The following is a 56,582-nucleotide window of genomic DNA, read 5'->3' on the forward strand; positions in this document are numbered from 1 at the left end:
TCAAACACGTGCTAAAGTCCCCGATCGGCGGTAGCACAACATAGTGTCGCGGGATGGAGCAGCCCGGTAGCTCGTCAGGCTCATAACCTGAAGGTCGTAGGTTCAAATCCTACTCCCGCAACCAAAATTAACAAAATATATCAGACACCTACATACCGCCTTCGGGCGGATCTCTGCGCGGCTAAACGCCTCATGGAAGCGTTGACGAGCCTGCTGCCGTGGCGACGACCCTCTTTCCCGAGGCGGAAATGCAAAGCGCGCGAAGAAAAGGGGAGAGATCACAATGCAAAAGCGAATAGTCGCCAGTTGTGAACTTCCGTTGAAATCGTAACGTCGCCAGACATCTGGCAATCATCGGAATATAGAAGGCGACGTTCCAATATGTCGCTGGTTTTTCGTTAGCCTGACGCTCCAGTTGGGCCACTGTTGTCTGGTTCCGAGACCATGCGGGCGCCAACTTGAACTCAAGCCGGCGCCCGCAAACACTCTAAGAAGGAAGCCGCACGCGGTGCTACGACTGAAAGGGTCAGTGCGACATCCCAATAAAGCTGCGCAGTTCCGGGGTTTGAGGGTTGGTGAACACCTCCTCAGGCGCGCCCATCTCGTGGATGCGGCCTTGGTGCATGAACACCAGACGCGAACAGACATCGCGGGCAAAAGCCATCTCATGGGTGACCATGATCAACGTCATGCCCTCTGAGGCGAGTTCGCGCACCACTTCGAGCACTTCGCCCACAAGTTCCGGGTCGAGAGCGGAGGTTACTTCATCGCATAGGAGCGCAATCGGTTCCATCGCCAACGCACGGGCAATGGCCACACGCTGTTGCTGTCCACCCGAAAGCTGATCGGGATAGTTGTCAAACTTGTCGCCAAGCCCCACCCGGTCAAGCATCTTGCGCGCCATGGCTTCGGCATCTGACTTCGAGGTCTTCTTGACCACCTGCTGCGCGAGCATCACGTTCTCACCGGCGGTTTTATGCGGAAAGAGGTTAAATTGCTGAAAGATCATGCCGACCTTTTGGCGCAGGTTCCGCAGGTGCATCTCGTCGTTGACCAATTGTTGCCCATCAACAGAGACAGCTCCCTTGTTGATCTCTTCCAAGCCGTTGATGCAACGTAGAAGCGTCGATTTGCCGGAGCCGGATTTGCCGATCAGGGCGATGACTTCGCCTTTTTTGATGTGCAGATCGATGCCCTTTAGCACCTCGGTCTCGCCATAGCTTTTGTGCAGGGCGTCGATATCAATGAGCGGCATTGAGTTTCCTTTCGAGTTTCCGTGCGCTCAGCGACAACGGGTAACACAGAGCGAAATAAATCAGGGCCACAAGGCCATAAACGGTGAAGGGCTGGAAGGTGGCGTTGGCCAGAACCGTGCCCGCCTTGGTGACTTCGACGAAGCCGATGATCGAGGTCAGCGCCGTACCTTTCACCACCTGAACCGAAAAGCCTACGGTCGGCGGGACCGACAGTTTGAGCGCTTGTGGCAGGATGATGTGGCGCATCTGTTCGACATAGGTCATGCCGAGCGAGGCAGAAGCTTCCCATTGGCCTTTCGGAATGGCGGTCACGCAGCCGCGCCAAATCTCGACGAGAAAGGCGGCGGTCCAAAGGATCAGCGCGACGCTGGCGGCGAGGAAGGGCGAGACGTTAATGCCCATGAGACCAAGCCCGAAGAAGGCGAGGAAGAGCTGCATGAGCAAGGGCGTGCCCTGAAACACCTCGGTGTACACTTTGACGACTTGCTGGAGCCATTTGCGCTTGCCGATCCGTGCAAAGAGCAGGATCAGCCCGAGGATGCCACCGCCAATGAAGGAGATGATCGACAGGAGAACCGTCCAGCCGGTGGCGAAGATCAGGTTCGTCAAAATGTCCCAAAATCCGATCTGACTCATCGTGAGGCCCTCCGTTTCGTGGCGAAGATCGAATGACCCACCTGGATAAGGATAAAGCGCAAGAGGATCGCAAGGCCGAGGTAGATCGCGGTGGAGACGAAATAGGCCTCAAACGCGCGGAAGGTGCGGGACTGGGTGAAGTTGGCTGCGAAAGTCAGGTCTTCGACGGCGATCTGGCTGACGACGGCGGAGCCGAGCATCACGATCACGACCTGAGAGGCGAGCGCCGGCCAGATCTTTTGTAACGCAGGCACCAGAACGATGTGGCGAAAGGTCTGGATCGGCGACATCGCGAGCGATGCCCCGGCCTCGAACTGGCCTTTCGGCGTGGCCTCGATCCCGGCACGAATGATCTCCGCACTATAAGCGCCGAGGTTGATCACCATAGCGAGCATGGCGGCCTGCACTTCGGTCAGGCGCAGCCCCAGAGCGGGCAGACCGAAGAAGATGAAGAAGAGCTGAATGAGGAATGGCGTGTTGCGGATCAGTTCGACGTAAACGGCGACGATGATGCCGAGCCATTTCGGCCCCAAAGACCTTGCCCAGGCACAAAACGTGCCCACGGCAATGCCGACAACACCGCCCACGGCGATGAGTTTGATGGTCATCCATATGCCTGCCAGAAAGACAGGCCAATAGGTGCCAATCCACTCGAAGTTGAATTGGTAATTCATATGAAGTGTCCCGATGATGGAAAAAGATCGCCCCGCGCGAGGCGGGGCGGGATCCGGATCAGAGCTCTGCGGGCAGGTCGAGGCCCAGCCACTGCTGGCTGATCGCGTTCAGCTCACCATCGGCTTTGGCGGCGGCGATGATTTCATTGAGCTTCGCCATCAACTCCGGCTCACCTTCGTTGAAGCCGATGTAGCAGGGCGAATTCTTCACGAGGAATTTCATTTCCGGGCGTTTCGGCGGGTTGCGTTCGATGATCGCGGCGGCGACGACGTTGCCGGTGGCGATGGCTTCGACTTGGCCGGAGAGGAAGGCGGAAATCGTGCCATTGTTGTCTTCATAGCGCTTGAGCGTCGCGTCTTCCGGCGCGATCTCGGTCAGTTCGAGGTCCTCGATGGAGCCACGGGTCACGCCGACAACCTTGCCGGACAGATCGCCAGCCTCGGAAATCTCAACATCGGAGGGCGCGAAGACACCATTGTAGAACGGCGCATAGGCGTCGGAAAAGTCGATCACGGCGTCACGCTCGGCATTTTTGCCCATGGAGGAGATGACGATGTCGACCTTGTTGGTTTGCAGATAAGGAATGCGGTTCGCGGAGGTCACGGGCACCAGCTCAACCTCAACGCCAAGTTTTTCGCCGATCAGATTGGCCATGTCGATGTCGTAGCCCTGCGGTTTCATATCGGCGCCGACGGAGCCGAAGGGCGGAAAGTCTTGCGGCACAGCCACGCGGATTTTGCCCGCAGCCGTGATGTCGGCCAGAGCATCCGCGAAGACGGCGGTGGCGGAGAGAGAAAAGGCAGCGGCGAGAGCGCCGGCTTTCAGAAAATTGCGTTTCGTGATCATAGTTATTCCCCTGATAGTTAAAAGTTGAAGCGCAGTTTAACCCCGACCGTTCGGCGCCTCATCGAGACGGAGGGTATTCTTGAGAAGTTCGATCGCGTCTGGCGATGTGTCGATCATGATCCCGGCTTCGACATCTTCGAGATGTTCAAAGGACAGGCGGGCGGCGGTTTTCATATCGCCGCGGGCGATGGCTTCGAAAATCTCGACGTGATCCTTGTGCGAGGCCAGCGCATTGTGTTCGGATTGGTAGCGCAGAGAGATGAGATTGGTCCGGGCCGCCAATGTGCGCATGGTTTCGACCAATGTTGCATTGCCCGATTGTTTGACGATGCGGACGTGGAAATCGCCCATGAGATAGGTGAGGCGCGTCTTGTCGCTCGCGTCCACCGCTTTGCGTTCTTCGTCGATATGGGCTTGCAGGTCGGCGATTTGCGCCGCTGTGAAAGGCGCTGAATTGATAAGGAAGCCGTATTCGAGAATGCGGCGGGTCGCGTAGACCTCAGCGGCCTCTTCCGCAGAAGGTTCGACAACAAACCAGCCTTTGCGCGGTTTCACCATGACGATATTGCGCGCCTCAAGCCGCGTCAGCGCCTCACGGACGAGGGTGCGTGATACGCCAAAGGCTTCGGCGAGTTGATTTTCCGACAGGCGATGGCCTGGTTTGATCCGGCCTTCGACCACGGCCGAAAGCAATGTCGCTTCAATCCCTTTCGGCATCTCTTGTCGCTCACTCTTGCATGTCAATCTTGTATGCAAGAGAGATGGCGAAGCGATTTCTAGCAAGTTTTGCCTCGAAAAATGCGGCAATGAGAGGTCAAAACTTCATTTCGACTATTTTTTGAACGCCCACTTGGCAAGAAAGACGCCAAAGCTACCACTATGAGAATGGGGCGGGTCCCTTTCAGAAGATTCCCTTCCCCCTGAAACTAAGGTTCGGCTTGGAGGTCGATTTCCGCCCCAATCCTACGTCAACGGGACACACCACCTTGCCTTCTGCAACCGTTCCTCACATGACCTCTGAAGCTCATGGAGGTCGCGGCTCCGCGGCATCCGGCGCGTTTTGTTCCGTTGTGACATCGCGTCTCAACGCTCTCCCGGTCCCTCGTAGAAGCACCGTGAAAGCAAATGGAGAGAACTTAAAAGTGTGGTTGAAAGGGCAATGGACGCAGGCGTCCCAAACGAGCGTTTCTGTATGATGCGGTATATCCCGTAGGAATCACGGGTCTGTGGTTGACGCTTAGAGCGGTGAAAGTCCCGTGAGCGCACAGACGATTCTAACCAGATTTCGGTGTTTCAAATATTTTGAAACCTTAGAAATGTAGCGCGGGTGAAGCGCTCAAGAGTAGACAATTATCAAGATCGGTTGCGTCTGTATGGACGATGCCAAATCAACCAAGCAGTTGGAGAACCAAGGCTTTTATGAAACCGTAGGCTCGGTTCAATGGCGCTGAAACGGAGGTCCCCAGCCACGTATCGGATACAATCCTCTCCCCATGTCCTGCATCGACCAGCAATTTTAAACAATGGCCCAAATATTGCCATTTTTTTGCGTTCCTCTGACACAATCCCGTTGAGGTGCGCTGTCATGTTCGAAGCCTACAAACTCGCAATGAAAAGGTTCGCCAGAGCTGATGATGGTTCGGCGACTGTTGAGGCGGTCTTAATCCTGCCGCTCTTTTTGGCCATTATGGCACTCCTCTTTGATGCATCGTCTATGTTTCATGGGGAGGCAAAAGCTCTGCGCGTGCTTCAGGACGCGAACCGGAACATGTCCATCGGTAGATTGGAAACGGATGGCGAAGTTGAAGCCTACATAGCTGCCAGGCTGACGGCATTGAACATCACGACCTTGTCGGTAGACACCACTTCGAACAACGATGTTGTCCTGACTTCAATCATCATTCCAGCGCGCCAATTTCAGCTCTTCGGCTACTTCGAGGCGCTCCTGAACGCGAACATCGAGATCACTGGGGCCCACATCCGAGAGAGCTGGGACCCATCAACCTTTACGTCTGTGGTATCCACATCATGACACGTATGAGCCCAAAAAACTTCCTTCGGGACCAGAGCGGTTCGGCCACGATCGAAACCGTTCTGTGGCTGCCATTTTTCGCATTTTTCATCACGTTCTTTGTCGACGTGGCGATGATCTTCCAAGGGCAGGCGCGTGCGCTCAAGGTCATTCAAGAGGCGAACAGGGAACTCTCAATCGGCGCGTATACTTCGATTTCAGACTTCGAAGCGCGGGTCATGGCTGACCTGACGGCGATGGGAATGGCTCCTGATAGCCTTGATACATCTATCGTCGCCGGTGTCGTTACGACACGAGCGCTCATTCCTACGGATGCGCTCGCAGTGGTGGGGCTCTTTACACCCTTAACCTCTTTCCAGGTCGGTGTCGGCTCGGAAATGATGATTGAAAACTGGGAGGTATGACGATGCGCCTGTCCCACAACTCTAAATTTCTGAGCAACACGGATGGGTCGATCACGATCCTCGGTCTCTTCTTTCTTGTCGCCTGTATTGCCGTTGCCGGACTCGGCCTGGATGTGATGCATGCTATGTCGACGCGGACACATCTTCAGGTCGCTGGCGATTCCGCGGCTCATGCCGCTCTGATCTCGCGACAAAATTTTTCGGAAGCCGAGTCAAAGGCGATCGGGGTTTCGGTTGCGAAGATGGCGCTCCCCACTGGAAAATATGGAAATTCCATTCAAACCAGCGATATCCAGTTTGGCCGATGGGATGCCGAAAAGAAAAGCTTTACCGCGTCAGCCGGCGAGGACGACGCCGTGCTCGTGGATGTTCAGCAGGCCGCAGCACGCAACAATGCGCTGGGCATGTATTTTCTGCGTTTCGCCGGCATCTGGTCGATGGACGTGTCTTGGCAGTCTGTCTTTGAAACCTATGTGCCCACCTGCATGCGCGAAGGATTTGTGGCAGATCTCAAAGTCGATGTGACAACCGGCAACACCTATACGCCCGGCTTTTGCATTCATGCGAATACCTATGTCGAACTCAACAATGACAATACGTTTCACGACGGGGTCATCGTGTCGATGCCCGACAAAAATGACATTGTCCTGCCGTCTGATGGGACGTCGTCGAACACCGGCCTCTCAAAGGCGTTGCGCGATGGTGCGTATGAGTTGAATGTGATGCGCCGGATCGAGGAATTTATCGCGGGGCTTCAGGATAAGAATTCCGACTACTACCGCAGCTACATCACCAATTCCGAGGTCTTGGACATCAGCTGTGTGCTGAGTGGCAAGGGGTGCCTGGGGGCGGATGAACCCGGATTGACTCAGATTGAAATGGCTTGGGAGGAGGGGCGTATCCATAACGTCACCTGCACGAAGCCGTCTGATTTTCTTCAGGTCAAGTCGAGCACCAACACACCATTCCGCAATGGCATTCTGATCACCAATTGTCAGGTCAAGCTTAACGACTATCAGGCGTTTGAGAATATGGTGCTCGTATCGACCAATACCAACACCCAAGCGGACGGATATGCTGTAACCGCAGCTTCAAATTTCCGGCTGGGACGCGATGACAATTGCGCGGCGGGCAACGACGCGCAGATCTTGACCTACGGAGCGGTCAAAATCGCACAGAGCTTCGAGTCCTACGGCGGCCAGATCATTGCAGGGGAAAACATTGTGTTCACAGCAGACGCGGTCGGGATTTCGGGTATTTCGCTGATTGCCGGCGGGGAGATTCGTGGAACGACCGATTCCGTTATTGGCTTCTGCGGCGGTGCGCAAATGGACAATAGCTTCCTTCCTGAATATTTCCGGATGGCATTCTGATCGACCGAGAGGGACAGAAGCGATGCAATGGAGCGCGCCGCGACGCGCTCCATAAGTCTAGCGACATATAGGAACCATACCTCACCGGCGCGGCTCTGTTTGGTTCCGGCTTCCTGTCTTTTCGGATCGCGCGAAACTGTCCCATTGACGACAACGGCAAGCAGGCGATTTTCACATTTTCCGTCGTTTTGAAACGCGGATTTCTGGACGCGGCAGTCCAACGACAGGCGACTCATTGAAGCCGTGGCGTAGCGCTTGCCGCCTGACTGCGACCCGAAGTTTTATCGAATGTTTCCGGTATGTTGCCGGGCGGCCTAGGTCGAGGACCTCTAAATGTGCAAAATGTGATATGATGGGAGTGTGTTCTCGGGAGGAGAAGTGACATGACCAATTGGCATATTGAAGGCGACTATATGGAAACCTGCAACTGCGATTTCCTGTGTCCGTGCATCACATCGAACCTTACAGCGACACCGACCGAAGGGGAGTGCAAGGCGGCGATCGCGATGAAGATCACCAAGGGGGATAAGGATGGTATTTCGCTCGACGGCACTTCGGTTATCGTGGTTCTCCACTCACCGGGCGCAATGATAGACGGCAATTTGAAAGTTGGCGTCATCATCGACGAAGCCGCGAGTGACGCTCAAGCGAAAGCGATTTCGGAAATCGTCTCAGGTGCCGAAGGCGGCCCGTTGGAAGCCCTTGGGCCGTTGATCGGTGAAGTGGCGGGTATCGAACGACGTGCCATCAGCTTTGAAGGAGACGGGACCAAATATGCGGTGAGCGCCGGAGAGCTGATTGAGCAGGAAATCGAAGCTGCCCTCAGTGGTCTGCCGGATGGCGGGCCGATCATCATTGAAAATGTCGTCCATCCGGTGAGTTCGAGATTGGCGTTGGCTCATGCGAAGAAGAGCAAATTTGATGCCTTCGGTATCGAATGGGACAATAGCAGCGGTACCAAAAACGGGCACTTCGCGCCCTTCGAATGGACCGCTTGAGGCTTCGATCTTTCCTTTGATCTCATCCATAGAGGGGTGGGCGCATGACATTGCTAGAAATCACACTTCGACGCGACCAGATGATCGTGATTATTGCTCTGTCGATGATCGTAGTGCTTGCTGCACTCTACACGGTGTTTGGCATCGGCATGCCAATGTCGTCTCTCAAAATGACGGGCATGTCGATCAGCATGCCTGACATGATGATGCGGCCTGCGGACTGGAGTGTGGGTTATGCGGCGCTTGTTTTCTTCATGTGGTGGATCATGATGATCGCCATGATGGTCCCGAGCGCCGCCCCAACGATCCTTCTTTACGCCAGCTTGGTGCGAAAGAATAAAAACGAGGCTGCGCCATATGCCTCTGTGGCGTTCTTTCTGTCTGGGTATTTGGCAGTTTGGGGTGCTTTTAGTCTCATTGCGACCCTCTCGCAGTGGGGCTTGTCCCGTCTCGGTGTCCTGAGCGGTATGATGGAACTCGTGAATGTCGCGGTCGCATCCAGCGTGTTGATCGCCGCAGGGACTTATCAGTTCACGCCGCTCAAAAAAGCGTGCCTGCACCATTGTCAGAACCCTTTGGTTTTTCTGATGCATCACTGGAAACCTGGGGCTGTCGGGGCATATCGGATGGGGGCGGAAAACGGGCAGTATTGCCTTGGCTGCTGTTGGTTCTTGATGGCCCTGCTTTTCGTCGGCGGCGTCATGAATCTCTTTTGGATCGCAGGGATCGCACTCTATGTCGGGATCGAAAAACTGTCCTCCGAATGGAAATGGCTCCCCCCTCTCACCGGAGGTGTTCTGATCGCAGCAGGGGTCAGTGTCCTGCTCTAACATGGTGATGCCTAGGGGCGCGCTCCAAAGAAACGAGGAGCCAGAGAACATGGAAAACTTTGCCAGCCGTTATCAATCCGTGCTTGTTCCAACCATCTTCGTGCCTTGGGCAAAAGAGCTTATCCGGCGGGTCGATATGAAGGGGGGCGAGCGCGTCCTCGATCTCGGATGCGGCACCGGCGTTGTCTCGCGACAGATCGCCGAGGCTGGCCTTGTCCCAAGCGCCCTGACGGGTGTGGATCACAACCCGGATATGCTGGGCGTTGCGCGTGCCCTGTTCTCGGATGACGGGATCAAAGCACAATGGATCGAGGCCGATGCAGCTGCCCTGCCTTTCGATGATGATGCTTTTGACGTGGCTTTTTGCCAACAGGCCTTACAGTTCTTCCCGGACCGTCCTGCGGCTCTCAAAGAGTTGCGACGCGTTATGAAACCGGGCGGCAGGGTCGTGTTCTGCGTTCAGAAAGGTCTTGATCTCAACCCCATGCTGCGTGCGCAGGCGTCCGCGCTCGACGCCTATGTCGGAGAGGGAGCAGGCGCGGCGGTGCGCGCCATTTGCAGCTTGCCGGACGAAGAGGTTTTGCGACATCTTTTCGAAGGCGCTGGCTTTCGGGCCATAGATGTTGATGAAGTCACACTGGAATTACATCACCCGGATGCTCGCGCCTTTGCGGCGGGGGCAATGGGTGGCATGCATACCGGAGATAAACTTTCCGGATTGGCCGATAGCAAAATCGATCTCGCAATCGACGCATTTTTGACAGGGCTCGGCAAACTCTTTGATGGCACGGCCATGCGTTTTCCGCACGTGTCGAATGTCGTTGTCGCCGAAGCTTGAGACCGAGAGCTGTACTGCTTCTTGCGTCCTCTGAAGACCTCACGGTTCTAGCGCTGGGCGCTGCGGTGTCGACACAATTCATAGAATTCTTGTTATTGCGTAATTTTATGTCAAAATAGGCCGGTGAAGAGAACTATATATCAAGCTGGATGAGGAGCTCCGGTGGCGCATGTTTGGTTAAAGCGGGCGGGCAGACTGTGTTTGGCCCTTACGCCGCTCGCGTTTGGTCTTGTATTTATACGTGAGCTGTTCCCTGTTTTCGGGCTCAGTCCGAATGTGATGAGTTTGCTTGGCGCGATCCTGATGATCCACCTAGCTGTGCTTTCGCTCGCATTGCTGGTGAAAGGCAGACAGGAGACGCAGCGCTTACATGTGATTTTTCTCGTCTTCCTGTTTCTGATGGCTTTGGCCGTCCCTTTCTCCTTTATGAAAGACGCTTTTGGGACACGGGACGTCGGCAGTTTGCTGATGACCATCAATGAGAATGAACTTGGTGCCATGGTGTCCGTCGGCTTCGATGGCTTCCAAACCTTAATTCTTCAGCATGTTTTGCGTGCCGGGGCACTGGTTTTCGGGGCTTGGCTTTTTGTCCGCTACATATGGCACGGGGTGCCGACGCTTGTGGCCTGCACGACCTTGTTGCTGGGCGTGAGCCCGATCCCGCACTATTTCTTCCGAAGCATCGTCCCCGATCCGGCGCACGCTCTGATCAGAACCGATGATGTGGCCAGTGGGCCCATCATTCTCGAGCGCCCTCTCAAAAAGAAAAACCTGATCATCGTCTATTTGGAGAGCATCGAGCGCAGCTATCGGGACATGGACGCGACTGCGGAGGCGTTTAAAAGCCTCGCCGCGTTGGAAGAGCAGGGGATTTCGTTCCGAAATATCGGGCAAGCCTATGGCACGGGATTCACGGCCGGTGGGTTGGTTGCGACGCAATGCGGTGTGCCGCTTCTGCCGCGGGGCGCGATCAGTATCGCAAAGAAAATCCACGATAAGACCGATGTCATTCCCGACGCGACGGATTTCCTGAGCGACCTGACCTGTCTCGGGGATGTTCTCAGCGCGGAAGGCTATAATGCGAGCTACATCAATGGCTCAGACCTCGCCATTTTCTCCAAGGGGGATTTTTTCCGAAGCCATGGCTACCAGCGCGTCATGGGCCTCACCTCATACGAAGGATGGGAAAATGAGACGCGCAGGAATGTCTGGGGCATGGATGACGATTTGCTGTTTGAGAGGGTGCACCAGGAACTGGACTATCTCGCAGGACAAGACGCCCCCTTCCTGCTGTCTACCCTGACAATCGCGACACACGGGCCCGATGCTTTTCTGGACCAAACGTGCCGCGACGTGCCGGAAGGTGAGAGTCGCATTCCCGAAGCCATTGCCTGCACCGCAGCTCATGTCGAGGCCTTGCTGGCCAAGATTGACGATCTCGGCATCGCGCAAGACACACTTGTTCTCCTGACGTCGGACCACCTCTCATTTCGAAATACTTTGGCCGATCAACTCCGGTTGGTCGAAGAAAGACGGAATTTTTCGGTCGTACTCGGTGCGGGGCAACGCGAAGTCATGCGCTCGGGGAGCATGTTCGACATCTATCCCACACTTCTCGAACTCCTAGGATACCGTATCGAAAACGGTCGGGCGGCGCTTGGCCAGTCTTTGGTGTCTGAAGACCTCACCTTTGCCGAGTTGGAAGGTTTAGACGTGCTGAACCGCGCGATCAAGAACAACAGCGACCTTCAAAGGACCATCTGGTCCATGCATTGAACGGGCCATTGTGATGCCTGAAAGCCCCATATTTGCGGGTAATTTCCCTGTTTCGAGATGAAAATTCAGGGAAAGCGAAAAAAGTGTGGATTGCATTCACGCAACCGTTACTCTCAATATAGGATGTAAAATTGGCGACAAAGCCAGTGTGGGGACACAGGGGGAGGGCATGAAGAAATTTCTTTTGGTCGTCGGACTTCTCGGACTCGTGGCGTGTGAAAACGGCGCTTTCAATGACGGGTCTGGTTCAGTGATGGATACCGCAAACAGAAGCTATTATCGCGATGACGATAAACTGGTTGCGGCAAAGGTTCAGTTCAAAGAGGGCAACTTCGGTCGCTCTTACACGCTTTTCGACAAGGCGTTGGATGTGACCCCGAATGATCCCGAGGCCCTTTTGGGCTATGCCGCATCAGCGGACATGTTGGGCCGGTTCGACAAAGCAGATGTCGCCTATCGCAAGCTGCGCCCGATCATCGGCAATACATTGCAGTACCATAATAACTATGGCTACTCGAACCTTTTGCGCGGCAATCTGACCGTTGCGCGGCAACATTTCCTGATTGCCTATGAGATGGACCCGTCGAACGAATTCGCGGCCAATAATCTCGAGCTGTTGCGCAATTCGATCAACTATCCGCGCAGGGCCCCTGGCGATCTCAACGGCATTTAAGAGACACGCGTGTGTCTGGCCTTGAGCTTCTAGAATATATCTCAGCACTCTCTATCATGGGAGTGCTGACCTATATTTGTATTCATGATTTCAGACACTTGATCATAGAGAATTGGGCGATCGTCGCCTTGCTCGGGCTTTATGTTCTGTGGTCCGGCCTTTCGGGGTTTCCGTCTGTGGCGACTGATGTCTTCATGGCGGTGCTGTTTTTTCTCTTGGCGCTCGTGATGTGGATTTTTCGGGCTATGGGGGCGGGGGACGTCAAACTCTACTTTGTTCTTGGGCTGTTGATGGGCATGGAATGGGCCATCGTTTTCATCGTGATGCTGCTCGTCTTTTCGGTTCTGTTTTGGATCGGACTGAAGTTGAGCACGCGATACAAAGACACGAGCAATTATATCATTTCACGGTTTCGCTTTTTTAAAGCGGAGGGCGTGTTGCCCTATGGCGTGGTGATGACTTTGTCTGCAGCTCCGGCCATCTTAGGGCGGTTTTTCAGTTAATCTTGAGAAAATTTGCATTCTGAGAGAGGATTGCTGCGGGAGTAAGAGGGGGAATGTGGCGATGAGACGTTTTTGGAGAGACAGACGTGGCTTTGTATTGGTGTTGTCTCTGTTGGCGTTGCCGATTTTCATCGGCTACGGATTGATCCTAATCGACATCGGGCGCGGCAATAATATCCATGCGGATTTGTCTGCGGCAGCAGATGCCGTCGCGCTGGCCGGCGCAGGTGAGCTTGATGGCGGTGTCGATGCCATTGACCGCGCAAAGACGGCCATGGCCGCGCTGACAAACACGGTCAGCATGATCGGGAAAAGCGGCCCTGATATGGAGATCAGGCTCGATTACAAAGATGAAGCTGGCAATGAATTCACGGTGGTCTTTTTGGAAGACATACCCGTGCGCGACGAAGACCCGATAGATTTCGACGAAGCGACAAGCGATCCGACAAAAGCGAAATTCGTCTGGGTCAGGGCCAAGTCAAAGGACATGATCTCGGCCTTTTTGAACCCGATCACGAACCGTAGCGAGCGCATCTCGATCAGTGCCGTGGCGGTGGCCCAGGCCAAATCGGCCACGTGCAATATCCCCCCTCTCTATATGTGCAACCCGTTCGAATATGATTCATCGGGCACCTATGTGGGGGAGCAACTGCAAACGAGGTTCGCCGATGGCGATCTGCATGGTCGCATCGTAAAGCTGCACCCGAAAGGCTCGTCGACTGCGGCGCCCGGCAATTTCGGGTTCTTGTCAATTGATGGCAGTTCAAGCGCGGACGCCATTCGCGACTTCTTTGCCGGATCCACTGTGCCGAAATGCTTTGCGTCAGATAAGGTCCAGACGAAACCCGGCGGCGCAAGTTCGATCTCGCAGGGCGTCAATACGCGTTTCGACATGTATGAAGGTCCGTTCAGCAACTGGAACAATGACACCGCGTCCTTTGTCATTGCTCCGGCTGAAAACGTGCGCAAAGGCATCCGGCCTAAGGTGAACGGCACCAATATCAACGATTGTGTGCGACCGAACCCGTCTACGGCCTCTCCCAATGGTACTCCTGGCGACGATCATATCAACGATTTGGTCGCCGGCTGGGACGCCAACGGCACCGATGATTTCGTTTATGGCCTGCCGGACAACGATACGATGTCTGCGCCTGGTTCATTGGTCCCCGGTGCTGCGATTGGCACGGGGGACTGGCCGATCGAGGACTATCTGATGGAGAATTACGGGTTCACAGCAGCTCAGGCGGCGACCCTGAAGACCTCTATTCCGAATGCCTTCAGTGAAAAGGTGTCCGCTGTCGGCGCCTCTCATGCATCTCGTTACGAAGTTTACCGTTGGGAATTGGACGCGGGTGTCGTTGATGTGTCTGAGCGCCATCCGGGCGACAGCGCAACGGGCGGCGATGAAAGCGAGAGCGGCGCGCCTTATTGCGGGATCGAGGACAAGCCAAAGGCGATCGCTCCGATCAGTGCGCCTGATCGGCGTCTGATGGTTGCTGCCATCGTGGATTGTGGAGAGCAGGCTGCGGAAGGTGGCGGCACCAACACCTATGAGGTCAACAGCTATGCGAGCATCTTCTTGGTCCGTCCGATGACGGAAACTGCGCCTGGCGTGGATGCCACCATTGATATCGAGATCGTCGATATCACGGGCTATGGGGGCAATGGCACGCTTGATAACTTTATCCGTAAAGAGGCTGTTCTGGTGCGGTGATCCGTCGAATCAATGGCCCTGATCGACCGAAATCTGCCTCTGGGAATGGGAAGGTTAACGAATCGTAAAGTCGCCTCTTTTCTCAGGGCAAAACAGAAAATGTTGCAAAAATGGCAACACATTCACTGCTTTGAGAATATTGTTGCGTTAAATGCGGCTTAATAGGTGCGAAAATACGCCAAAAATTTGACAGAAGAATCTTCGCGTCTCATGCTGATCACATGGAGTTGATGAAACTTCCATTCGTGGGGGGAACCACGAACATTTTGATGCACGTATTTCAGAAGGCTCGCTCGTTGCGCTTCTGACCCTGTGTTTGTGTCTAATGTGTCGGAGGTTAAAAAGTGGAGAAGACTAAATGTTCGACTTAATCACTAAACTTGTTGTGCGTCTCAAGACCGAAAAAGACGGCCTTGCGTTGACGGAATACCTGATCCTGCTCGGCTTACTGACTGCCGTGGTGATCGGCGCCGTGATCGCATTTGGCGACAGCCTCGGGATCGCCTGGCAAGGTTGGGCAGACTGGATCAAGGGTCTCGAAGACAACGCGCCTTCTGGCTCGATCTGATGATCAAGAAGGCGTCCTCTGCTGCGACGCCTGACAGGAAATTGTGTGTACCGCTCAGGCGGTGCGCACGCCCAACAGGAAAAATATTCACGACGCTCTGAAGTCGTGAAACGGCCAGCCAAGGAATGACAAGGATTTCAGCTGGTGCCCTGAGGTGGGGGAGGTAAGAGATGCGGTTTACGACAGCGGCCAGCTTTCTTATTGCGGCGATCCTGGCGATCGGCGCAGTTTTTGGCGCTCAAAGATGGCTAAGCTCGGAGCGCTTGCAGATTCAATCTGACGTTCAGCGTGAGATGCAGGCCCAGCAGGAAGTCAAAGCTGCGCAGGCGACCATCGTCGTCGCGGATAAGGCCATTTCCTTTGGGGAGCAGATTGAGCCCAATATTCTGCGTGAGATCGAATGGAGCAGCGATGTGTTCCCGGAGGGCGCATTTGCCAAGATTTCCGACGTCGTCGTCGGTCAAAATGTTGATCAACAACGGTTCGCGCTGACGCAAATTGCGTTCGGTGAACCAGTCCTCGCCTCTAAAATCACGATTCCGGGCCAGCGCGCGAAACTTTCGACGGCTTTGTCGCCGGGACTGAAAGCAGTCTCGATCCGGGTCAATGATGTGCTTGGGGTGGCGGGCTTCGTTTTGCCGGGAGACCGGGTCGATGTGATGATCACACGTGGCAGAGGTGGCTCGGCTTTCGTCGATGTGTTGCTCCAGGGCGTGCGAGTGATTGCCATTGACCAAACTGCGGATGATAGCCGTGACAAGCCCAGCGTCGTGCGCACAGTGACCTTTGAGGTCAGCACCTCTGAAGCTCAGAAACTCGTGCTCGGGTCCAATGTCGGGACTCTGTCTCTTGCGCTGCGCAATGCAGGTTCGGGGGAGATTGAACGCATTGAGCGCGTGACGGCGGCTGATCTGAATGATGATGATGTGGCTGACGACTTGATTGAAGCCGCATTGAACACGCAGACCTCCGCGGAAACGGAGCGGTTGAACCGACTAGAAGAACAGCTACAGGCACTTTCCGAATTGCGCGCTCAGCAGGATGCAGCTCTCTCGGCGCAATCAGAGGCTGTTCCAGTCTCGGCGACAATCCCTTTTGAGACACGGACGAGTGTCGGCGTCATCCGCGATGGATCAAGAAAAGAATATAAGGTTCTGCGCGGGGCTTCATCTCAAGGTGAAGCGGGCAGCGCGGCGAATGTCGACATGATACAGGCTGTTGACACGCGCGCTGAAGCTGGAACTGAATAACACAGGGTGTTCCCGAAAAGGGGGCACCAAAAGAATGCACGAGGCAGGCAGGACATGACAAACAACATCTTCAAGAAAGTTTCAGGGCTTGGGCGGCATCTCTTGCTGGCTGCCTTCTTGATGTTTCAGGCGACATCAGTGGTCGCTGAAACACGATCTATCGCCATCGGTGACGGGGTCTTCAGTTCAATTGAACTGGCGTCCGGGCGCACTTTGAATGTCCAGACGGATCGGCCATTCAAAGACATTCTGATCGGCAACACCGACGTTCTCGATGTTTTCCCACTCACGGAAACCTCGCTCTATATTCAGAGTAAGCGCAACGGCGTCACGAACATCTCTCTCTATGATGAACAGAAGAACTTGCTGGAGGTCATCGACGTCCGGGTGCGCTCCGACTATTCCGATCTTGCGATGTCGATCCGGGATGCGGTTCCGTCCGCCAATGTGAATGTGGCCAACGTGAACAACCGGGTGCGGTTGTCCGGTGAGGTCAAGAACAACGTCGATGCCGAACGTGTCTTGCAAATCGCCAGCCAATACACCGATGAGCCGGTGATCAACGCGATGCGTGTGAAGGGCGAACAGCAGGTCGAACTTGATGTGCGGATCATCGAGGTTGAGCGCAATTCCGGCACCAAACTCGGCGTCGATATGTATGGCTCGAACGCTTCGGGCAACACCGCCTTCAACACGGATACGGGCGCGATCCCGTCGGACGCCCCGTTCGGCGTCACCATCGGCAGCCTTCTCGAAGTGTCCGGGATGCAGGTCGATCTGCTCATCAACGCGCTCGAAAGCAAAGGTCTGGCGCGGCGTTTGGCCAACCCGAAACTTGTAACAACCAGCGGGACGGAAGCAAACTTCGTGGCTGGTGGTGAGGTTCCGATTGCCGTGGCGAGTCGGGACGATGTCGAGGGCACCGTGACCGTTTCGACGGACTACCGCGCCTTTGGTGTGCGTCTCAATTTCCGGCCGGAAGTGCTCGACAACGAGCTGATCCGCCTGCGCATCAAACCTGAGGTCAGCGATATTGATGAATCGATCGACGTGAACGGGGAGCCGGGTTTCATCACCCGCCGCGCCGAGACCACCGTGTCCCTGCGCTCCGGCCAGAGTTTTGCGATCGCAGGTCTGCTGCAAGCCAACAATGCGCGCAGCGTCGATCAGGTGCCGTGGCTGGGCCAAGTGCCAATTCTGGGCGCGCTTTTCAAATCGACGAGCTACCAGAAACGTGAATCCGATCTGGTGATCCTTGTGACGCCGCGCATCGTGCGCCCTGCGCGTCCGGGCGAGCCGATGGCGACTCCGCTGGACGGCACGCGTTCCTCGAACGATGTTGAATTGTTTCTGATGGGCCTTCTCGAAGTCGATAAGAAAACGATCCGTGGATACCGGGATGGGGCCGGCGTCAACGGGGTTTATGGCCATATCATTGAGCTGGAGTTTGAAGATGGCGTCATCACGAAAAAATAAGCGGGTTCTGCTCGGACTGGTGTTGATGACCGCCCTGTCTGGCTGCGCTGCGGAATACATGAACAATTGGGATCGTGTTTCGACGCGTGCCGGGAACGCGATGGACGCGAACACTGCAATTATGGAAGTGGTGCCCAGCAACGCGGACAACACGTCAACAAATGTCGGCAGTTGAGCCTCGCATCTGTGAGACGTGTGGTGTGCGGATGGATTGGAGAGGCGTGAGGCCGGCTGGACGTTAGGGATAGGGGGCTGACTGACATGTTGAGGAGGGTGCGACAACGTTTTTGGCGGAATGAAGAGGGTGCCATTCTGGTCGAAACGCTTGTTGCAATGCCGGTTCTTGCGCTGATTACCTTTGGTATTCTCGAATTCGGCAACCTGATGTGGCAGCGTCAACAGCTTCAGATCGGTGTGCGCGATGCTGCGCGCTATTGGTCAAAGTGCCGCCACACCGTGAGTCCCACTGCATTCGACAACTGTGATGCAACGATCGCGCGCAATATTGCCTTTCATGGACGTCCTGACGGATCCGGACCGTTTCGTGTGCCAGGCTGGGATGAGGCTTCCGAATTGACGCTTTGGCCCGCAGAAGATGGGTTGAACCCCACGCCGGGACTTGGGGATTACGTCCAGGTCGAGGGGCGTTTCGAATATCAGGGATCGCCGTTTTTTAATGCCGTTTTTTGCCCGCGGCGCGACGATATCTGCGTTCCGATCGAGATCGGTTACTGGGCGACAATGCGGTACTACGGATGGTGAGCGTCAGGGGACATATAAAGCGGTTTTGGCAGGACCGCCGAGGGATCTCCCTCGTAGAAGGCCTTTTGGCCATGCCCATCGTGCTGATCGTGCTCGCCGCGATGTTCGAGTTCGGCGCCCTGATGTTTCAGTGGAATATGACGGTCAAAGCGACCCAAATCGGGGCGCGACTTGCGGCCGTTTCGACGCCCTTGGTGGGGGACGTGGCATACGATGCGACGATGAGCGGCGACTTCGGCACAATCATCGAAGGTGAGCCGGTTCCCCCGGGGACCCCGTCGATCTCCTGCGGCGCGGACGGACCTGCATGCGATCCGCCTGCGGCCATGATGCGGTTGTTTACCGGGGGCGATGGGATTTGTGGTGAGGTTTCGGAAAACTCAGTGATCGGGATGTGCGACGTCGCCCCGTTTCTGGGCATCGAGAACGTGAAGGTGACCTATCAAAGGTCGGGCCTCGGCTATGTCGGACGCCCCTTTGGCCAAATTTCGACGGTCACCGTCGAGGTTGTCGATCAGACATTCGACTTTTTCCTGCTCGATAGTCTGATCCCGGCCTTGGGCAATATTCCCATTCCGGCGCATCCGGCAGCGATAACGAGTGAAGATCTAAACGACTGCAAAGACAGTTGCTGAGGCAGAAGGGTGACTATGCAAGAAGGATCTAAAGCAAAGATTTTGATGTTCAACGGCGAAGGTTTGGATCAGAACGATGTTCTGGCACCGCTGAAAAGCCGTTCCACAGGCAAGGTCGAGATGGTGCGGCAGGAGGACCTGCAAAAGGTGCTGTCTCAGTCGACCTACGATCTGTTTTTGATGCATGTAGAAAGTTTGGGACATGAAGAGATCCAAGTCCTGACCAATGTCAGAGGCACGACACCCGATCTGCCGGTGCTGATCGTCTCGACCGAACTCTCTGCGGATCAGACCCGACTTTTGCTCAAGCACAATGTGCAGGACTGGCTCGCGAAGCCCGTATCCGCCGATGCGCTTGACAGCGCCATTATTGGCGCGTTCCGTGTGAAGCGCATTCAGGACAACAGCGTGCATGCGGTGTTGTCGGTTGTAGGCGGCGCCGGTGCGACGACCGTCGCTGTCAGCCTTGCGGACCTGTTCGTGTCGGAAAACAAGAAAAACTCCAATGTCGCTCTGTTCGATCTGGATTTCTCGACAGGGAACTGTTCCTACGCTCTGGATATGGTCAACGAATTCAACCTTGGCTCGGTCGTCAGTGCGCCGCAGCGGGTCGACGACGAATTCATCCGCCTTGTTCAGCAAAAGCATCGTCGAGGGTTCTATCTCTACTCGTTCAAAAAGCCGGGATTGAATACTGAGATCAGCAGCTATGAGCTTGTTCTGAGGATGTTGGATGCTGTGTTGTTGGAACACACGCACACCATTCTGGATATTCCGTATTACGAAACCGAGTGGCGTGACGATGTCCTGTCCGCAGTGAACACCTGCACATTGGTGACAGAACTTAACCTGCCCGCGCTCAAACATACGCTCGATATGGTCAAACATGTGCGGAAGCTGCGGGGCGAAACATTCCCGCTGAATGTAATCATCAACAAGAAAAGCGGCCAACTCTTTGGCAGTCGCATCAGCAAGAAGCGGTTGCAATCCCTGCTCGAAGGCGTGCCCTACTACTTCCTTCCGGAAGAGAAAGACATCCTTGGCGAAGCGCTTGATCGGGGCATCCTTCCGGTGGAAATCCGCGCGCGCAACGGCTTCTCACGGCGGCTGTCGAAAATTTTCGAAAAGCTGCAGATGGCGCCCAAGGTGACGTCATGACGAGGCTGCGCCCGGATCGTCGAAGATTTCTTGCGGCGGCGGTTGCCAGCGTCTTGGTCCCGTCAGTCTCCTGGGCCGAGAACGTGAAACGCGTCCCGCGCGATCATGGCCCCCAGACCATGGAAATCGTCGAGTATCCCAACGACTTCAAGCCGGGCACAATTGTGATCTCCAACGCGGATCAAACGCTTCATCGGCTTTTGGGAGGAGGCAAGGCAGAGCGCTACAAAATCTCTGTCGGACGCGATGGATTTCTCTGGACAGGGGCGACGGTCGTAGGGCGCAAGGCGACTTGGCCGGGCTGGACGCCGCCGGGCGCAATGCGCAAACGCGATCCCTCTTTGCCGGAATATGTCCCGCCGGGACCCTATAATCCGCTCGGCGCGCGGGCACTCTATCTGTTCTCAGGCGGCCGGGACACGCTCTACCGGATTCATGGCACTAACAATGCCGGAACCATTGGGAATTATGAAACTTCGGGATGCTTTCGGATGACGAACGCCGATGTGATGAGCCTTTATGAAAAGGTCTCACCCGGCACGCTGGTCGTTGTGAAATAGGGGGGACACGCATGTTAGGCCGCTTCTACACAAAGAAAAATGTCGAGACGCCAGAGGGCGCAGAGACGCCTTCGACGTTGCAGGAGAAACCTTCCGTCGAGAAACCTTCGGCGCATGCGAAACCGGCGCAGACGGAGTTGCGTGATTTCGTCAACGAACGTGTTGAATTGCACCGTTTCCTGATCGACAAGATCAACCTTTCGATCCTCGACACGATGGAAGAGGACGAGTTGCACGATGAATTGCGCCCTCTGGTGCGCGACTATGCAAAGGCCAACAGCTTTCCCCTCAGCGGCAGCGAGCTTGAAGGGCTGATCAACGACATCGCCGACGAGATGCTCGGTCTGGGGCCGCTCGAGCCGCTTTTGGACGATGACAGCATCGCCGATATTCTTGTCGTCGGTTCCGGCAGCGTCTTCATTGAACGCGGCGGGGTTTTGGAAAAAACGAATGTGCGCTTCAAGGATGAAGACCACCTGATGCGCATCATCAACAAGGTGGTCGCCTCCGTCGGGCGTCGCGTTGACGAAAGCTCTCCGCTGGTGGATGCCCGTCTGCAGGACGGCTCACGTGTCAACGTCGCGATCCGGCCTGTCGCCGTGGACGGGCCGCAAGTCTCGATCCGGAAATTTGCCAAGCGTCCCTATTCTCTCGACAAACTCGTCGAGAACAAAGCCCTGTCCCAAGGCATGGCTGATCTCTTGGCGGCCTGTGCCGAGGCCAAGATCTCAATGATCATTTCGGGCGGCACGGGGTCGGGGAAAACGACAATGCTCAACGCCTTGTCTTCCTACATTCCGTTTCAGGAACGTCTGGTCACGATTGAGGACGCGGCAGAGCTTCAGCTTCAGCAGCCCCATGTCGTGCGTCTCGAAACTCGCCCGCCGACGGTCGATGGCCGGCATGAGATCATGCAGCGCGATCTCGTCAAAAACGCCCTGCGGATGCGCCCTGACCGCATCATCGTCGGCGAGGTGCGTGGCGGCGAGGCGTTTGACATGCTTCAGGCGATGAACACCGGCCACGAGGGGTCGATGTCGACGGTGCACGCCAACAGCCCTCGCGACGGGATCAGCCGGATCGAGCAAATGGTAGGTATGGCGGGGATGCCGATGTCACAAACAGCCATCCGCTCTCAGATTTCGTCGGCGGTTCAATTGATCGTCCAACTGTCGCGTTTGCGCGACGGCACGCGGCGCGTGACTTCGATTTCCGAGATTACAGGGATGGAAGGCGACATCATCCAGCTTCAGGAACTCGCCAAATTCAAACGTCTTGGCGTGACCGACGACGGCATGATTTTGGGAGAATTCCGTCCCACGGGCATTCGCCCAACCTTTTACGAAGAGTTGGAGACGATGGGCCTCAATCTTCCGAGCGAAACCTTTGATCCATCCAAGGCGACACCTGCATGAACGACAGATTGATCTTTCTCTATGGACTGATTTTTATCGCGGCGCTGCTATTGGTCGAAACCGTGTTGCGTATCTTGATGCGCCGTCTTTCGTCCCGCAAAGAGGTTGCCAACCGTTTGGAGGCTGTCAAACAGCGCGTGGACGGCCCGGATGCGTTTCAGGAACTTCTCAAACGCCGCGGGTTGGGCGAGGGAACGGACCTCAGTTCCTTCTCCGCAATCCATCGGAAATTCATCGGCCAGACAGGGCTCGAAATCTCGAATGTCCGGCAGATTTCCTATCTGATCCTCTTTGCGCTTTTTGGGCTGTTCGCTTCGGGGTTGTTCTTGGGGCTCAGTGGCATTCCTCAAGTCATCTTTTCGCTGGTTTTCGCCGTGGCGCTGGGCGTGCTTATTCTCTGGGTGAAGCGCGCGAGCCGTATCCGTCTCTTCACACGTCAACTTCCAGAGGCGATCGATGTGATCGTCCGTAGCCTCAATGCAGGGCATCCTCTGAACGCCGCGATCGCATTGGTGTCGAGAGAAATGCCGGATCCGATCGGGTCGGAATTTGGCATTCTGCATGATCAGATGACCTATGGTGCGGATCTCGAATTGGGCATGATGGCACTTTATGATCGCGTGGGCGCGCCGGAGATTCAGCTTTTGACGGTAACGGTGAGCGTTCAGCGGGGAACGGGCGGCAATCTTTCGGAAATTCTGGAAAACCTCTCCAGCATGATCCGTGCCCGATTGATGATTAAGCGGAAAATCCTCGCGATTTCGGCAGAGGGCCGCATCACCGCTTGGATCATGCTCGGCTTCCCCTTCGGTCTTTACTACATGATCCGAGCCTTGGTGCCCGAGTATTTCGATCCGGTTTGGGAATCCGGCTACGGCACACTTGTCGTCACCGGATGTCTCATCATGATTTTCTTCGGAATGATCATCATACGCCGTTTGGTGAACTTTGATTTCTGAACGGATTGGGAGCTCGACATGCTAACGGAAACGACAGTCCTCATTCTGATTTTTGTGGCAGTCTTGCTCTGCGTGTTTGTGCTCGCGGACTTTATTCTCGGTCGTCGCGATGTTTCCAAGCGTATGGAGCGCGCGAGTAAAGGCCGACAAGAACGTGAAGACCAGATCGACAAGAATCTCGGCTCAGGCAATGAGAGCATCCGCTACTATCTTGATGTCGTGAAAAATGAGCCGGCCAATTCCTTGCGGATGCGGCTTGTGCAGGCGGGATATTTTTCTCCCAGGGCGCTGCGGACTTTCAACATCATCCGCATCCTTGTGAGCCTGAGCGTGATCACCGCGTCTTTCATCGCCTTTTCGATCCTCTTCGTCGGCGCGGGGTCTTTTGCACATATGTTCATCGCGCTCGCTCTCGGCGGGATCGTTTTTGTGCTTTGCTCTTATGTGCTCGAACAGAAGGCCAAGAAGCGTCAGCGAGAGTTCGGAAAGCTCTTTCCTGATTTTATGGATCTGCTGCTTGTGTGTGTCGATTCCGGGCTCGGGATCAATTCTGCAATCGATCGCGTGACGCGCGAGTTTCTGGTCACTACGCCGGATTTCGGCGTGCAGTTGTCCATCGTAAACCTCGAAACGCGAGCGGGTCGGCCCCTTGATCAAGCCCTGATGAATTTTGCGAAACGCATCAATGTGGATGAGGCCCGCACGCTTGCTGTTTTGTTCAAGCAGTCGCAAGAACTCGGCGCGTCGATCAGCCATACCCTACGGGTGTTCAGTTCTGAGATGCGCGAACAGCGGCTGATCCGAGCGGAGGAAAAGGCCAATGCTTTGCCCGTGAAGATGCTCATGCCGATGGCGCTTTTCATGTTTCCGGTCAACCTCGTCATCGTGCTTGTGCCGATCTTGATGACGATCATGAAAATGATGGTTGGCTTGTCGCCGCGTTAACCAGACAGGCATGAGGACTTCACCAGAGAAAGACATGACATGACCAAATTTCATTATCCAGAGCCGCCCAAAACCGTAGAGGAGACGGGGCTTAGCATGAGTTTTCTCATCAATCTGGTCGCGAAGGTCATGTATGAGCGGGGAACGCTGACGCCGCTTTTGATTGCCGAAGAGATCAAACTGTCCAAATTGATCTGTCGCCTGCTGATTAAGGAGATGACGCGTCTTCTGCTGGTGGAGGCGCAGGGGCTTGAGAGTGCGGATATCAAATCCGACATTCGCTACAGTCTGACGGATGCAGGTCGCAAAGTGGCAATCGAAGCCATGCTGGCCTCGCAATATGTGGGACCTGCGCCGGTGACGCTTGAAGCGTTCACCGCGCAAATTAAGGAACAGTCCATCCACACCGAAGAAATCCATCGCGACGATTTGGTGGAAGCGTCAAAGCATTTGGTCTTGCCGAAAGGGATGATGGCACAACTCGGTCCGGCCGCCAATTCCGGGCGCTCTGTCCTTTTGTATGGCGAGCCTGGGAACGGAAAGACATCGCTCGCGCAAGCGTTGGGCGATGCGTTCAGCGATACGGTCTACTTCCCCTACGCCATGCTGGTCGGCAATCAGATCATCAAATTTTTCGATGAAACATTGCATGAGGTGGTGGAGCAGGATCCCGAGATGCCACCACTCGATGCGCGTTGGGTGCCCTGTCGCCGCCCTGTCGTGATCGCGGGGGGCGAGTTGACGCTGCCGATGTTGGACCTTTCTTTCGACGTCACCTCACGATTTTACGAAGCGCCCATGCATTTTAAAGCGCTCTGCGGTGTGTTCGTGCTGGATGACTTCGGACGTCAGGTTTCCACTCCACAGGAGTTTCTGAACCGCTGGATCGTCCCGCTTGAAAAGGGGTTTGATATTCTCTCGCTGCACACCGGGCGCAAGTTCATGGTGCCCTTCGATCAGTTGGTGGTTTTCTCTTCAAACATGTTCCCCGAAGAACTTGGGGACGGGGCCTCTCTGCGGCGCATCTATTTCAAGATTTACGTACCCTGTCCGACCCGCGAGGATTTTCTGAAAATCTTCGAGGATGCGTGCCGCGACCTTGCTTTTGACTGGAAGCCGGATGTGGTGGGCGACTTCTTCACCAAGGAATATGAAGAGAAACAGCACATCACATCCGGCGCGCACCCGCGCTTTTTGCTGCAACATATTGATGCCTATTGCCGATATGAGGACGTGCCGCGCGAAGTGACACCGGAATACCTTGAGATCGCGAGCCGCAATGTCACGGCGAGCAAGAGAAGGGCCGGTTCTGAATAAAAGTGGCGTGAGACGCTGTCCTGTAGTGAAGGTCAGTGAAAGGCGTCGACGTCAGTTCGTCCGTGTCGGAAATGCGGGGGAAGCGTCCGAAATTTATCTCACCGAAAGCAAAGAAACCAAATCATTTCGCATATTTTCGCCGTTCCACAATCGGCCCTTTTAAAACTACCAGTCGAAGAAACATCTGCGTGGTGCCATAGCGAGCGAAATAGAGAGATTGGACACAATGAAGCACCTTAGAGAGCTAAATTGTCTGGACTTGCGCTCTCTTTCGCGACCTCAATGAAAATGGAGACACGCGTGCATTTCGTCACTTCAAAATTGTGAAAGGGATAAGCTCAATGAAACTCGTTTTCGGCCTCGTGTTGAGTGCCTTTGTTGCCGCGTCAGCACATGCGGCTGATTTTACTGTTCGAAGTGGCGGTCCATCGGAAAAAGAGCTTTATGCCCGTTCGACAGATGGCGCACCGGAAGGTACAGCGTTTTTCCGCCCTGTTTTGAGCGGCGTTCTCTATCGCTCTGGTTTCTCCGGCGGCGACAAAGACCGCACCGGACTGTCGTCGTCTCAGAAGACTACGCTGTGCCAGGATGGGTTCTCGACAGCTTTCTATGCAGACTTCGGCAAGAACACATCTTATGGCGAGACTTCTTGCAGCACCGGCTCGTTGGACTATCAGTCCGCGCGTTCGTCGCGGCCGGCAAATGTCATGAAAGCGATCCACGACACGATCGTCACGCCGGAAAAAGGTCCGGTTTTGGTGCATTGTATGTGGGGCGTCCACGCCTCTGGCGCGCTGTCCGCAATGGCGCTTGTTCAGTTCTGTGGTTGGAGCGAAGACCGGGCGAAAGACTACTGGAACACCGCACGCAACGACGCGCCCTGTTCGGGCGGCTGTGACGCGTGGATTGATGCGAAGTTTGAAAACTTCTCGTTTGATCCAACGCTCGCGATTTCCGAAGAACAACGCGCAGCTATTTGTCCGAAATAAGAGAGACGCCCGATTATGACACACGCCAAGGCCCTTCTGAGTTCAACCTTTCTGCTGCTTTCCTCCATGACCGCTCAGGCCTCGGACGCCGTGATCGGTGCCGAGATGACCTTCACGAGCCCAAACGGCCTTATGGAACGATGCGTGCGGATCGCATCGCTTCCCGGCGCGAAGTATTCAAAGGACGATCTGAAAGAAGAAGAGGCCTTTTGTGAGATCGACCTCTATCACACGAATGTTGCGCTTTGTCCGAAAACCTGGAGCACGAGCCCCGGCATGATGGTCTATGACATCAGCGAAGGGCCCTACGCGGGCGCGCGCGACCGTTTCCACCGAGATGCCTGCCGGGAGGGCAAGTCGGCGAGCGCTCAGGCCAAGGATGCGCTCGCGAAATTCAAAGTGACGATGAATGCCGAGGGCACCAGCGGCACATTTTCGACCGCGCCGCTGCTCTATTACCATCTGTCGCGCTATTTCGACATGACGGTGAAGGTCCCGGTGGCGGTTTGGCGCAGTATGGATGCCGCGGAACAGTCCAAAGAAGTGGCGCGCCCGGGGCTGTCGCTTTCTGGGAACACGGGTCGGATGAACCACGAAGGGTGGCGGCATCTCGTGAACGCGGAGCAAAATCCGTCGACCTATTCGCCAACGGATGAGCTCTTTACCTCTGACCGGACACAAATTTACGGCGTGCTTCTCACCAGCCCCGGTCATCGCTATGGGTCAGAGGTCAACGGCACACGGAAATCCGGCTGGGGCAAAGGTCAGAATTTTGACTTTCAAGAAACCCCCGCCTTTTTGGCGCTGCGCTCAATGCTTCCACTGGAACAGGCGATTGCTCATGGTCTGAGCGAGGCCAGAAAAGATAGCCAGATCAATCGCGATTTGGGGTCTGACGTCTCTGCGCATCAGGTTGCCTATTGGATGCGCGAAGTGTCTGAAATTGTTCTGTTGGACTTTATTTTCAGCCAACAGGACCGGATCGGGAATATTGATTTCACGCCCTATTACTATTGGGTGGAAGAGGGTGAGCTGAAACATAAGAAAGCCAACCATCACGAGCCCGCTGATGGCACTGTTCCATCCGAGGCGATCCTGATCCGTCGCACGAACCTCAACGACAACGACGCTGCCGGGCGTGTGGCCTATGCCAACTTCGCGAAATCGACCCAGATGCTGGAGAAAATCCGACATTTCGATGCGGACATTTATCGACGTCTGATCGCGTTGAATGCTGATCTCACGGCGCAGGGCGAGATCTATCAGTGGCTGGCGTCCAGTCTTGGTATGACGGAGCGGCAGGTGAGCCAAGTCGTCAAGAATACTGCGCTTGCGACCGATATTTTGCGCAACAGCTGCGAGCGCGGCGAGCTGATCTTTGATCTTCACCCGAAGCGTTTCTTTGAAACCGGTCAGGTTGTCGCCGAACAGGTTTCTTGTGATGGTGCGTAAACTTCTGGCGATCGTCTCCCTGATCCTATGCGCGAGTGCTGGGGCGGCGGACGGTCTGAAAGTTGTGGTGATCTCTGACTTGAATGGTAGCTATGGCTCCGTTGATTATTCCTCATCGGTCACACGCGCTGTGAGCCGGATCGTTGAAATGAAACCCGACCTTGTGATCTCCACCGGGGATATGGTGGCGGGGCAACGCAAGCCGCATCTGAGTGAACGCGAAGTCCGCGCCATGTGGGCGGGCTTTCATCAGGCGGTGACGGATCCGCTGACGGCTGCGCAGATTCCTTTGGCGGTGACGCCCGGCAATCATGATGGATCGGCGTACGGCGGGTTTGAGCTTGAGCGGGCGATCTACGGCGAGACCTGGATCGCGCATCAACCGGATTTGGACTTTGTCAAAGGGTCCAACTACCCGTTTTCTTATGCGTTCGATCTTGGAGGGGTGCGCTTTGCTTCCGTGGATGTCACGACGGTCGGCCCTCTCTCTGGGGAGCAAATGGGTTGGGTCAGTGACATCATGTCGGGCACGCCGGAGCGTCGCGTTGTCTTCAGCCACTTGCCCCTGTGGCCCTTTGCTGTTGGGCGCGAAACAGAGATCATCGGCGATCCGGTTTTCGAAGCCCTGCTGTCAAAGCTGGATGTGGATCTGCACCTTTCCGGCCACCATCATGCCTTCTATCCGGGCGCGGTTGGCGATCTCGGAGTGATTTCTCAGGCCTGTCTGGGCAGCGGAAAAAGAGCCCTCATCGGCGCCGAGAGCGAACGCTTTCAGGCGATTACTCTTCTTGAGTTCTCCGAGGACGGCCACATCGAGGTCAGTGCTTTTAAGGCGCCGGATTATTCAGAACGCGTCGAGATTTCGGGCCTTCCGCACACGTTGGAAACATCGCATCGTAGAATTGAGCGGCTGGACCATGTGTCTCTGCCGCATGTGACTTGGAAACAGGACTAGGCCGTTTGCGTGCCTGATAGAGAGAATGCAAACCATGAACCGTAAAGCCAACACATGGCGCTTTCAGAGCATATACTTCTTTGCTTTTCTGGGGGTGTTGGGGGCCCTTGTGGTCGTCGCACCGGCACTGGCCCAGAGCCCGGATGGCCCGCTTGTTATTCCTTCGGAGATCGACGTGCGCGCCCGCGGTTGGAGCCAGTTGACGAATTGGAAAGAGGTGCTTGAGTTCGCGCTTGCCGTTGTGGAGACGACAGTGTTCACGGCGCTTCTCGCCTTTCACCCGGCCAATCGCGATGTCCCGTCAAAGGTGTTGGGCGGAGAGCTTCAAAAGGGCATGTTTCTCTTTGCTCTGATCGGGATGCTGACCGGCTTTCTTGTCATGCACCACGGCTATCTGATCGGCTTCGTGATCTTTGGCATTGGGGGGCTGTTCCGCTTTCGGATGGAATCCAGCACGATTGCGGACACGGGCCAACTGGTCGTGACATCCTTGGCCGGCCTTGCGGTGGGGCTGGACCTCCCGGTCATGGCGATGATCGGGACTATTGCGGCGTGGTTTTTGCTTCAGATTTTTGGCAAGACAAAGTTGTTCGGACTGGAAGTAAAATTCGAGGAAAAGAAAAACTCTCTCGGTTTGCTGCGTGACCTGCCAAAGATGCTTGAGGAGAAGGGGTTCTCGGTTGTCACTGTGACTAAGGCAAAGTTCAAGCCAACGGTGCGCTACACGCTATCTTCGCGCAAACCCGGTGCCCAAAACCTTCTGATTGAAGAAATGACAGAGATGCAGGCCACCGGCAAAAGCGGCGTTGTCGATTGGCACGTCGATTAACGAAGTCATGGCGTGTGTTCAGAGCTATATCCGATGTGCGTTGTTGTTTTTGGTCGGCGGCATCGCGTCTCCGGTTGCGTCCGAGGACGTGGGCGACCCCGTCGCGCTGGAATTTCTCGGAAGCTGGAAGATTTATGCGCATCACGAGGATTTCGAAGAACCCTCGGGCCTCGTCTTTGATCCTGAGACGGAGGAATTTCTCGTCATCAGCGACAACACCGATCGCTTCTATAGCCTCTCAGCGAGCGGAGAGAGGGTGAAGGATATCGGTGTAATCGATCATCTCGAAGATCCGGAAGGCGTGACTTTGGATGTGCAACGTGGACGGTTGCTTGTGCTCTCCGAGGATCAGGCCGCCATCTATGTGATCCCGCGCGACACGCCCGAAAATGTCGAAAAATACGCGCTGAAAAAGGTGATTGAGAACGCATCGGACGAGGTGCGGGATTTGCTGGAGGGACGTTTCTCGCCGGAAGGCATTACCATTGACGCGACCACTGGGGCCGTGCTCCTTGTCAATGAGCGCAGCCCCCGCGTGCTCGTTGAACTGTCTCCTGACCTCACTGACATTCTATCGGTCGAGCCGCTCTCGGCGGAGAATGGATTTGTTGTGGAGAGGGTGAAAGAGCATCATCTGGATGTTTCTGGACTCGATTACGACGCGGGCCGGAACGCGCTCTGGATCGTAAGTGACACGGGTGAGAGCGCGTTTTTCTGGAGGCGCGGGCAGGGGCCTGCTCAGCGCTTCGAGCTTCTTTGGAAGGATGATGGAGGGGCGCTGAGGCGGATCGAGAACGCCGAAGGGATTGCGCTCAACCCCGCGGGTGACAGGCTTTTCATCATCAACGACAACGACAAAAAATCGCGTCTGTTTGTCTATGCTGTCCACTAGGGCAGCAATTCATAAACGTCCAAAGGCGAAAGAGCGTAATTATTCGCGGCACACAGCGTGATTCTCGGACCTCTTCGGGGCTGTGGAATGCGGTGACGCGACGTGATGCATCTCAGATGCTTGAGATGACTTGTGCCATTGGGCGCCCCAGAAACCACCTACAGTTTTGTTTTAGCTGTCTGTTTTCGAGCTTCGCTCTGACAGGTGGAAATATTTTTTTCTAAAATATTATTTGCATACTAAGTTTTTTCTTATATGAAAAATAATATCAAAAAGAATAATCCCCGCAGCAAATGTGGGGGCCAGAAAACCCACTCAGGAGAGGTTGAAGACCCATGAATAAATTTACTTTGCCCGCCGCTTTGCTTGCCGTTACCGCCGTCGCGGGGACGGCCGCTCAGGCAGACAAGCTTGATGACGTGATCTCGTCCGGCAAGCTGCGCTGCGCCGTCGTTCTGGACTTTCCGCCGATGGGGATGCGCGACGAAAACAACGAGCCGATCGGTTTTGACGTGGATTACTGTAACGATCTGGCTGCCGCTCTCGGTGTCGAGGCCGAGATCGTAGAGACTCCTTTCCCGGAACGTATCCCTGCGCTGATGTCCGGTCGTGTCGATGTGGGTGTCGCCTCCACCTCCGACACGTTGGAGCGCGCCAAGACCGTGGGCTTCACCGTGCCTTACTTCGCCTTTGAAATGGCGGTGACGGCGAATGATGAAACCGGCATCGACTCCTTCGAAGCCATGAAAGGCCACACCGTGGGCGCCGTCGCGGGCACCTATGAGGCCATCGCGTTGGAAGAATTCGTCAACGAATGGGGCGAAGGTTCCACCTTCCGTCCGTATCAGACGCAGGCTGACGTGTTCCTCGCGCTGAGCCAAGGCCAGCTTGACGCAACCGTGTCGACCTCGACCGTGGCGCAGGCCAATGTGAAGTCCGGCAATTTCGAGGGCATCTCTGTCGTTGGCACAGCCCCCTTTGACATCGACTATGTCGGTCTCTTCGCGAAACGCGACGAATACGGCTTCCTGAACTACCTCGATCTCTTCGTGAACCAACAGGTCCGCACCGGGCGTTACGAAGAGCTCTATGAAAAATGGATCGGTGGCGATGTCCCGTCGCTCTCCGTGCCGGGCGTCTATCGCTAAGCTCTGACGGCTCTCCATCGCGGCGCGGGGTTTCCCGTGCCGCGTCTCTATTGCTCTCCAGGGAAATAGAACTCACATGTTCGATTATACGTTCCAGTGGAAGCAGGCTCTGGCGCGACTGCCAAAGATGCTGGACGGCGCGGTGGTGACGATGGAGGTCGCGGTTCTGTCGATGCTCCTCGGCATCGCGCTCGCCATCCTCCTGACCCTGTTTCGCCAATCCGGCTCCAGACCGCTCAAAGCCATCGCGACCACCTGGGTCGAGATCGCCCGCAACACGCCCGCGCTGTTTCAGATTTACATGGCGCATTTCGGGATCGCGAGCTTCGGCATCCATTTCTCGCCCTTCACCTCGCTTCTGATCGGCATCACCTTCAACAATGCGGGCTATCTGGCCGAAAACTTTCGCGGCGCGCTCAAGGCGATCCCGGACACGCAAACCCGTGCCGGGCGTTCACTTGGCATGACGCCGGTGCAGTCTTTCCGCTATATCGTCATGCCGCAGATGTTGCGGATTTCCTTTCTGCCGATGACGAACCAGATGGTCTGGGCGATCCTGATGACCTCACTGGGTGTCACAGTTGGCATGAATATGGATCTTTACGGCGTGACGCAGGATCTGAACGCGCTGACCTTCCGCACGTTCGAGCTTTTCGCCATTGCCGGTGTGATTTTCTACGTCATCACCAAAATCATCACCCTCGGCGCGCGTCTGATCGCGATGCGCCTGTTCCGGTATTGAGGAGACAGACATGTTTGACACAGCTCTCTCCGCCAATGACCTGATCTTCCTCGCCAAGGGCGCGGGCATCACCATCGTCGTGACCGCCATTTCTGTGGCGATCGGCACGGTGCTGGGCATCCTCTTCGGGGTCATCCGCGTGCAACTGGGTGCGGTGCTTTCCGCGCCTCTGACCTTTGTCCTCGACATCTTCCGCTCCGTGCCGCTGTTGATCCAACTTGTGCTGGCGAATGCTTTCGTCGGTATGGTGCTTCAGCTACAGGTCTCCGGCTTTTTCGTCGCCTGTCTGGTGCTCTCGCTCTACACCTCGGCCTATTGTGCCGAGATCGTGCGCGGCGGCATCGATGCGGTGCCCGCGACCACGCGCCGGGCGGCGCGGTCCTTGGGCATGTCTTGGGGGCAGGATATGCGCTATATCGTCCTGCCGCTGGCAACGCGTGTAGCCTTGCCCTCTTGGATCGGTCTTGCGCTGGGCGTCATGAAGGACTCAGCACTCGTCTATGTGGTTCAGGTCACCGAGCTTTTGAAATCCACACAAATCCTCATCACGCGCCTGCAAGAACCGATGTTCCTGCTTCTGATCTGCGGCGCGTTCTACTTTATCATCAGCTTCCCGCTTGCCCGTTTCGGGGGCTATCTCGAAAAAAGGTGGTCCAATGATTGAGATCCAGAATGTCCGCAAATCCTTTGGCGATCTTGAGGTTCTCAAAGGCATCGATTTGAACGTCAATAAGGGCGAGGTGGTCACCGTGATCGGTGGCTCCGGCTCAGGGAAATCTACGCTGCTGACCTGTATCAACGGGTTAGAGCCGATCAACGCGGGGAAGATTTTGGTCGACGGCACCGAGGTGCACGCCAAAAGCACTGACCTCAACAAGTTGCGGCAAAAGATTGGTATCGTGTTTCAACAGTGGAACGCGTTCCCGCATCTGACCGTGTTGGAGAACGTCACGCTGGCGCCACGCAAGGTCTTGGGGATGGATAAGGCAAAAGCCGAAGCCATCGCCGAGAAGCAGCTCAAACACGTGGGGCTTGGCGACAAGCTCAAGACCTATCCGACGCGCCTCTCGGGTGGCCAGCAACAGCGTATGGCGATAGCCCGCGCGCTGGCGATGTCGCCGGATTATATGCTGTTCGACGAGGTGACCTCGGCGCTCGATCCGCAGCTGGTGGGCGAGGTTCTGGAGACGCTTCAGATGTTGGCAGAAGAAGGCATGACCATGATCCTCGTCACCCATGAAATGAGCTTTGCCCGCGACGTATCCGACCGGGTTGCGTTCTTTCATCAAGGTGTCATGGCGGAGATCGGTGTGCCGGAGCAACTGTTCGGCGATCCGCAACATGTGGAGACGCAAAAGTTTCTCGCCAGCGTGCGGTGAGAGGTCTTTCACACGACGAAAGGCGCGGGAGAAGAACTCCCGCGCCTTTTTCTATGGGCTGTCGCCTGCGTTAAAGCGCGGCGAGGCCCTTGGCTTCGAAGAGGTCAAGCTGCGCAAGCTCGGCTTCGCTGAGTGTGATCCCTTGGCTTCGAGACTCTTTGCGCGCCTTGAACCGCCGTTGCGATGGAAGCCGCGCGCCCTGTCCCGCTATCGCGGTCAAAAGCCGCTCGCCCTCGGCCAAAGGATCGCGTCCGCTGCGCGCGGAGAAGGTCGTCGGATCAAGCGCAAGTATCAGCGCCCCGTGACGGGGCAAGAGATGCGTGCCGCCGGAGAACTCGAGCGCCTCTTTGCTCATGAACTCACCCAAAAGCGCGCCCGCGAGCAATTCGACCATTGTGGCAATCGCCGAACCTTTGTGCCCGCCAAAGGGCAACATCGCCCCCGCAAGGGCCGCATCCGGGTCGGTCGTGGGGTTGCCGTCGCGGTCGATGGCCCAGCCTTCAGGGATCGGCGTACCCGCCCGGCGGTGCAGTTCGATCTCGCCCCGTGCGGCCACCGAAGTGGCAAAGTCGAAGACATAGGGGTGGCTGTCAGGGCGCGGCCAGCCAAAGGCAAAGGGGTTGGTGCCTAGCAAAGGTTCGGTGCCACCAGTGGGGGCGACCGAGGCGTAGCTTGGGCACATGGAGAGCGCGGCGAGGCCCTCTTCGGCCAGTGCCTCGACATCGTGCCAGAGCGCCGAGAAATGCAAACAATCGCGGATCACCAAAGCGGCCAGCCCGGTCTCTTTCGCCCGCGCCACAAGCATTTCTTTGGCGGCAAAGAACGCCGGGTTCGAGAACCCTGCATTGGCGTCCACTTCGATCACGGCTTTGCCTGTGTCGACGATTTCCGGGATGGCATCGGGTTTGACCATGCCTTCCTTGATCACACGCATGCAGCCTTCGATCCGGTAAATCCCGTGCGATTTGCAATGATCGCGCTCACCCGCGACGATCACATCGGTGACGGCCTCGGCGTTTTGCGGAGTGAGGCCGCAGGACAGGAAAATCGACTGAACACGTTGGTGCAGCTCTTCAACGGATATCGGGGCGGGTGTGCTCATCTTGTCGTCCTTCGGTGGGGCTGGCGCCCTGATTATTGGGTGATGTCGGTGTAGGTGCAGGCCCAGAAAATTCGTGTCTCGACATCGTCGAGCGCCCGCAACCCATGTTTCAAGGTGCTGTCGAAATAGGCGCAATCGCCGGGTTCCAAGATCACCGGCTGATAATGTTCGACGACCAATTCGACGCGGCCCGTCAGCACATAGAGCGTCTCTTCGCCGGTATGGGCCTCAAGCTCGTCTGCCTTGAGCGCGTTGCGCTGTTCGACGGTGGTCACCAGCGGGATGATTTTTTTGTCCACGAGCGCGTTACATAGAACCTCATATTCGAAGTTCTTCGAACGCACGATCTGGCCTTGGCCTGCCTTTGTCACGGTGAGGCGCGTGGTCTGCATCGCTTCGGTGTTTTCCGAGAACAGGCGTTCCATGCCGATGTCATAGGCCCGCGCGATCCGGACAAGATTTTCATAACTCGGCGAGACGCGCCCGTTTTCGATCTTGTGAATCGTCGACAGGGCCACCCCGGATTTCTGCGCGGCGGCGTCCAAGGTCAGACCAGCGGCCTGACGCACGGCTTTCATGCGGGTGCCAAGCTCGCTCCGGAGGTTTTGCCGTTCCGCTTCCCAATCCTCACCGGGGTTTTGATCCGTGGCGCTGTCCATCGTCATCGTATTTTTCTTTTCTTACCATATTTGATTGTTTAAGCATATATCTGCGTCACTCACAATGATAGCAATCCCAGCCCGGCAAACGGAATACCCATGTTGTGACTTGGGCGGTTTCCATTGCTGGGAGCGCCACAGGAGGACATGAGATGCCAGATCTGATCGTTGAGGCCAAAGTCAAAGCGCCCGTGCTTTTGTGTGAAGAGGGGCTGAGTGTTTGGGGCGGGGTCGATCCGGCCACGGGCGAGATCATCGACGCTCATCACCCGCAGCATGGCCAAACGCTGGCGGGACAGATCGTCATGATGCCGACGAGTCGCGGCTCTTGTACAGGCAGCGGGGTGTTGCTTGGGCTTGCTTTTGCGGGACAGGCGCCGCGGGCGCTGATCTTTCGCGAAAACGAAGACATTCTGACCCTTGGCGCGCTGGTCGCGACCAAGCTGTTCGACCGTCCCATCGCCGTTCTGCGCCTCTCGGATGAGGACTATGATCAGCTGGCGCAAGAAGAGGCGGCGGAGATTACCGCAACCCATCTCATCGCGGGGGATAAGACATGGCCTTTGTCGCGCATGGCGGCGGCGGTCGAGCTGACCGAGACCGATCGTGCGTTTCTCGCCGGTACGTTTGGGGAGGCCGCGCAGCTGGCGATGGAGATTATCGTGACCATGGCCATCGCGCAGGGCGCCACGCGTCTGACCGATGTGAGCCGGGTCCATATCGACGGTTGCATCTACGCCAGCCCCGCCTTTTTGACCTTTGCGCGCGCCATGGCTGACAAAGGCGGACGGGTGCGGGTGCCGACCACAATGAATGCAATCTCCGTTGATCATGCAAATTGGCGCAATCAGGGTGTGGCCGAAGATTTCGGTCTGCCCGCCAGCCAATTGGCCGACGCCTATGTCGAGATGGGCGCAAAGCCCAGTTTCACTTGCGCGCCCTATCTTTTGGCGGACAGGCCTACAGAGGGCGAAGACATCGCCTGGGCCGAAAGCAATGCGGTGATCTACGCCAACAGCGTGTTGGGCGCGCGCACCGTGAAACACGCGGATTTCATGGATCTGTGCATCGCACTGACCGGGCGCGCGGCACAGGCCGGGGTCTATCTCGATCAAAACCGTGCCCCGCGCCGGATCGTGACGGTGAGTGTGCCTGAGGGGATCGACGATGCCTTCTGGCCGATGCTCGGTTGGCTATTGGGACAGGCGGCGCCGGATCGCATTCCGCTTTTGCGCGGGCTGGAAGACACCACGCCCAGCGAGGATGATCTCAAGGCTCTTTGCGCCGCCTATGGCACCACTTCTGCTTCGCCGATGCTGCACATCGCCGGGATCACGCCGGAGGCGGAGATGCCGCCCGCGCCAAACGCCGATGAGGCCATCCTCGGGCCGGAGGATTTCGTCCAGCTTTGGGGCGAGTTCAACGCTGGTGGGGAAAAGGTCGAACTTGTCGCGCTGGGCAGTCCACATTTTTCGATCGCCGAATGCGAGGCCTTTGCCGATCTTATGGAGGGGGCAAAGGTACATCCTGAGGTGGTGACGATCATCACACTGGGGCGTCAGAGCCTCTCGGCGATTACGGAAAGTGGCGTCAAGGCGCGTCTTGAAAACTCTGGGGTCAAGATCGTGCCGGATCTCTGTTGGTGCTCGATCTCTGAACCGGTGTTTCCCCCTTCGGCCCAAGTCTTGATGACCAATTCCGGCAAATACGCCCATTACGCGCCAGGCCTGTCGCGCCGTTCCGTGCGTTTCGGCTCACTCGCGCAATGCGCCGAAACCGCGCGGTCGGGGCGGGCACCGGCCGCCCCGCCGCCTTGGGTTTCCAACTGAGCGCGGGGGGTTACCCTTTGATCTTCGGCCAAGTGTCGGACAGGCGATAACCGCCCGGCCACGGGTCTGTTGGGTCAAGCATATGCTGCGCCGTGCCGGTGATCCATGCGCGCCCGCTGATCTCTGGGCGGATCGCCTCCGTGTCGCCCAATGCCACGGTGCCGAGGATGCGGCCGTGAAATTCAGAGCCGATGATCGACACGCCGGTCAGACGGTCCTCCGGCCCCATCTCTTGGCGTGCGTGTAAAAGCGCCATTCGGGCCGAAACGGCGGTCCCGGTGGGAGAGCGGTCGAGTTTGCCGGGTTGGATCGCCACCACCGATTGCGCGCGCAGCTCTGCACCATTCCGCTCAATCGGTCCGGCAAAGAGGCAAAAGGAATGATGCGTCCAATCCGGGTTGGTCGGATGTTCAAAGCGATACTGCGCGTTCGCGGCATTTGTGATGCGAATGCCCAGTTCGGCAATCTCGCGCGCGTTTTCTGCCCGCAGATCGACCCCAAGAGCAACGGGGTCAACGACCACGAAACTGTCGCCGCCAAAAGCCGTGTCCACGGTGATCTCGCCCAGCCCCGGCACCTCCAGCGGCACGCCAAGGCGGCTTGCGAAGGAGGGCAGGTTCTCGACGTAAATCCGTTCGGCCTTGCCATTGGCACAATCCGCCCGCACCCGCACCAGCCCGCCGGGGGCCTCAAGCACCATCTCGGTGACGGGCTCTGTCATCGCAATGATGCCACTGTCGAGCAGCACGGTGGAGACGCAGATCGAGTTCGACCCTGACATGGGTGGGGTGTCTTCGGGCTCCATGATGATCCACGCCGCCTGCGCCTCCGGATGCTTTGGCGGCACCAGTAGGTTGACGTGTCGGAATACACCGCCGCGCGGTTCGTTCAACATGAAATTGCGCAGGGTCTCGTCTTGCGCGATCCACTTGCGTTGCTCCCAAACCGTCTCGCCGGGCGGAGGCGCGACACCTCCGACGATTACATCGCCAACTTCGCCCTCGGCATGGCAGGAAACAACATGGATGACTTTCGTGCTGCGCATGGGCGCTCTCCTTGGCTGTGTGGAGTATAGAAAAGGCGGGCCACTCGCAGTGCCCGCCTTTGGTCGTCAGAATGATGTCAGAGGATCAAACCCATGCATCATACCACGCACGGAACAGCGCGTATTGGCTATCCACATGGGCTTTTTGTGCGGGCGAAAGCATGTCGGTTTCGTTGAAGTGCAGCTCATATTCCGCATCCCCGGTCAGAACCATCAGGCGCTTGTAAAAGAGCACAAGCTCCGGGCCCTCGTCGAAGGAGGACAGCACCATGAGCGCGTCTTCCAGTTCTTTGGCTTTCTTGCGGGCTTCGATGTCTCCGGTCGCGGCTTTCTTGCTCAGGGCGACGAGTTGCAGCACCTCTTTCGGAAGCGCGTTGCCGATGCCGGTGATGGCGCCGGTTGCGCCGCAGTTGATGAAGCCGTGGCACACCTGGGTGTCGACGCCGACCATGAGGGTCAGATCGTCATTGCCGGAGGTGATGGTTTCAGCCGCGTAGGTCAAATCCTTGGCGCCACCGAATTCTTTGAAGCCGATGAGGTTCGGGTAGGCGGCGTTCAGTTCAAAGAACAGATCGGCGCGGGTTGCGAAGCCGTAATAGGGGCTGTTGTAGATCACGGCAGGGATGTCTTTGGCCGCTTCAAGGATCGCGGCGAAATGCGCCTTTTGGGCGGCGACAGAGGACCCGCGGGACAGAACGCGCGGGATCACCATCAGACCTTTGGCGCCGACTTTCGCGGCGTGGGCGGCGTGGGCGACGGCAGATTTCGTGTTCACGGCGCCGGTGCCGACGATGACGGGCACGCCGGCCTCGACAAGGGCCTCGACACCTTTCATGCGCTGCTCATCGGTCAAAAGCGGCCAGTCACCCATAGAGCCACAATACACCACGGCGGACATGCCTGCCGCGATCAACTCCTGACCTTTGCGGGCCAGGGCCGCGTAGTCGGGCTCGCGGGCCTCGGTGCAGGGGGTCATCAGCGCGGGAATGCAGCCGGTAAAGATCGTGTCGCTCATCTGCGGTCCTTTCAAAGTGTGCCTTGCAGTCTCGGGCGCGGGAGGTGTCCGACGTTTCTGCTTTGTCGATATTTGAAATATCATTTGGACAATTATTTGTCGACAAATAAAATTTAAAAATGAAATTGGACTTATAAGTGGTTTAAAAGCAATGTGTTGTTTGGATTGTGAAGAGCTAGAAAGCAAAAAGAGCGGCCCGAACGGGCCGCTCTTTCGAAAGGAATAGAGACTCGCTTTTAGAGCGAGAGAGAGGCGTTCGGCCGTGTGTCGGCGGAAATATAGGACTGGATTTGCGACACAATCTGATCTGCATGGACGCGCGCCAGTTCATCAGCGAGGGCGATATCGCGGGCGACGATGGCGGCGATGATGTGCTCATGTTCAGTGACATATTGCTGCGGCAGCTTGTCGTTGAAGGAGGAATAATACAGACGCAAGATGCGGCGCCCTTCGTCCAGAAGCCGAGTGAACAACTCAATGTAATAACGGTTGCCCCCGGCCTTTGCGATGGCGACATGGAAGTCGCGATTGGAGGCAATCATCCCAAGCACATCCTGCTCTGCCACGGTTCGGGCAAAGGCATCCTGAAAGGCCTGAATCTCGGCAACATGCTCCGGGCGATGGTTCTGTGCCGCCAGCCGCGTGGTGACGCGATACATCAAAGTGAGCGCGTCAAAGAAATCGCCCAAATTCAGAAAGTCGATGTTCGATACGATCGTGGCGCGGTTGGTCAGTGTCGTGATCAACCCTTCGGCCGCAAGCCGGACCAGCGCCTCCCGGATCGGCGTGCGTGACAGAGAAAACCGTTCGGACAGCTGCACTTCGTCGATGGGGCTGCCGGGGGTGAGTTTCAGCTCAATGATCTCGTTGCGCAGGGTCTCATAGACATGCGTGACCCCGGATCCGCGCTTTAGCGGAGGCTGATCGGCTTTCTTTTCTTTGGTTTTTGTCATGCGATAGATGTCCTCTGCTGAGCGAGAAATATGTTTGCATAAAGGGGGAATACGGCGCCATACCCTTTTTAAAATTTTTATTGTCGACAAGGCAAATGCAGGGTGTTAGCGTTACGGCTCGTAAGATCAGGCCGTGAGATCAGGGAAGGGCTCTCTTCATGCAGGTTTGTGTTATCGGAGCGGGAATCATCGGCTCGAGTGTCGCGCTCGATCTGGCGCGTGATGGCCATGAGGTGACGCTGCTCGACCGCGACTCTGTGGCTGCCGGCGCCTCGCAGGGCAACGCGGGGGCCTTTGCCTTTGCCGATGTGATTCCGCTGGCGACACCGGGGATCATGAAGAAGGCGCCGAAATGGCTGCTTGACCCGCTTGGGCCGCTCTCGGTGCCGCCCGCCTACGCATTGAAGATCACACCCTGGCTCATCCGCTATTGGCGCGCGAGCTGGCGGGACCGCTATGCCGCAGCGCTCAAGGCGCAATCTGAAATGATGCGCCTGTCGCAAGACGCGCTCGATACGCTGGTTGCTGATTTCAACCTCTCCGAACTGATGCGGCCTGAAGGGCAGATGCAGCTCTACGAAGGAGAGGCCGCGTTTCAGGCCAGCCAAACGGGCTGGGACGAGCGTCGCAAGGCCGGTGTGAAATTTGAATTCCTGACAGGCACCGAGGCGATTGCCGAAATTCAGTCTGGTATTGATCCGCGCTTTACCCATGCGGGCTTTACGCCCGAGTGGAAAAACGTCACCGATCCGGCGGTCTGGACCCGACGCATCGCCGAAGAGGCGCAGCGTCTGGGCGCGCGTTTTATTCGGCGCGAGGTCACCCGAATTGAGCCGACTGACCAAGGCGCGATTGTGCATTCGTCTGACGGGGAGGAGCGGTTCGATAAGGTGGTTCTGGCCGCTGGTGCCTATGGCAATCCGCTTCTCAAATCTCTTGGCCTCAAGCTGCCGCTCGAAACGGAGCGCGGCTATAACACCACGCTGCCTGCGGGCGCGTTTGACCTGAAAACCCATCTGACATTCTCCGATCATGGCTTTGTTGTCACGAAAATCGGCGAAGGCGTACGGGTCGGTGGCGCGGTCGAACTGGGCGGGATGACACTCGCCCCGCGCATGGCCCGTGCCGAGGCGCTTTTGACCAAGGCCAAGCGGTTCCTGCCGACACTCGACACAGACGGCGGCAAGCAATGGATGGGGTTCCGCCCCTCCATGCCGGACAGCCTCCCTGTCATCGGCGCGCACCCTGAGACTTCTTCCGTGGTGTTCGCCTTTGGCCATGGCCATCTCGGGCTCACGCAATCTGCGGGAACCGCCCGGCTGGTCTCTGATCTGATCGGTGGTCGCACACCGCCCCTCGATCTCACTCCGTTTCGTCCCACCAGATTTGCCGGATATCGCGCATGAGCAATCACACCTTCACCTGTATCGACGGCCACACCTGTGGCAACCCTGTGCGTCTCGTGGCCGGCGGTGGTCCGCGTCTCGAGGGCGCGAATATGATCGAAAAGCGCGCGCATTTTCTGCGCGAGTTCGACTGGATCCGCACCGGGTTGATGTTCGAGCCGCGCGGGCATGACATGATGTCCGGTTCGATCCTCTATCCGCCGACGCGCGAAGATTGCGATGTTGCCGTGCTGTTCATCGAAACCTCCGGCTGTCTGCCGATGTGCGGTCACGGCACCATCGGCACAGTGACCATGGCGATTGAGAACGGGTTGGTGACGCCGAAAGTGCCGGGCAGGCTCATGCTCGATACGCCCGCCGGTCCCGTGTCCATCGACTACCGCCAAGAGGGCCGTTTCGTCGAAGAGGTGCGCCTCACCAATGTGCCCGCCTTCCTCTATGCCGAGGGGCTGACCGCCGAGATTGACGCGCTGGGTGAGGTCACGGTGGATGTGTCTTATGGCGGTAATTTCTACGCCATCGTCGAGCCGCAGGCCTGTTTCAACGACATGGCTGATTTTACGGCGGGGGAATTGATCGAGATGAGCCGGGCGCTGCGCCGCGCGCTCAATGAAAAATACGATTTCGTGCATCCCGAAAAGCCGGAGATCAACGGCTTGTCGCATATCATGTGGACCGGCAAGCCGACCGTCGAGGGCGCGACGGCCCGCAACGCCGTGTTCTATGGCGACAAGGCCATCGACCGTTCGCCTTGTGGCACCGGCACCTCGGCGCGTATGGCGCAATGGGCCGCCAAAGGCCGGCTCAAAGTGGGCGATGAGTTCATTCACGAAAGCATTATCGGCAGCCTTTTCAAGGGCCGGGTCGAAGCCGCCGTCAAAGTCGGTGCCGAGGACGACGAGCGCGATGCCATCATTCCCTCGATCGGCGGGTGGGCGCGTCAGACCGGCTTTAACACCATCTTCATCGACGACCGCGACCCCTATGCTCACGGGTTTACCGTGGTGTGAGGTGTCGTGCGCGGCGTCGACTGTTCTGAGATTCTGAAAGGATACGACATGACATTCACCCCGCATGGGAAACATTTGATTGTAGGCGATTGGGTTGCAGGCGAGGACGCGTTTACCTCCACGCCGACGACCGGTGAGGGCCAGCGTTTTTCTAAAGGCACGCCCGCGCTGATCAATCAGGCCGTGCAAGCCGCCGAAGATGCGTTTTGGACCTATGGCTATACGACGCGCGAAGAACGCGCGGTGTTTCTCGAAACCATCGCCGCCGAGATCGAGGCCCGCGCCGATCTGATCACGCCCACCGCAATGGCCGAAAGTGGCCTGCCCGAAGCGCGCCTTGTGGGCGAGCGCGGGCGGACGACGGGGCAGCTCAAACTCTTCGCCGATCACATCCGCAAGGGCGACTATCTGGACCGCCGTTATGACGAGGCGCTGCCCGACCGCGCGCCTCTGCCGCGTCCCGATCTGCGGCTGATGCAACGTCCCATCGGGCCGGTCGCGGTTTTCGGTGCGTCGAACTTTCCGCTGGCCTTCTCGGTCGCGGGCGGGGATACGGCCTCTGCTTTGGCAGCGGGCTGTCCGGTTGTTGTGAAGGGCCACGAAGCCCACCCGGCCACCTCTGAGATCGTTGCCGATGCCTTCAAAGCCGCGATTGAGAAATGCGGTTTGCCTGCGGGCGTCTTCTCCATGGTGCATGGTGGCACGCATGAGGTCGGCGCGGCTTTGGTCCAGCATCCGTTGATCAATGCCGTGGGCTTCACCGGTTCATTGGCCGGTGGTCGCGCGCTCTTTGATCTGTGCGCCAAACGCGTCAACCCCATCCCGTTCTTTGGCGAGCTTGGCTCCGTGAACCCGATGTTCCTTTTGCCGGAGGCGCTCTCTGCGCGCGGCGAGGCGCTTGGGCAAGGTTGGGCCGGATCGCTGGCGATGGGTGCAGGGCAGTTCTGCACCAATCCGGGGATTGTTGTGGTTGTCGAAGGTGACGAAGAGCAGGCCTTTACCAAAGCCGCACTTGAGGCGCTCACCGCCACCGGGTCGCAGGTTATGCTCACTGAGGGCATCGCTAACGCCTATGTCAAAGGCGGCGATAAGATCAAAACTCAGCCCGGAGTGCAGGAGCTTTTGACCCAGATGTGCGATCGCCGCGAGGCGAAGCCATTCCTGTTCAAAGTGAAGGCAGAGGATTGGCTGGCGAATGAGGTGCTGTCTGAAGAGGTCTTCGGACCTTTGGGTCTCATCGTCACCGTCAAGGACGCGGCGCAGATGATCGAGGTGGCGAAATCCTTCGAGGGTCAGCTCACCGCAACGCTGCATATGGATGATGCCGACATGGCGCTCGCGGGCCAACTTATGCCCATTCTCGAACGCAAGGCGGGTCGGGTGATGGCCAATGGGTTCCCGACCGGCGTCGAGGTTTGCAATAGCATGGTGCACGGCGGGCCTTACCCGGCCTCGACAAATTTCGGAGCGACCTCGGTGGGGACGATGGCCATTCGTCGTTTCCTGCGTCCGGTCTGCTACCAGAATATTCCGGCGGCGGTTCTGCCGCAGGACCTTGTCTAACCTAGATTTCGCCGAACATATGAGCGCTGGCCAGCCCACGGTGTGAACTGGCCAGCGCTTGTTTTTTATCAGCCTTGCGGCAGAGCGTAGGCGATCAGGTAATCGCCGCGATCCGGCGACTGACGGGCACCGCCAGCGGAGATCACGATGTACTGACGCCCGTCTTCCTGCGACACGTAGGAGATCGGCGTGCCTTGCGAGCCAACCGGCAGGCGGACTTTCCAGACCTCTTTGCCGGTCGCGCTGTCAAAGGCACGCAGCCAGTAGTCTTGCGTGGCAGCAAAGAACACCAGACCGCCTTGCGTCGACAGTGACCCACCGATGGTCGGCATACCCACAGGCATCGGAAGGCGCATCTTCATGCCGAAGAGAACCGTGTCCTGAACCGTGCCAAGCGGCGCTTCCCAGGCGACGGACTGCGTGTCGAGATTGACAGCGGTCAGCGTGCCGAACGGCGGCTCCTGACAAGGAATGCCCAGCGGCGAGAGGAAGCGGTTTTTGTTGACGGAGTAGGGCGTGCCTTTGAGCGGAACGCCACCCATCACGGTGTTGACGGCTTCGGAGCCATTGGAAGCCGCAGCATCCGGGTCCTGTTCCATCATATGCACCCAGAGGCCCAGACGCATGTCGTTGATGAAGATGGTGTTCGCGGTCGGATCATAGGACAGACCGCCCCAGTTCATCCCGCCAAGCGAGCCCGGGAAAGACAGTGAATAATCGGTGTCCGGCGCGGTGTAGAGACCCTCGTAGCGATAGCCTTTGAAAATCACACGACACATCAGCTGATCGAACGGGGTTGCGCCCCACATGTCTTTCTCGGTCAGATGCGGCGCACCGATTTGCGGCATGCCAACGGAGAGCGGCTGTTTCAGGGCGTATTTCTCGCCCGGAATGGTCGCTGGTTTGACGTCGATCTCTTCGACCTCGGTCAGGGGCTGACCGGTCGCACGATCAAGCACAAAGATCTGCCCGGCTTTGGTGCCAAAGATCAGCGCAGGCGTGCCTTTGAAGTCGATCAGCGTCGGCTGCATCGGCACGTCAAAGTCCCACAGATCGTGGTGCACGGTCTGATAGACCCATTTCTCGTCGCCGGTGGTGGCATCGAGGGCAAGGATGGAGGCGCCGTATTTCTCGTCTTCCGGCGTGCGTTCCACACCCCAGAGGTCGATGGCGGCGTTGCCGACCGGCATGAACACGGTGTTGCTCTCCGCGTCATAGGTCATCGGCGCCCAGACGTTCGGCGTGGAACGCGTATAGGCGGTGCCGTCGGCAGGCGCATTGCGATCTTCGGGATTGCCCGGATCGAAGGCCCATTTCATCTCGCCGGTGATGGCGTCAAAGCCACGCATCACACCGCCCGGCATATCGAGCGCCACGTTGTCGGCGACACGTCCGCCCACAACCATGGTGGAGCCCGCCAGAAGTGGCGGTGAGGTCAGCGAGTAGAGCGGCGCTTGCGCGTCCCCCAGACCCTGTTTCAGGTCGATCATGCCCGCGTCACCAAAGCCTTCGCAAAGCGCGCCGGTTTCGGCATCCAAAGCCACGAGCACCGCGTCGATGGTGTTCATGTAGATGCGTTTCTCACAGGCGGCCCCTTCCGGCAGGTTGAACGGGGTCACAGGCGTTGCGCCTTCGACGGTCGGCTGTTCGAGCGGAATAGACGTGTCGAGATAGGCCAGACCGCGACAACGCACCCAGGTGCGGGTGTCCGTCGGGAAATCATGACGCCAGTTCTCTTCGCCAGTCGTCGCGTTCACGGAGAGCACGATGTTGTTGGGCGTACAGAAATAGAGGTCTTCACCGACTTGCAGCGGTGTGCCTTGGTCCTCGGAGCCGCCACCATTGGGGGAGTCCGGAATGTCGCCAGTGCGGAAGGTCCAAGCGACCTCAAGCTCGTCGACGTTGTCGGGCGTGATCTGATCCAGCGCCGCAAAACGCGTGGCGTCGGGCGTGGAGCCATAGCTGCTCCAGTCCGTCGGCGCGCCTTCGGCAACGGGCGTTTCACCCGAAGCGATCTCGAAATTATGCTGACCATGCGGCTGGAACATGCCCCAGACCATGCCCAGAACGACAACCAAAGACACCGCGGCAATGCCGAGGAACGGTCCCGTCATCGGCGCACGACCGGCGCGTTTGAGCGTCAGCGGGTGAAGCGCCATCATGAGCATGAAGATGATCAAGAAGGTAAAGATCCGGGCGTGCAGAGGCCAGAAATCGAGGCCTGCTTCCCAGAACGCCCAGACCACGGTCAGGGCAAAGGCGATGGCGTAGATGATCGTGCCGCTCGGCGAGCCGCGCATGATCTGAACGCCGGAGGCCACAAGCGCGAGCCCCATAAGCAAATAATACCAACTGCCGCCACGCGCGATCAACATCACGCCGCCAACAGCCAGCCCGAGACCCACCAGCGCCAATACTGCGCCAAGCAGGACGAGCAGCCATGTCCATGACTGCTTCGAGGAGGTTTCTTCGGTCATTTTCTATCCTAATTGACAGTGTTTTCACTGTCATTTGAGCCGTGTGGACCGACCGCCCCTCCTCCCAAAGCAATCGTAACATAGCACAAATGAACACCGCGCTCTTCTCACGCGTGGCAATGTGCCTCAATACAAAGAATTCAACACTGCCCTGCGCTAACACGCACAGAGATTCACATTCTGTTGTGCGAATATGTTTCTTTGTGGTGCTCAGCGCCGCGGCTCTGAAGCCCTAGAAAATCTCGAACAGCCCTGCCGCGCCCTGACCGCCACCGATGCACATGGAAACGACGCCATAGCGTGCCCCGCGACGCTTGCCCTCCAAGAGGATATGCCCCGCCATCCGCGCGCCTGACATGCCGTAGGGATGCCCGATAGAGATCGCGCCGCCGTTGACGTTGAGCAACTCGTCAGGAATGCTGAGGCGATCGCGGCAATAAAGAAGCTGCGCCGCGAAGGCTTCGTTGATTTCCCAAAGGCCGATGTCGTCAATCGACAGACTCGCGCGGTCGAGCAGGCGCGGAATGGCAAACACCGGACCGATGCCCATTTCCTCCGGCGCAACGCCCGCAACGGCAAATCCGCGAAAGGCGCCAAGTGGCTCTAATCCACGCTTTTCGGCCTCTTTACCGGACATGACGATACAGGCCGAGGCCCCATCGGAGAGCTGGCTTGCGTTGCCGGCGGTGACGCATTTGTCAGGCCCCAAAACGGGTGTGAGGCTGGAGAGTCCCTCAAGCGTGGTGCCGGGGCGATTGCATTCATCCTGCTCCAGTCTCACCGCCTCCTCATGGCTTTCGCCTGTGGCCTTGTCGGTCACAATCTTAGTGGCCTCCACCGGAACGATTTCGTCAGAAAATAGACCCTGATCCTGCGCAACAGCGGTTTTTTGCTGTGACGCCAACGCATAGGCATCCTGCGCGTCGCGAGACACGCCGTAGCGCTCGGCGACCACTTCTGCGGTCTCGATCATCGACATGTAATAGCTGTCGGGAACGCCGGGGGACTTGTAACGATAGCCGTTCCAGTGATTGTTCTGCACCAGAGAAATAGAGTCTAATCCACCGGAAAGTGCCACATCCACGCCCTCGGCCATGACCATATGAGCGGCCGAAGCGATGGCGTTGAGGCCCGAGGCGCATTGCCGGTCCAGCGTGACGCCTGCGACTGTGTCGGGCAGACCGGAGGCGATCGCGATGTGACGCGCGACGTTGATGCCGGTGGAGCCTTGGGTCAGGGCTGATCCGAACACGGCCTCTTCGATTTCTCCACCTTCGAGACCCGCGCGCGCCACAGCGGCCCGCACCGCATGGGCAGCCAAAGCGGGGCCTTCGAGGTTGTTGAACGCGCCGCGATAGGCTTTGCCGATGGGGGTGCGGGCGGTGGAAACGATGACTGCGTCACGCATGAGTTTGGTCCTTAGAGAGTTTCGACGCCGCACCAGTCGGCGATAAAGAGTGCGGTGGATTGGGTGATGCGGCGGATGCTTTCAAGCTCGACACGTTCGTTGAACCCGTGAATTGCCTCGGCGCGGGGCCCATAGACCAGCGCGGGCGTTTCGGCATAAAGCCCGAAGAACCGCGCATCGGTCGTCGCCGTGATCGCCATGCGGTCCAGTGCCTCGCCCGTGGTGGCCAGATGCGCCTGATCCAGCGCGCTGATGGCGGCTTTGGCGGTGGAGGATGTGTCTTCGGAGAGAGCATACCCCTCGGCCATGAAGCCGTGATAGACCACCTCTGGCAGGGCGTTCTTGAGAAAGGCGTTTTGGCGCGCCGCGTCTAAAATAACCTCTTCGATCTCGGCCTTCGCGGCTTCGATATCCTGCCCCGGAAAGATCGCCATACGCACGTCGATCACCGACCAAGCGGGGACAGAACTGGTCCAGTCGCCACCTTGAATCTTGCCGATGTTCAGGTTCAGCGCATGGTCGTGATGGGCGAAATCCTTGTGCCGTTGGTCAGCGGCGTTCCAGCGATGCTCCATCTCATGGAGTGCGGCAATGAGCGGGATCGCGGCCTCAATGGCATTGGCGCCCGAGCCCGCATAGGCGACATGGGTCGGCAATCCTTTGAGATGCACCTGAAACCAGATCACGCCGATCTGGGCGGTGACGAGTTTCTCCTCGAAGGGTTCGGGGATCAGCGCCGCATCGGCTTGATATCCGCGCGCAAGACAGGCCAGCGCCCCATTGCCGGTGCATTCCTCCTCGACGACGGATTGAAAGAATACGTCGGCCGCAGGCGCAAGGTTCAAGTGGCGCAGCGCATCCAAGGCGAAGAGGTTGGAGGCCAGTCCCGCCTTCATGTCGCCTGCGCCCCGACCATAAAGCCAGCCGTCGGCGAGATGCGGTTCAAAAGGCGCGCGGTCCCACATGTCCAAGGGGCCAGCGGGCACCACGTCGATGTGACCATTGAGAATAAGCGAGCGACCCTTTTGCGTCTGGCTCTTGTGGGTGCCGACGACGTTTTGCGCGTCCTCATAGGGGGTGAGCACCGGCGAGAATCCCGGCAGATGGCTAATTTCATCGACGTTGATCTGCCATTGATCGACGGCCAAGCCGCGATCTTTTAGCTCCGCGGCCATGAAGGTCTGCGCGCTTTGCTCAGCCCCGCGGGTCGACGGGTGCGCGGTCAACTCAGAGAGGAATTCGATCTCGCGATCAAACAGCGTATCGACCGCAGAGAGGATGCGGGTTTGAAGCTCTTGGTCCATGACGTGCCTCAGAAGGTTGGAATGTCGGTGTCGGGCAGGATCAGCTTGGCGCCGGTGGCGGCGATGACTTCGGTCACGCTCACACCCTCGGCCAATTCGCGCAGGGCAAAACCCTCGGGGGTCACGTCGATCACGGCCATGTCGGTGAAAATCCGATCTACGGCGCGCTCCGCAGTTAGTGGCAGGGAGCAGCGTTCCAACAGTTTGGGATTGCCCTTGCGATCCGTGTGCGTGGTCATCACTACAACGCGCCGGGCCTTTTGCGCCAACTCGATGGCGCCGCCTGCGCCGGGGGAAAATTTGCCCGGAATTTTCCAATTCGCCAGATCGCCGTTTTGCGCGACCTCAAAAGCGCCCAGCATGGTCAGATCAAGCCGCCCGGAGCGCACCAGCGCGAAAGACACCACACTGTCGAAATAGGCCGAACCGGAGACGGGAGAGACATAGGCCCCGCCCGCGTCGATGAGATTGCGGTCGGCTTTCTCATAAGGCAGCGTCGGGCCGATCCCGGTCATGCCGTTTTCGGTGTGCAAACAGACGGGCAGGTCGGCGGGCAGGTGGTTGATCACCTTGGTCGGCAGGCCGATGCCGAGATTGACCACCATGCCGGGGGTGATGTCACGCGCGGCGCGGGCGACCATGCGGGTGCGCGGGTCGATGGGTTTCACCTCTGGAAGTTTAACGTCTGACAACGCCGTAATCCTCGCTGATCTCAGGGAGTTCGACCACCTGGTCGACGAAGGCGCCGGGGGTTTCGACCTCTTCGGGGGACAGATCACCCAGAGGCAAAAGCCGCTCGGCCTCCGCGATCACTATGGTTGCGGCCATGGCCATCGGCGGGTTGAAATTGCGCGCGGTGGCGGCATAGGCGAGGTTGCCGAAAGGATCGGCGCGGTCCGCATGGATGAGTGCGACATCGGCGCGAAGCGCGGGCTCGACCAAAAGCGGCTTGCCGTTCATCTCGACGACTTGTTTGCCCAGAGCCAGCTCTGTGCCGATGCCAATGTCGGTCAAGATCGCGGGGATGCCCGCACCGCCTGCACGGATGCGTTCGGCCAGAATGCCCTGTGCGCAAAACTCGACCTCAAGACGAGCGTCATTCATCATCGCGATCGCATTCGCGTTCAGGCCCAGATGGGTGACGATCAGCTTTTTCACCTGACCGCTGGCCAGCAAATGGTCGATCCCCATCCCCGCCTCGTTGGCGTCGTTTTTCACCAAGGTCAGGTCTTTCTGACCCTGACGCTGCAATTCGCGGATCAGAGAAAAGGGCGTGCCGGGCACACCGAAGCCGCCGACCAAGACGGTCGCCCCATCGGGAATGCGCGCGACGGCCGCCTCCAGAGAAGTGGATTTGTCAGGCAGTTTCATGATCAAGCACCGGAAGATCGTGGTTGGCTGCAAAAGCGTCTAGACTGTCGATCAGGATGGTCATTAACTCGTCGATCTGCGCCTCTGTGATGATCAAAGGCGGGCAGACGAGGAAATGATCGCCTTCCGAGCCGCCACGGGTGCGTCGTGCATAGATGATCAGGCCACGCTCATAAGCCAGTTCCACCAGTTCCAGATAGGCATTCCACTCTTTCGGCAGCGGCACCATGTCGTCGCGGTCTTGTGTCAACTCAAAGGCCAGCAAAAGCCCCTTGCCGCGGACGTGACCGATGAAGGGATAGCGCTCCATCAGCGCCTCAAGACGCGCTTTCAACACATCGCCCATCTTGGCGGCGTTTTCGATGATGCCTTGGTCCTGCATCTCCTCGAGCACGGCAAGACCGGCGGCACAGGCCAGCGGGTTGCCGGAATAGGTGTAGCCATGCAGGAAGCCGCCCTGCGCCTCGACGACCTCGACGATGTCACCCTTGGCGACCATGGCGCCCAGAGGTGCGTAGCCTGCAGCCAGACCTTTGGACATCGACACGATGTCCGGGATCACGCCGTAATGCTCGGAGGCCACGAATTTCCCGGTGCGCCCGGCGCCGGTCATGACCTCGTCGAAAATCAGAAGGATGCCGAATTCGTCGCAAATCTCGCGGATGCGTTTGAAATAGCTGTCGGGCGCCACAAGCGCGCCGGTGGAGGCGCCGCCGACAGGCTCCATGATAAAGGCCGCAACACTTTCGGGGCCTTCCTCGATGATCTTGTCACGCAGAAGCTCGGCGTATTTCAGGCCGCGTTCGTCCTCGGTGAGATTGTCGCGGTCGAGATAGGTGCGGGGTGCTGCGATCTTTGGCATGTCGCGCAGCATCGGATCGAAGGGGCGCGCCAGCGGATCATAGCCTGTGAGCGCCAGCGTGCCCAAGGTCGAGCCGTGATAGGAGGGAAAGCGCGAGATGACTTTCCAGCGTTCCGGTTCGCCTTTGGCCAGCGCATATTGCCGCGCCAGTTTGATACAGGACTCGACCGCTTCGGAGCCGCCCGAGACAAAAAACACGCGGTCCAGCCCCTCCGGCATCATCTCGGCAATTTTTGTCGCGAGATCTTCGGAGGCATGCGTCCGGAAGTGCAAACGGTAGCCAAAGGTCGAGCGGTCCATCTGGGCTTTCATTTTGGCCAGAACACGTGGGTTCGAATGGCCGATGTTCGACACCATCGCGCCGGACGAGCCGTCGATGTAGCGTTTGCCGGCTTCGTCGTAGAAATAAATCCCCTCGCCCCGATCCAGATAAGGACGCGGCAGCTTGGTGAGGGAAAACATGTGACTCCGATCCTGGGTCATTTTACTTGGCGCCTTCAGCATATTGAGAGAGATGTTTGCGGAGGAATTCGCGGGTCCGTTCCTCGGTCGGGTTCTGGAACACCACGGAGGGCGGGCCTTCCTCGACCACGACACCTTTGTCCATGAAGATCACGCGATCACAGACGGAGGCCGCGAAATCCATTTCGTGGGTGACGATGATCATGGTCATGTGCTCTTCGGCGAGGCGTTTCATGACGAGGTTCACCTCTTCGACCAGTTCCGGGTCGAGTGCCGAGGTGGCTTCATCAAAGAGCATGAGTTTCGGTTTCATGGCCAACGCACGGGCGATGGCGACTCGCTGTTTCTGGCCGCCAGAAAGCTGTGAGGGGAAATAGTCGATCCGTTCCAACATGCCGACGTGCTTGAGTTGTTCCTCGGCCAAGGCGTTTGCCTCGGCGTCGGAGATGCCTTTGAGCATTTTCGGCGCCATGGTGACGTTGTCGCGCACAGAGAGATGCGGGAAGAGGTTGAAATGTTGGAACACCATCCCGACCTGTTGGCGCATCGCGTTGATGTGCTTTTCATATTGGCGGTAGGGCAGATCTTTGTTGATCTGCACGCCGTCGAGCCAGACCTCGCCGCCTGTGAGCGGATCAAGATCGTTGATCGCGCGCAGAAGCGTCGATTTGCCTGACCCGGACGGGCCGATGATGGCGACAATCTCGCCCCGGTCGACGGAGAGCGAAATGTCCTTGAGCACTTCCAATTCGCCGTAGGATTTCTGGGCGTGACGGATGTCTACGAATTTGTTGGCTTCGGTCATGTCAGATCCTTGAAGCTTAGCGGGAGAGCGCGGTTTTGCGTTCGATCTTGCGCAAGACGGCTTCCATCCCGAGGTTGACGATATAGTAGAAAAGGGCGGCGACGGCGTAGAATTCAAACGGCCGATATGTGCGCCCGATGGCGAGTTGCGAGGAGAGGGTCAGCTCGGAAACGCCGATCACCGAGACCAGAGCGGAATCCTTGAGCAGTGCGATCATGTTGTTGCCAATGGGCGGGATCACATCGCGCACGGCCTGCGGGATGACCACCTTGCGGAGCGCCTGACCGCGCGAACAGCCAAGGGTGCGGGCGGCTTCCATTTGACCTTTGTCGACGGCCAGAATGGCGGTCTGGATCAGTTCGGAATTGTAGACCGCGAAATGCAGGCCCAGCCCGATCACCCCGGCGACAAAGGCCGGAAGGTCGATGCCGAGTTCCACAAGCCCGAAATAGATCAGGAACAGCTGCAACAGAAGCGGTGTGCCCATGAAGAGCCAGGCGAAGAAGCGCACCGGGAGACGCAGGATCCACGGCGCGTAAAGCGCGGTGACCGCGAACAGGATGCCACCGAAAAAGCTCAGTATCGCGGAGCAGACGGTGATGGCGATGGTCCAGAGGACGCCGATCAAAATCGTGTCGAGGTAGCCGGGGACAACGCTGAAATCAAGACCCATGGGATGCGCCTTTCGATGTCTGAATTGGGATGAGGCGGATCATGGCAGGCGCGCCTTTCGGTCGAGAAATGCGATGCCTTTGCCGGTCACGGTGATGATGATCATGTAGAGAATGCCCGCGATGAAAAACATCTCGAAGGGTTTGTAGGTCGAGCCGATATAGCGCTGGGCCGTGTAAGTTAGTTCGACGACAGAGATCGCGGCGACAAGTGCCGTGCCTTTGATCTGCGCGTTGATGTTGACGCCAAGCGGGCGGATCATCAGGCGCATCGCCTGCGGCAGGGTCACCTTTCGAAATGCCTGTGCGCGGGACAGGCCCAAGGTGCGCGCAGCCTCGGTCTGACCATGGTCGACGGAGACAATCGCGCCGCGCATGGTTTCGGTCATATAGGCGCCGATATTGACGCCAAGTCCGATCACACCGGCCTCGAAGGCATCGAGTTGAATGCCGATCTGGGGGCCGCCGAAATAGAGGATGAACAGTTGGATCAGCGCGGGCGTGCCGCGAAAGACGCTGACATAGGCCGCGCCGAGAAACCGAAGCAGGGCAAAGCGCGACAGGCGCGCTGCGGCGCCAAGCGCGCCACAGGCCAGCCCCAGCAGGATGGTGAGCACCGACAATTCGATGGTCACGACGGCGGCCTCTAGGAAATAGGGATAGACCCTAAGGATGAGCTCAAAATCCATGGGGGTGGGGCTTTCTCACGGGAGGATCGAAAGGGGCTGACCCGCCGGAAGGGGCCGGACGGATCAGCCACAGAAGTGATCAGCGGATGTCTTCGCCGATCCACTCTTCTGCAATGGTGGTGTAGGTGCCGTCTTCCATCATGGCGTCGAGCGCCTCTTGCATGGCAGCTTTCAGTTCCGGGTTGTTCTTGCGAATTGCGATGCCAGCGCCGAAGGGTTCGGTCTCCGGATCGTTGAACATTTCATATTCGTAGCCGTTCTCTTTGAGCGCGAGAATGGCGGCGATGGAGTCGTTCACGATGGCGTCCACGCGGCCGTTTTCCAGTTCGAGCAGCAGTTCCGGCAGACCTTTGTAGGTGCGGACTTTATAGCCTTTGTCCTTGGCCCATTCTTCATGGGTTTCACCCAGGGTCACGCCAACGCGCACATCTTCGAGATCGGCGAGCGAGGAAATGCCGCTGCCCGGTTTGGTAAAGATCGCGCGGCCTGTGGTGTAGTAGGGGCCCACGAAATCGACGACTTCGGCGCGCTCGTCCGTGATGGTCATGGAGCCGACGATGGCGTCGTATTTGTTGGCCAGAAGCCCGCCGATGATGCCGTCCCATGCGGTGGTGACGATCTCGGTCTCAAGGCCGATGCGGTTGTTGATCTCTGTGCCGATGGCCGGGTCAAAGCCCACGACCTCATTCGTGTCGCTCACAAAGTTGAACGGCGGGTAGGCGCCGGACATGGCGATCCGCATCACGCCTTTTTCTTTTAGTGTTTCAAGCTCTTCTGCCGCCAGAGGGGCGGTGATGCTCAGCCCGGCGAGGGCAAAGCTGCCCGCCATTACGGCCGATTTGATGAAGGTTCTGCGCTTGGTCATGTCACTCTCCTGATGGTCCATCTGTCTTTTGAAGCGGCTTTAAGCCGTCTGATTTCTTCGGCGTCGAAGGCCGCCTTGGCGAAAAAGCTTGCATGTGGCCCATCATCACGCAAATAAATAATACAAATGTTCAACATTGGTGAAATCTATGGTTAAGCCTTACGAACAGAGATTCCCCTGGCATCTCGACTGGAATTTGCTTCGCACCTTCATGGTGGTGGTCGAACAACGCGGGATTTCGCGGGCAGCGGATTACCTCGGGTTGAAGCAGCCCACGATCTCGTCGGCGCTCAAAAGGCTTGAGGACACGACCGGGCATCAGTTGATCGTCAGAAAACCGAATGAATTCAACGTGACACGTGCCGGGCGCTTGCTCTACGGCGAGTGTTCGTCGATCTTTGGCGCAGTCTCGCAACTGCCGTCTTTGCTCGAGGATGGGACGGAAGAATTGCGCGGGCATATCTCCATTGTCACCGCGTCGCATGTGATCAGTGAGCATTTCGATGACGCGCTGCACGCCTTCACAGAGGCGCACCCCAAGGTCAGTTTTTCCTTCACCGTCGCCGACAGTGAAGAGATCGTGTCGCGGGTGAACCAGAACCGGGCGTCCTTGGGGATCTGCCTTTTGCATAAAATACCGGCAGGGTTGAAGGCGCAGGTGCTCTACCGAGAGTATTTCGGCCTCTATTGCGGGCCGCGGCATCGGTTGTTTGATCGTGAAACGATTCCCCTCGCCGAACTGGAAGGCGAGCGTTCCGTGTCGTTTCAGACCGAAACCGATGGTGGCCCGCTGGAGCCCGTGGCGCGGTTGAGGGCGCGGGCCAAGATCGCTTCGGGATGGAGTGGCGTGTCGGCCAGCCTGCACGAATTGCGCCGGATGATCATCACCAATGTCGGCATAGGGTCTTTGCCCATGCATGTGGCAAAGCGTGACGTCGATCTGGGGCGTTTGCGGCAATTGCCGCCCTATGACGATCTGCCCTTGGTCAACATTTACATTTTGACCAACCCGCGCCGGAAACTCTCGGTGGCGGAGCATGCGTTTCTTGAGGCCTGTGACGCTGCCATTGCGGGGGCTAGTCTGGAAGAGCGCACCTATCG

55 protein-coding genes and 1 tRNA gene (1 of these 56 running past the window's edge) are annotated in these 56,582 nt (G+C 57.5%); 36 read left to right on the top strand and 20 right to left on the bottom strand.

From position 1 onward, the window contains the following. Positions 1 to 47: 47 nt before the first annotated feature. A tRNA-Met gene (locus J5Y17_RS08660) sits at positions 48 to 124 on the top strand. 402 nt (positions 125 to 526) lie between these two features. Here the strand turns inward: J5Y17_RS08660 and J5Y17_RS08665 are convergent. From J5Y17_RS08665 to J5Y17_RS08685, 5 genes are read right to left on the bottom strand one after another with little or no spacing between them, the layout of a single operon-like run. Next, on the bottom strand, positions 527 to 1,255 hold the full coding sequence (locus tag J5Y17_RS08665; protein WP_219784854.1) for an amino acid ABC transporter ATP-binding protein: 729 nt from the start codon (positions 1,253 to 1,255) through the stop codon (positions 527 to 529). After that, positions 1,242 to 1,892, bottom strand: a complete 651-nt coding sequence (locus J5Y17_RS08670) for an amino acid ABC transporter permease (protein WP_219784855.1) — start codon at positions 1,890 to 1,892, stop codon at positions 1,242 to 1,244. Before J5Y17_RS08670 ends, J5Y17_RS08665 begins: the two co-directional genes overlap by 14 nt. Next, entirely contained in the window at positions 1,889 to 2,566 is a 678-nt protein-coding gene (locus tag J5Y17_RS08675; RefSeq protein WP_219784856.1) for an amino acid ABC transporter permease, read from the bottom strand. The genes J5Y17_RS08670 and J5Y17_RS08675 overlap by 4 nt, the downstream gene beginning before the upstream one ends. Positions 2,567 to 2,624: 58 nt before the next feature. Continuing rightward, positions 2,625 to 3,413 (bottom strand): transporter substrate-binding domain-containing protein, encoded by a 789-nt coding sequence (locus J5Y17_RS08680; protein ID WP_255571980.1) that lies wholly within the window; start codon positions 3,411 to 3,413, stop codon positions 2,625 to 2,627. Positions 3,414 to 3,449: 36 nt separating this feature from the next. Next, positions 3,450 to 4,130 carry a GntR family transcriptional regulator gene (locus J5Y17_RS08685; RefSeq protein WP_219784857.1) on the bottom strand — a complete coding sequence of 227 codons (681 nt, stop codon included), beginning with the start codon at positions 4,128 to 4,130 and terminating at the stop codon, positions 3,450 to 3,452. A gap of 868 nt (positions 4,131 to 4,998) precedes the next feature. Here J5Y17_RS08685 and J5Y17_RS08690 point away from each other — a divergent pair. The 30 genes from J5Y17_RS08690 to J5Y17_RS08835 all read left to right on the top strand — a co-directional run bounded on the left by J5Y17_RS08690 (position 4,999) and on the right by J5Y17_RS08835 (position 33,985). Beyond that, positions 4,999 to 5,445 (top strand): TadE/TadG family type IV pilus assembly protein, encoded by a 447-nt coding sequence (locus J5Y17_RS08690; RefSeq protein ID WP_219784858.1) that lies wholly within the window; start codon positions 4,999 to 5,001, stop codon positions 5,443 to 5,445. After that, positions 5,442 to 5,849, top strand: a complete 408-nt coding sequence (locus J5Y17_RS08695) for a TadE/TadG family type IV pilus assembly protein (protein WP_219784859.1) — start codon at positions 5,442 to 5,444, stop codon at positions 5,847 to 5,849. The genes J5Y17_RS08690 and J5Y17_RS08695 overlap by 4 nt, the downstream gene beginning before the upstream one ends. Beyond that, positions 5,846 to 7,222: a Tad domain-containing protein gene (locus J5Y17_RS08700; RefSeq protein ID WP_219784860.1), complete on the top strand. Its 1,377-nt coding sequence runs from the start codon at positions 5,846 to 5,848 to the stop codon at positions 7,220 to 7,222. The genes J5Y17_RS08695 and J5Y17_RS08700 overlap by 4 nt, the downstream gene beginning before the upstream one ends. Before the next feature lie 383 nt (positions 7,223 to 7,605). Then, complete coding sequence (locus J5Y17_RS08705) at positions 7,606 to 8,220, top strand: DUF1326 domain-containing protein (RefSeq protein ID WP_219784861.1); 615 nt, start codon at positions 7,606 to 7,608, stop codon at positions 8,218 to 8,220. 44 nt (positions 8,221 to 8,264) lie between these two features. Next, positions 8,265 to 9,050: a DUF2182 domain-containing protein gene (locus tag J5Y17_RS08710; protein ID WP_255571982.1), complete on the top strand. Its 786-nt coding sequence runs from the start codon at positions 8,265 to 8,267 to the stop codon at positions 9,048 to 9,050. Positions 9,051 to 9,099: 49 nt separating this feature from the next. Continuing rightward, a complete protein-coding gene (locus J5Y17_RS08715; RefSeq protein WP_219784862.1) occupies positions 9,100 to 9,888 on the top strand; it encodes a class I SAM-dependent methyltransferase in 789 nt (262 codons plus the stop codon). A 162-nt stretch (positions 9,889 to 10,050) separates the two neighbouring features. Next, positions 10,051 to 11,664, top strand: a complete 1,614-nt coding sequence (locus tag J5Y17_RS08720) for a sulfatase-like hydrolase/transferase (protein WP_219784863.1) — start codon at positions 10,051 to 10,053, stop codon at positions 11,662 to 11,664. Between the two features lie 169 nt (positions 11,665 to 11,833). After that, entirely contained in the window at positions 11,834 to 12,337 is a 504-nt protein-coding gene (locus tag J5Y17_RS08725) for a tetratricopeptide repeat protein (RefSeq protein ID WP_219784864.1), read from the top strand. Positions 12,338 to 12,348: 11 nt separating this feature from the next. Further along, positions 12,349 to 12,840: a prepilin peptidase gene (locus tag J5Y17_RS08730; RefSeq protein ID WP_219784865.1), complete on the top strand. Its 492-nt coding sequence runs from the start codon at positions 12,349 to 12,351 to the stop codon at positions 12,838 to 12,840. A 61-nt stretch (positions 12,841 to 12,901) separates the two neighbouring features. Further along, positions 12,902 to 14,554, top strand: a complete 1,653-nt coding sequence (locus tag J5Y17_RS08735) for a TadE/TadG family type IV pilus assembly protein (protein WP_219784866.1) — start codon at positions 12,902 to 12,904, stop codon at positions 14,552 to 14,554. 358 nt (positions 14,555 to 14,912) lie between these two features. Next, entirely contained in the window at positions 14,913 to 15,122 is a 210-nt protein-coding gene (locus J5Y17_RS08740; RefSeq protein WP_219784867.1) for a hypothetical protein, read from the top strand. Between the two features lie 170 nt (positions 15,123 to 15,292). Then, positions 15,293 to 16,372 carry a Flp pilus assembly protein CpaB gene (gene cpaB / locus J5Y17_RS08745; RefSeq protein ID WP_219784868.1) on the top strand — a complete coding sequence of 360 codons (1,080 nt, stop codon included), beginning with the start codon at positions 15,293 to 15,295 and terminating at the stop codon, positions 16,370 to 16,372. A gap of 54 nt (positions 16,373 to 16,426) precedes the next feature. Beyond that, positions 16,427 to 17,848 (top strand): type II and III secretion system protein family protein, encoded by a 1,422-nt coding sequence (locus tag J5Y17_RS08750; protein WP_219784869.1) that lies wholly within the window; start codon positions 16,427 to 16,429, stop codon positions 17,846 to 17,848. 273 nt (positions 17,849 to 18,121) lie between these two features. After that, the gene (locus J5Y17_RS08755; protein ID WP_219784870.1) at positions 18,122 to 18,610 is read left to right on the top strand and encodes a TadE/TadG family type IV pilus assembly protein; all 489 of its coding nucleotides are present in this window, start codon (positions 18,122 to 18,124) and stop codon (positions 18,608 to 18,610) included. Then, positions 18,604 to 19,245: a TadE/TadG family type IV pilus assembly protein gene (locus J5Y17_RS08760; protein WP_255571984.1), complete on the top strand. Its 642-nt coding sequence runs from the start codon at positions 18,604 to 18,606 to the stop codon at positions 19,243 to 19,245. The genes J5Y17_RS08755 and J5Y17_RS08760 overlap by 7 nt, the downstream gene beginning before the upstream one ends. A gap of 15 nt (positions 19,246 to 19,260) precedes the next feature. Beyond that, positions 19,261 to 20,403, top strand: coding sequence for a hypothetical protein (locus J5Y17_RS08765; protein WP_219784872.1), 1,143 nt, complete (start codon positions 19,261 to 19,263; stop codon positions 20,401 to 20,403). After that, a complete protein-coding gene (locus tag J5Y17_RS08770; RefSeq protein ID WP_219784873.1) occupies positions 20,400 to 20,963 on the top strand; it encodes a L,D-transpeptidase in 564 nt (187 codons plus the stop codon). The genes J5Y17_RS08765 and J5Y17_RS08770 overlap by 4 nt, the downstream gene beginning before the upstream one ends. Before the next feature lie 11 nt (positions 20,964 to 20,974). Then, entirely contained in the window at positions 20,975 to 22,378 is a 1,404-nt protein-coding gene (locus J5Y17_RS08775) for a CpaF family protein (protein ID WP_219784874.1), read from the top strand. Then, on the top strand, positions 22,375 to 23,337 hold the full coding sequence (locus tag J5Y17_RS08780) for a type II secretion system F family protein (protein ID WP_219784875.1): 963 nt from the start codon (positions 22,375 to 22,377) through the stop codon (positions 23,335 to 23,337). Before J5Y17_RS08775 ends, J5Y17_RS08780 begins: the two co-directional genes overlap by 4 nt. 18 nt (positions 23,338 to 23,355) lie before the next feature. Then, positions 23,356 to 24,282 carry a type II secretion system F family protein gene (locus J5Y17_RS08785; protein WP_219784876.1) on the top strand — a complete coding sequence of 309 codons (927 nt, stop codon included), beginning with the start codon at positions 23,356 to 23,358 and terminating at the stop codon, positions 24,280 to 24,282. Between the two features lie 39 nt (positions 24,283 to 24,321). Then, entirely contained in the window at positions 24,322 to 25,599 is a 1,278-nt protein-coding gene (locus J5Y17_RS08790) for an ATPase (RefSeq protein WP_219784877.1), read from the top strand. A 341-nt stretch (positions 25,600 to 25,940) separates the two neighbouring features. Continuing rightward, on the top strand, positions 25,941 to 26,588 hold the full coding sequence (locus J5Y17_RS08795; RefSeq protein WP_219784878.1) for a hypothetical protein: 648 nt from the start codon (positions 25,941 to 25,943) through the stop codon (positions 26,586 to 26,588). A 15-nt stretch (positions 26,589 to 26,603) separates the two neighbouring features. Continuing rightward, positions 26,604 to 28,040, top strand: a complete 1,437-nt coding sequence (locus J5Y17_RS08800) for a hypothetical protein (RefSeq protein ID WP_219784879.1) — start codon at positions 26,604 to 26,606, stop codon at positions 28,038 to 28,040. Further along, positions 28,030 to 28,995 (top strand): metallophosphoesterase, encoded by a 966-nt coding sequence (locus tag J5Y17_RS08805; protein WP_219784880.1) that lies wholly within the window; start codon positions 28,030 to 28,032, stop codon positions 28,993 to 28,995. Before J5Y17_RS08800 ends, J5Y17_RS08805 begins: the two co-directional genes overlap by 11 nt. A gap of 34 nt (positions 28,996 to 29,029) precedes the next feature. Then, the gene (locus J5Y17_RS08810; protein WP_219784881.1) at positions 29,030 to 29,824 is read left to right on the top strand and encodes a hypothetical protein; all 795 of its coding nucleotides are present in this window, start codon (positions 29,030 to 29,032) and stop codon (positions 29,822 to 29,824) included. Positions 29,825 to 29,831: 7 nt separating this feature from the next. Next, complete coding sequence (locus tag J5Y17_RS08815; protein WP_219784882.1) at positions 29,832 to 30,716, top strand: SdiA-regulated domain-containing protein; 885 nt, start codon at positions 29,832 to 29,834, stop codon at positions 30,714 to 30,716. Between the two features lie 335 nt (positions 30,717 to 31,051). Further along, entirely contained in the window at positions 31,052 to 31,864 is an 813-nt protein-coding gene (locus tag J5Y17_RS08820) for a transporter substrate-binding domain-containing protein (protein WP_219784883.1), read from the top strand. Between the two features lie 76 nt (positions 31,865 to 31,940). After that, the gene (locus J5Y17_RS08825) at positions 31,941 to 32,606 is read left to right on the top strand and encodes an amino acid ABC transporter permease (RefSeq protein ID WP_219784884.1); all 666 of its coding nucleotides are present in this window, start codon (positions 31,941 to 31,943) and stop codon (positions 32,604 to 32,606) included. A gap of 10 nt (positions 32,607 to 32,616) precedes the next feature. Further along, positions 32,617 to 33,270, top strand: a complete 654-nt coding sequence (locus J5Y17_RS08830; protein WP_219784885.1) for an amino acid ABC transporter permease — start codon at positions 32,617 to 32,619, stop codon at positions 33,268 to 33,270. After that, on the top strand, positions 33,263 to 33,985 hold the full coding sequence (locus J5Y17_RS08835; RefSeq protein ID WP_219784886.1) for an amino acid ABC transporter ATP-binding protein: 723 nt from the start codon (positions 33,263 to 33,265) through the stop codon (positions 33,983 to 33,985). Before J5Y17_RS08830 ends, J5Y17_RS08835 begins: the two co-directional genes overlap by 8 nt. A gap of 70 nt (positions 33,986 to 34,055) precedes the next feature. Here the strand turns inward: J5Y17_RS08835 and J5Y17_RS08840 are convergent, their stop codons facing one another. Next, positions 34,056 to 35,087, bottom strand: coding sequence for an Ldh family oxidoreductase (locus J5Y17_RS08840; protein WP_219784887.1), 1,032 nt, complete (start codon positions 35,085 to 35,087; stop codon positions 34,056 to 34,058). Positions 35,088 to 35,119: 32 nt separating this feature from the next. After that, positions 35,120 to 35,752, bottom strand: coding sequence for a helix-turn-helix domain-containing protein (locus tag J5Y17_RS08845; protein WP_219784888.1), 633 nt, complete (start codon positions 35,750 to 35,752; stop codon positions 35,120 to 35,122). Positions 35,753 to 35,898: 146 nt separating this feature from the next. Here J5Y17_RS08845 and J5Y17_RS08850 point away from each other — a divergent pair, with 146 nt between their 5' ends. Further along, positions 35,899 to 37,575 carry an aconitase X gene (locus J5Y17_RS08850; protein ID WP_219784889.1) on the top strand — a complete coding sequence of 559 codons (1,677 nt, stop codon included), beginning with the start codon at positions 35,899 to 35,901 and terminating at the stop codon, positions 37,573 to 37,575. Positions 37,576 to 37,585: 10 nt separating this feature from the next. Here the strand turns inward: J5Y17_RS08850 and J5Y17_RS08855 are convergent, their stop codons facing one another. The 3 genes from J5Y17_RS08855 to J5Y17_RS08865 form a co-directional block, all read right to left on the bottom strand. Then, the gene (locus J5Y17_RS08855; protein ID WP_219784890.1) at positions 37,586 to 38,620 is read right to left on the bottom strand and encodes a proline racemase family protein; all 1,035 of its coding nucleotides are present in this window, start codon (positions 38,618 to 38,620) and stop codon (positions 37,586 to 37,588) included. Between the two features lie 85 nt (positions 38,621 to 38,705). Continuing rightward, complete coding sequence (locus tag J5Y17_RS08860; protein ID WP_219784891.1) at positions 38,706 to 39,635, bottom strand: dihydrodipicolinate synthase family protein; 930 nt, start codon at positions 39,633 to 39,635, stop codon at positions 38,706 to 38,708. A 236-nt stretch (positions 39,636 to 39,871) separates the two neighbouring features. After that, the gene (locus J5Y17_RS08865; protein ID WP_219784892.1) at positions 39,872 to 40,588 is read right to left on the bottom strand and encodes a GntR family transcriptional regulator; all 717 of its coding nucleotides are present in this window, start codon (positions 40,586 to 40,588) and stop codon (positions 39,872 to 39,874) included. A gap of 158 nt (positions 40,589 to 40,746) precedes the next feature. On the opposite strand from J5Y17_RS08865, the gene J5Y17_RS08870 reads away from it, so the two are divergent. The 3 genes from J5Y17_RS08870 to J5Y17_RS08880 are packed head-to-tail and all read left to right on the top strand — an operon-like array spanning position 40,747 to position 44,567. Beyond that, the gene (locus J5Y17_RS08870) at positions 40,747 to 41,994 is read left to right on the top strand and encodes an FAD-binding oxidoreductase (RefSeq protein WP_219784893.1); all 1,248 of its coding nucleotides are present in this window, start codon (positions 40,747 to 40,749) and stop codon (positions 41,992 to 41,994) included. Continuing rightward, positions 41,991 to 43,004 carry a 4-hydroxyproline epimerase gene (locus J5Y17_RS08875; protein ID WP_219784894.1) on the top strand — a complete coding sequence of 338 codons (1,014 nt, stop codon included), beginning with the start codon at positions 41,991 to 41,993 and terminating at the stop codon, positions 43,002 to 43,004. Before J5Y17_RS08870 ends, J5Y17_RS08875 begins: the two co-directional genes overlap by 4 nt. A 48-nt stretch (positions 43,005 to 43,052) precedes the next feature. After that, positions 43,053 to 44,567 (top strand): aldehyde dehydrogenase (NADP(+)), encoded by a 1,515-nt coding sequence (locus J5Y17_RS08880; protein WP_219784895.1) that lies wholly within the window; start codon positions 43,053 to 43,055, stop codon positions 44,565 to 44,567. A 68-nt stretch (positions 44,568 to 44,635) separates the two neighbouring features. Here J5Y17_RS08880 and J5Y17_RS08885 read toward each other — a convergent pair whose 3' ends face one another. The 10 genes from J5Y17_RS08885 to J5Y17_RS08930 all read right to left on the bottom strand — a co-directional run bounded on the left by J5Y17_RS08885 (position 44,636) and on the right by J5Y17_RS08930 (position 55,481). After that, positions 44,636 to 47,044, bottom strand: coding sequence for a membrane-bound PQQ-dependent dehydrogenase, glucose/quinate/shikimate family (locus J5Y17_RS08885; protein ID WP_219784896.1), 2,409 nt, complete (start codon positions 47,042 to 47,044; stop codon positions 44,636 to 44,638). A 232-nt stretch (positions 47,045 to 47,276) separates the two neighbouring features. After that, entirely contained in the window at positions 47,277 to 48,452 is a 1,176-nt protein-coding gene (locus tag J5Y17_RS08890) for an acetyl-CoA C-acyltransferase (RefSeq protein WP_219784897.1), read from the bottom strand. Positions 48,453 to 48,463: 11 nt separating this feature from the next. Next, a complete protein-coding gene (locus J5Y17_RS08895) occupies positions 48,464 to 49,756 on the bottom strand; it encodes an ArgE/DapE family deacylase (RefSeq protein ID WP_219784898.1) in 1,293 nt (430 codons plus the stop codon). Between the two features lie 8 nt (positions 49,757 to 49,764). Next, on the bottom strand, positions 49,765 to 50,448 hold the full coding sequence (locus J5Y17_RS08900; protein WP_255571986.1) for a 3-oxoacid CoA-transferase subunit B: 684 nt from the start codon (positions 50,446 to 50,448) through the stop codon (positions 49,765 to 49,767). Then, positions 50,435 to 51,127: a CoA transferase subunit A gene (locus tag J5Y17_RS08905; protein WP_219784899.1), complete on the bottom strand. Its 693-nt coding sequence runs from the start codon at positions 51,125 to 51,127 to the stop codon at positions 50,435 to 50,437. The genes J5Y17_RS08900 and J5Y17_RS08905 overlap by 14 nt, the downstream gene beginning before the upstream one ends. Beyond that, positions 51,114 to 52,451, bottom strand: coding sequence for an aspartate aminotransferase family protein (locus J5Y17_RS08910; RefSeq protein ID WP_255571987.1), 1,338 nt, complete (start codon positions 52,449 to 52,451; stop codon positions 51,114 to 51,116). Before J5Y17_RS08910 ends, J5Y17_RS08905 begins: the two co-directional genes overlap by 14 nt. Positions 52,452 to 52,473: 22 nt before the next feature. Continuing rightward, a complete protein-coding gene (locus J5Y17_RS08915) occupies positions 52,474 to 53,256 on the bottom strand; it encodes an amino acid ABC transporter ATP-binding protein (RefSeq protein WP_219784901.1) in 783 nt (260 codons plus the stop codon). A gap of 16 nt (positions 53,257 to 53,272) precedes the next feature. Then, positions 53,273 to 53,929: an amino acid ABC transporter permease gene (locus J5Y17_RS08920; protein WP_219784902.1), complete on the bottom strand. Its 657-nt coding sequence runs from the start codon at positions 53,927 to 53,929 to the stop codon at positions 53,273 to 53,275. Positions 53,930 to 53,968: 39 nt separating this feature from the next. Continuing rightward, the gene (locus J5Y17_RS08925) at positions 53,969 to 54,616 is read right to left on the bottom strand and encodes an amino acid ABC transporter permease (protein WP_219784903.1); all 648 of its coding nucleotides are present in this window, start codon (positions 54,614 to 54,616) and stop codon (positions 53,969 to 53,971) included. Between the two features lie 79 nt (positions 54,617 to 54,695). Beyond that, positions 54,696 to 55,481: a transporter substrate-binding domain-containing protein gene (locus tag J5Y17_RS08930; RefSeq protein WP_219784904.1), complete on the bottom strand. Its 786-nt coding sequence runs from the start codon at positions 55,479 to 55,481 to the stop codon at positions 54,696 to 54,698. 148 nt (positions 55,482 to 55,629) lie between these two features. Between J5Y17_RS08930 and J5Y17_RS08935 the strand changes: the two genes are divergently transcribed. Beyond that, positions 55,630 to 56,582, top strand: the 5' portion of a protein-coding gene (locus J5Y17_RS08935) for a LysR family transcriptional regulator (RefSeq protein WP_219784905.1). It continues 4 nt past the right edge of the window; 953 of the gene's 957 nt are visible here — the first part of the coding sequence; the start codon lies at positions 55,630 to 55,632; its stop codon lies beyond the right edge, outside the window.

The organism is Celeribacter sp. PS-C1, assembly GCF_019429625.1.
Lineage (GTDB): Bacteria > Pseudomonadota > Alphaproteobacteria > Rhodobacterales > Rhodobacteraceae > Celeribacter.

Coding starts and splice junctions, on each gene's coding strand:
- J5Y17_RS08665 (WP_219784854.1), bottom strand. CDS start 1,255: ATGCCGCTCATTGATATCGACGCCCTGCACAAAAGCTATGGCGAGACC.
- J5Y17_RS08670 (WP_219784855.1), bottom strand. CDS start 1,892: ATGAGTCAGATCGGATTTTGGGACATTTTGACGAACCTGATCTTCGCC.
- J5Y17_RS08675 (WP_219784856.1), bottom strand. CDS start 2,566: ATGAATTACCAATTCAACTTCGAGTGGATTGGCACCTATTGGCCTGTC.
- J5Y17_RS08680 (WP_255571980.1), bottom strand. CDS start 3,413: ATGATCACGAAACGCAATTTTCTGAAAGCCGGCGCTCTCGCCGCTGCC.
- J5Y17_RS08685 (WP_219784857.1), bottom strand. CDS start 4,130: ATGCCGAAAGGGATTGAAGCGACATTGCTTTCGGCCGTGGTCGAAGGC.
- J5Y17_RS08690 (WP_219784858.1), top strand. CDS start 4,999: ATGTTCGAAGCCTACAAACTCGCAATGAAAAGGTTCGCCAGAGCTGAT.
- J5Y17_RS08695 (WP_219784859.1), top strand. CDS start 5,442: ATGACACGTATGAGCCCAAAAAACTTCCTTCGGGACCAGAGCGGTTCG.
- J5Y17_RS08700 (WP_219784860.1), top strand. CDS start 5,846: ATGACGATGCGCCTGTCCCACAACTCTAAATTTCTGAGCAACACGGAT.
- J5Y17_RS08705 (WP_219784861.1), top strand. CDS start 7,606: ATGACCAATTGGCATATTGAAGGCGACTATATGGAAACCTGCAACTGC.
- J5Y17_RS08710 (WP_255571982.1), top strand. CDS start 8,265: ATGACATTGCTAGAAATCACACTTCGACGCGACCAGATGATCGTGATT.
- J5Y17_RS08715 (WP_219784862.1), top strand. CDS start 9,100: ATGGAAAACTTTGCCAGCCGTTATCAATCCGTGCTTGTTCCAACCATC.
- J5Y17_RS08725 (WP_219784864.1), top strand. CDS start 11,834: ATGAAGAAATTTCTTTTGGTCGTCGGACTTCTCGGACTCGTGGCGTGT.
- J5Y17_RS08735 (WP_219784866.1), top strand. CDS start 12,902: ATGAGACGTTTTTGGAGAGACAGACGTGGCTTTGTATTGGTGTTGTCT.
- J5Y17_RS08740 (WP_219784867.1), top strand. CDS start 14,913: ATGTTCGACTTAATCACTAAACTTGTTGTGCGTCTCAAGACCGAAAAA.
- cpaB (WP_219784868.1), top strand. CDS start 15,293: ATGCGGTTTACGACAGCGGCCAGCTTTCTTATTGCGGCGATCCTGGCG.
- J5Y17_RS08750 (WP_219784869.1), top strand. CDS start 16,427: ATGACAAACAACATCTTCAAGAAAGTTTCAGGGCTTGGGCGGCATCTC.
- J5Y17_RS08760 (WP_255571984.1), top strand. CDS start 18,604: ATGGTGAGCGTCAGGGGACATATAAAGCGGTTTTGGCAGGACCGCCGA.
- J5Y17_RS08765 (WP_219784872.1), top strand. CDS start 19,261: ATGCAAGAAGGATCTAAAGCAAAGATTTTGATGTTCAACGGCGAAGGT.
- J5Y17_RS08770 (WP_219784873.1), top strand. CDS start 20,400: ATGACGAGGCTGCGCCCGGATCGTCGAAGATTTCTTGCGGCGGCGGTT.
- J5Y17_RS08775 (WP_219784874.1), top strand. CDS start 20,975: ATGTTAGGCCGCTTCTACACAAAGAAAAATGTCGAGACGCCAGAGGGC.
- J5Y17_RS08780 (WP_219784875.1), top strand. CDS start 22,375: ATGAACGACAGATTGATCTTTCTCTATGGACTGATTTTTATCGCGGCG.
- J5Y17_RS08785 (WP_219784876.1), top strand. CDS start 23,356: ATGCTAACGGAAACGACAGTCCTCATTCTGATTTTTGTGGCAGTCTTG.
- J5Y17_RS08790 (WP_219784877.1), top strand. CDS start 24,322: ATGACCAAATTTCATTATCCAGAGCCGCCCAAAACCGTAGAGGAGACG.
- J5Y17_RS08795 (WP_219784878.1), top strand. CDS start 25,941: ATGAAACTCGTTTTCGGCCTCGTGTTGAGTGCCTTTGTTGCCGCGTCA.
- J5Y17_RS08800 (WP_219784879.1), top strand. CDS start 26,604: ATGACACACGCCAAGGCCCTTCTGAGTTCAACCTTTCTGCTGCTTTCC.
- J5Y17_RS08805 (WP_219784880.1), top strand. CDS start 28,030: ATGGTGCGTAAACTTCTGGCGATCGTCTCCCTGATCCTATGCGCGAGT.
- J5Y17_RS08810 (WP_219784881.1), top strand. CDS start 29,030: ATGAACCGTAAAGCCAACACATGGCGCTTTCAGAGCATATACTTCTTT.
- J5Y17_RS08815 (WP_219784882.1), top strand. CDS start 29,832: ATGGCGTGTGTTCAGAGCTATATCCGATGTGCGTTGTTGTTTTTGGTC.
- J5Y17_RS08820 (WP_219784883.1), top strand. CDS start 31,052: ATGAATAAATTTACTTTGCCCGCCGCTTTGCTTGCCGTTACCGCCGTC.
- J5Y17_RS08825 (WP_219784884.1), top strand. CDS start 31,941: ATGTTCGATTATACGTTCCAGTGGAAGCAGGCTCTGGCGCGACTGCCA.
- J5Y17_RS08830 (WP_219784885.1), top strand. CDS start 32,617: ATGTTTGACACAGCTCTCTCCGCCAATGACCTGATCTTCCTCGCCAAG.
- J5Y17_RS08835 (WP_219784886.1), top strand. CDS start 33,263: ATGATTGAGATCCAGAATGTCCGCAAATCCTTTGGCGATCTTGAGGTT.
- J5Y17_RS08840 (WP_219784887.1), bottom strand. CDS start 35,087: ATGAGCACACCCGCCCCGATATCCGTTGAAGAGCTGCACCAACGTGTT.
- J5Y17_RS08845 (WP_219784888.1), bottom strand. CDS start 35,752: ATGACGATGGACAGCGCCACGGATCAAAACCCCGGTGAGGATTGGGAA.
- J5Y17_RS08850 (WP_219784889.1), top strand. CDS start 35,899: ATGCCAGATCTGATCGTTGAGGCCAAAGTCAAAGCGCCCGTGCTTTTG.
- J5Y17_RS08855 (WP_219784890.1), bottom strand. CDS start 38,620: ATGCGCAGCACGAAAGTCATCCATGTTGTTTCCTGCCATGCCGAGGGC.
- J5Y17_RS08860 (WP_219784891.1), bottom strand. CDS start 39,635: ATGAGCGACACGATCTTTACCGGCTGCATTCCCGCGCTGATGACCCCC.
- J5Y17_RS08865 (WP_219784892.1), bottom strand. CDS start 40,588: ATGACAAAAACCAAAGAAAAGAAAGCCGATCAGCCTCCGCTAAAGCGC.
- J5Y17_RS08870 (WP_219784893.1), top strand. CDS start 40,747: ATGCAGGTTTGTGTTATCGGAGCGGGAATCATCGGCTCGAGTGTCGCG.
- J5Y17_RS08875 (WP_219784894.1), top strand. CDS start 41,991: ATGAGCAATCACACCTTCACCTGTATCGACGGCCACACCTGTGGCAAC.
- J5Y17_RS08880 (WP_219784895.1), top strand. CDS start 43,053: ATGACATTCACCCCGCATGGGAAACATTTGATTGTAGGCGATTGGGTT.
- J5Y17_RS08885 (WP_219784896.1), bottom strand. CDS start 47,044: ATGACCGAAGAAACCTCCTCGAAGCAGTCATGGACATGGCTGCTCGTC.
- J5Y17_RS08890 (WP_219784897.1), bottom strand. CDS start 48,452: ATGCGTGACGCAGTCATCGTTTCCACCGCCCGCACCCCCATCGGCAAA.
- J5Y17_RS08895 (WP_219784898.1), bottom strand. CDS start 49,756: ATGGACCAAGAGCTTCAAACCCGCATCCTCTCTGCGGTCGATACGCTG.
- J5Y17_RS08905 (WP_219784899.1), bottom strand. CDS start 51,127: ATGAAACTGCCTGACAAATCCACTTCTCTGGAGGCGGCCGTCGCGCGC.
- J5Y17_RS08910 (WP_255571987.1), bottom strand. CDS start 52,451: ATGTTTTCCCTCACCAAGCTGCCGCGTCCTTATCTGGATCGGGGCGAG.
- J5Y17_RS08915 (WP_219784901.1), bottom strand. CDS start 53,256: ATGACCGAAGCCAACAAATTCGTAGACATCCGTCACGCCCAGAAATCC.
- J5Y17_RS08920 (WP_219784902.1), bottom strand. CDS start 53,929: ATGGGTCTTGATTTCAGCGTTGTCCCCGGCTACCTCGACACGATTTTG.
- J5Y17_RS08925 (WP_219784903.1), bottom strand. CDS start 54,616: ATGGATTTTGAGCTCATCCTTAGGGTCTATCCCTATTTCCTAGAGGCC.
- J5Y17_RS08930 (WP_219784904.1), bottom strand. CDS start 55,481: ATGACCAAGCGCAGAACCTTCATCAAATCGGCCGTAATGGCGGGCAGC.